Annotated in this window: 60 protein-coding genes (2 of these 60 only partly in view); 26 read left to right on the forward strand and 34 right to left on the reverse strand. The window is 62.3% G+C overall.

Annotation, left to right across the window (positions count from 1 at the left end):
* A protein-coding gene (locus AC1DUY_RS14510) for an acyl-CoA dehydrogenase family protein (protein WP_478115094.1) crosses the window boundary here: on the reverse strand, window positions 1–254 show its 5' end (the start). 1018 nt of this gene lie to the left of the window's left edge; 254 of the gene's 1272 nt are visible here — the first part of the coding sequence; the start codon lies at window positions 252–254; its stop codon lies beyond the left edge, outside the window.
* Between the two features lie 343 nt (window positions 255–597).
* Window positions 598–1494, reverse strand: a complete 897-nt coding sequence (locus AC1DUY_RS14515) for a LysR substrate-binding domain-containing protein (protein WP_478115096.1) — start codon at window positions 1492–1494, stop codon at window positions 598–600.
* 145 nt (window positions 1495–1639) lie between these two features.
* Between AC1DUY_RS14515 and AC1DUY_RS14520 the strand changes: the two genes are divergently transcribed.
* From AC1DUY_RS14520 to catC, 4 genes are all read left to right on the forward strand, one after another.
* A complete protein-coding gene (locus AC1DUY_RS14520; RefSeq protein WP_478115098.1) occupies window positions 1640–2638 on the forward strand; it encodes a Bug family tripartite tricarboxylate transporter substrate binding protein in 999 nt (332 codons plus the stop codon).
* Window positions 2639–2729: 91 nt separating this feature from the next.
* Window positions 2730–3935, forward strand: coding sequence for an ABC transporter substrate-binding protein (locus tag AC1DUY_RS14525; RefSeq protein ID WP_478115100.1), 1206 nt, complete (start codon window positions 2730–2732; stop codon window positions 3933–3935).
* A gap of 93 nt (window positions 3936–4028) precedes the next feature.
* Entirely contained in the window at window positions 4029–5204 is a 1176-nt protein-coding gene (locus AC1DUY_RS14530; protein ID WP_478115102.1) for a muconate/chloromuconate family cycloisomerase, read from the forward strand.
* A gap of 3 nt (window positions 5205–5207) precedes the next feature.
* Complete coding sequence (gene catC, locus AC1DUY_RS14535; RefSeq protein WP_478115104.1) at window positions 5208–5498, forward strand: muconolactone Delta-isomerase; 291 nt, start codon at window positions 5208–5210, stop codon at window positions 5496–5498.
* Window positions 5499–5565: 67 nt separating this feature from the next.
* Here catC and AC1DUY_RS14540 read toward each other — a convergent pair whose 3' ends face one another.
* The 4 genes from AC1DUY_RS14540 to AC1DUY_RS14555 form a co-directional block, all read right to left on the reverse strand.
* Window positions 5566–6762, reverse strand: coding sequence for a serine hydrolase domain-containing protein (locus AC1DUY_RS14540; RefSeq protein ID WP_478115106.1), 1197 nt, complete (start codon window positions 6760–6762; stop codon window positions 5566–5568).
* Window positions 6759–7667 (reverse strand): PhzF family phenazine biosynthesis protein, encoded by a 909-nt coding sequence (locus tag AC1DUY_RS14545; protein ID WP_478115108.1) that lies wholly within the window; start codon window positions 7665–7667, stop codon window positions 6759–6761. Before AC1DUY_RS14545 ends, AC1DUY_RS14540 begins: the two co-directional genes overlap by 4 nt.
* A 117-nt stretch (window positions 7668–7784) precedes the next feature.
* Entirely contained in the window at window positions 7785–8531 is a 747-nt protein-coding gene (locus tag AC1DUY_RS14550; protein WP_478115110.1) for a helix-turn-helix domain-containing protein, read from the reverse strand.
* A 197-nt stretch (window positions 8532–8728) separates the two neighbouring features.
* Entirely contained in the window at window positions 8729–9208 is a 480-nt protein-coding gene (locus AC1DUY_RS14555; RefSeq protein WP_371419948.1) for a PaaI family thioesterase, read from the reverse strand.
* Between the two features lie 222 nt (window positions 9209–9430).
* Here AC1DUY_RS14555 and purL point away from each other — a divergent pair, with 222 nt between their 5' ends.
* Complete coding sequence (purL, locus tag AC1DUY_RS14560; protein WP_478115112.1) at window positions 9431–11638, forward strand: phosphoribosylformylglycinamidine synthase subunit PurL; 2208 nt, start codon at window positions 9431–9433, stop codon at window positions 11636–11638.
* Between the two features lie 176 nt (window positions 11639–11814).
* Here purL and AC1DUY_RS14565 read toward each other — a convergent pair whose 3' ends face one another.
* The 3 genes from AC1DUY_RS14565 to AC1DUY_RS14575 form a co-directional block, all read right to left on the reverse strand.
* On the reverse strand, window positions 11815–12774 hold the full coding sequence (locus AC1DUY_RS14565) for a 2-hydroxyacid dehydrogenase (RefSeq protein WP_478115114.1): 960 nt from the start codon (window positions 12772–12774) through the stop codon (window positions 11815–11817).
* A gap of 62 nt (window positions 12775–12836) precedes the next feature.
* Entirely contained in the window at window positions 12837–14009 is a 1173-nt protein-coding gene (locus AC1DUY_RS14570; RefSeq protein ID WP_478115116.1) for an acyltransferase family protein, read from the reverse strand.
* Between the two features lie 109 nt (window positions 14010–14118).
* Complete coding sequence (locus AC1DUY_RS14575) at window positions 14119–14481, reverse strand: DUF427 domain-containing protein (protein WP_089265668.1); 363 nt, start codon at window positions 14479–14481, stop codon at window positions 14119–14121.
* A 181-nt stretch (window positions 14482–14662) separates the two neighbouring features.
* Here AC1DUY_RS14575 and AC1DUY_RS14580 point away from each other — a divergent pair, with 181 nt between their 5' ends.
* Both AC1DUY_RS14580 and AC1DUY_RS14585 read left to right on the forward strand, forming a co-directional pair.
* Complete coding sequence (locus tag AC1DUY_RS14580; RefSeq protein ID WP_068735968.1) at window positions 14663–14899, forward strand: BolA family protein; 237 nt, start codon at window positions 14663–14665, stop codon at window positions 14897–14899.
* Between the two features lie 64 nt (window positions 14900–14963).
* The gene (locus AC1DUY_RS14585) at window positions 14964–15323 is read left to right on the forward strand and encodes an endonuclease domain-containing protein (protein WP_093756474.1); all 360 of its coding nucleotides are present in this window, start codon (window positions 14964–14966) and stop codon (window positions 15321–15323) included.
* A gap of 113 nt (window positions 15324–15436) precedes the next feature.
* On the opposite strand, the gene egtD is transcribed toward AC1DUY_RS14585, so the two are convergent.
* Window positions 15437–16402: an L-histidine N(alpha)-methyltransferase gene (gene egtD / locus AC1DUY_RS14590; RefSeq protein WP_089265017.1), complete on the reverse strand. Its 966-nt coding sequence runs from the start codon at window positions 16400–16402 to the stop codon at window positions 15437–15439.
* Window positions 16403–16445: 43 nt separating this feature from the next.
* Complete coding sequence (egtB, locus tag AC1DUY_RS14595) at window positions 16446–17681, reverse strand: ergothioneine biosynthesis protein EgtB (RefSeq protein ID WP_478115293.1); 1236 nt, start codon at window positions 17679–17681, stop codon at window positions 16446–16448.
* 359 nt (window positions 17682–18040) lie between these two features.
* Here egtB and grxD point away from each other — a divergent pair, with 359 nt between their 5' ends.
* From grxD to AC1DUY_RS14615, 4 genes are read left to right on the forward strand one after another with little or no spacing between them, the layout of a single operon-like run.
* Entirely contained in the window at window positions 18041–18376 is a 336-nt protein-coding gene (gene grxD, locus AC1DUY_RS14600) for a Grx4 family monothiol glutaredoxin (protein WP_068736311.1), read from the forward strand.
* A gap of 41 nt (window positions 18377–18417) precedes the next feature.
* Complete coding sequence (locus tag AC1DUY_RS14605; RefSeq protein WP_478115120.1) at window positions 18418–18918, forward strand: O-acetyl-ADP-ribose deacetylase; 501 nt, start codon at window positions 18418–18420, stop codon at window positions 18916–18918.
* Window positions 18919–18964: 46 nt separating this feature from the next.
* Window positions 18965–20263: a serine hydrolase domain-containing protein gene (locus tag AC1DUY_RS14610; RefSeq protein WP_478115122.1), complete on the forward strand. Its 1299-nt coding sequence runs from the start codon at window positions 18965–18967 to the stop codon at window positions 20261–20263.
* Window positions 20244–21524 carry a serine hydrolase domain-containing protein gene (locus tag AC1DUY_RS14615; protein ID WP_478115124.1) on the forward strand — a complete coding sequence of 427 codons (1281 nt, stop codon included), beginning with the start codon at window positions 20244–20246 and terminating at the stop codon, window positions 21522–21524. The genes AC1DUY_RS14610 and AC1DUY_RS14615 overlap by 20 nt, the downstream gene beginning before the upstream one ends.
* Window positions 21525–21679: 155 nt before the next feature.
* Here AC1DUY_RS14615 and AC1DUY_RS14620 read toward each other — a convergent pair whose 3' ends face one another.
* From AC1DUY_RS14620 to purB, 7 genes are all read right to left on the reverse strand, one after another.
* On the reverse strand, window positions 21680–22747 hold the full coding sequence (locus AC1DUY_RS14620; RefSeq protein WP_478115126.1) for a threonine aldolase family protein: 1068 nt from the start codon (window positions 22745–22747) through the stop codon (window positions 21680–21682).
* A gap of 239 nt (window positions 22748–22986) precedes the next feature.
* Complete coding sequence (gene rpsD, locus AC1DUY_RS14625; protein WP_089265666.1) at window positions 22987–23604, reverse strand: 30S ribosomal protein S4; 618 nt, start codon at window positions 23602–23604, stop codon at window positions 22987–22989.
* Window positions 23605–23888: 284 nt separating this feature from the next.
* The gene (locus AC1DUY_RS14630) at window positions 23889–24659 is read right to left on the reverse strand and encodes an HpcH/HpaI aldolase family protein (protein WP_478115295.1); all 771 of its coding nucleotides are present in this window, start codon (window positions 24657–24659) and stop codon (window positions 23889–23891) included.
* Window positions 24660–24676: 17 nt separating this feature from the next.
* Window positions 24677–25084 (reverse strand): cupin domain-containing protein, encoded by a 408-nt coding sequence (locus AC1DUY_RS14635; protein ID WP_439077704.1) that lies wholly within the window; start codon window positions 25082–25084, stop codon window positions 24677–24679.
* A gap of 79 nt (window positions 25085–25163) precedes the next feature.
* Complete coding sequence (murI, locus tag AC1DUY_RS14640; protein ID WP_092147210.1) at window positions 25164–25955, reverse strand: glutamate racemase; 792 nt, start codon at window positions 25953–25955, stop codon at window positions 25164–25166.
* Window positions 25956–26275: 320 nt separating this feature from the next.
* Window positions 26276–26830: an MOSC domain-containing protein gene (locus tag AC1DUY_RS14645; RefSeq protein WP_478115129.1), complete on the reverse strand. Its 555-nt coding sequence runs from the start codon at window positions 26828–26830 to the stop codon at window positions 26276–26278.
* 82 nt (window positions 26831–26912) lie between these two features.
* Entirely contained in the window at window positions 26913–28223 is a 1311-nt protein-coding gene (gene purB, locus AC1DUY_RS14650; protein ID WP_120292744.1) for an adenylosuccinate lyase, read from the reverse strand.
* A gap of 355 nt (window positions 28224–28578) precedes the next feature.
* Between purB and AC1DUY_RS14655 the strand changes: the two genes are divergently transcribed.
* Window positions 28579–29433 (forward strand): hypothetical protein, encoded by an 855-nt coding sequence (locus tag AC1DUY_RS14655; RefSeq protein WP_478115132.1) that lies wholly within the window; start codon window positions 28579–28581, stop codon window positions 29431–29433.
* Window positions 29434–29458: 25 nt separating this feature from the next.
* Here the strand turns inward: AC1DUY_RS14655 and AC1DUY_RS14660 are convergent, their stop codons facing one another.
* Both AC1DUY_RS14660 and rpe read right to left on the reverse strand, forming a co-directional pair.
* Window positions 29459–30256, reverse strand: a complete 798-nt coding sequence (locus tag AC1DUY_RS14660) for a DUF2259 domain-containing protein (RefSeq protein ID WP_478115134.1) — start codon at window positions 30254–30256, stop codon at window positions 29459–29461.
* 541 nt (window positions 30257–30797) lie between these two features.
* Window positions 30798–31499 carry a ribulose-phosphate 3-epimerase gene (rpe, locus tag AC1DUY_RS14665; protein WP_478115136.1) on the reverse strand — a complete coding sequence of 234 codons (702 nt, stop codon included), beginning with the start codon at window positions 31497–31499 and terminating at the stop codon, window positions 30798–30800.
* Window positions 31500–31788: 289 nt separating this feature from the next.
* Here rpe and AC1DUY_RS14670 point away from each other — a divergent pair, with 289 nt between their 5' ends.
* A complete protein-coding gene (locus AC1DUY_RS14670; protein WP_478115138.1) occupies window positions 31789–32538 on the forward strand; it encodes an EF-hand domain-containing protein in 750 nt (249 codons plus the stop codon).
* Here the strand turns inward: AC1DUY_RS14670 and AC1DUY_RS14675 are convergent.
* Both AC1DUY_RS14675 and AC1DUY_RS14680 read right to left on the reverse strand, forming a co-directional pair.
* Complete coding sequence (locus AC1DUY_RS14675) at window positions 32503–32754, reverse strand: KTSC domain-containing protein (protein WP_478115140.1); 252 nt, start codon at window positions 32752–32754, stop codon at window positions 32503–32505. The genes AC1DUY_RS14670 and AC1DUY_RS14675 overlap by 36 nt on opposite strands.
* 66 nt (window positions 32755–32820) lie before the next feature.
* Window positions 32821–33813, reverse strand: a complete 993-nt coding sequence (locus AC1DUY_RS14680; RefSeq protein WP_478115142.1) for a P1 family peptidase — start codon at window positions 33811–33813, stop codon at window positions 32821–32823.
* Window positions 33814–33951: 138 nt separating this feature from the next.
* Between AC1DUY_RS14680 and AC1DUY_RS14685 the strand changes: the two genes are divergently transcribed.
* Window positions 33952–34686: a cytochrome c biogenesis CcdA family protein gene (locus AC1DUY_RS14685; RefSeq protein ID WP_175365826.1), complete on the forward strand. Its 735-nt coding sequence runs from the start codon at window positions 33952–33954 to the stop codon at window positions 34684–34686.
* 60 nt (window positions 34687–34746) lie between these two features.
* Here AC1DUY_RS14685 and AC1DUY_RS14690 read toward each other — a convergent pair whose 3' ends face one another.
* A complete protein-coding gene (locus AC1DUY_RS14690; RefSeq protein WP_478115144.1) occupies window positions 34747–34887 on the reverse strand; it encodes a hypothetical protein in 141 nt (46 codons plus the stop codon).
* A gap of 197 nt (window positions 34888–35084) precedes the next feature.
* On the opposite strand from AC1DUY_RS14690, the gene AC1DUY_RS14695 reads away from it, so the two are divergent.
* On the forward strand, window positions 35085–35750 hold the full coding sequence (locus AC1DUY_RS14695) for an outer membrane protein (RefSeq protein WP_478115146.1): 666 nt from the start codon (window positions 35085–35087) through the stop codon (window positions 35748–35750).
* Window positions 35751–35955: 205 nt separating this feature from the next.
* Here AC1DUY_RS14695 and AC1DUY_RS14700 read toward each other — a convergent pair whose 3' ends face one another.
* Together AC1DUY_RS14700 and AC1DUY_RS14705 are read right to left on the reverse strand one after the other, a co-directional pair.
* Complete coding sequence (locus AC1DUY_RS14700; RefSeq protein WP_478115148.1) at window positions 35956–36618, reverse strand: DUF3313 domain-containing protein; 663 nt, start codon at window positions 36616–36618, stop codon at window positions 35956–35958.
* An 84-nt stretch (window positions 36619–36702) separates the two neighbouring features.
* Window positions 36703–37221 (reverse strand): DUF2147 domain-containing protein, encoded by a 519-nt coding sequence (locus AC1DUY_RS14705; protein ID WP_478115150.1) that lies wholly within the window; start codon window positions 37219–37221, stop codon window positions 36703–36705.
* A 281-nt stretch (window positions 37222–37502) separates the two neighbouring features.
* Here AC1DUY_RS14705 and AC1DUY_RS14710 point away from each other — a divergent pair, with 281 nt between their 5' ends.
* Window positions 37503–38177 carry a TetR/AcrR family transcriptional regulator gene (locus AC1DUY_RS14710; protein ID WP_478115152.1) on the forward strand — a complete coding sequence of 225 codons (675 nt, stop codon included), beginning with the start codon at window positions 37503–37505 and terminating at the stop codon, window positions 38175–38177.
* Window positions 38178–38332: 155 nt separating this feature from the next.
* Here AC1DUY_RS14710 and AC1DUY_RS14715 read toward each other — a convergent pair whose 3' ends face one another.
* The 6 genes from AC1DUY_RS14715 to AC1DUY_RS14740 form a co-directional block, all read right to left on the reverse strand.
* Entirely contained in the window at window positions 38333–39448 is a 1116-nt protein-coding gene (locus AC1DUY_RS14715; protein WP_478115154.1) for a branched-chain amino acid ABC transporter substrate-binding protein, read from the reverse strand.
* Between the two features lie 210 nt (window positions 39449–39658).
* Window positions 39659–40768, reverse strand: coding sequence for a branched-chain amino acid ABC transporter substrate-binding protein (locus tag AC1DUY_RS14720; protein WP_478115156.1), 1110 nt, complete (start codon window positions 40766–40768; stop codon window positions 39659–39661).
* A 139-nt stretch (window positions 40769–40907) separates the two neighbouring features.
* Window positions 40908–41630, reverse strand: coding sequence for an ABC transporter ATP-binding protein (locus tag AC1DUY_RS14725; RefSeq protein ID WP_478115297.1), 723 nt, complete (start codon window positions 41628–41630; stop codon window positions 40908–40910).
* Between the two features lie 11 nt (window positions 41631–41641).
* Complete coding sequence (locus AC1DUY_RS14730) at window positions 41642–42472, reverse strand: ABC transporter ATP-binding protein (protein WP_478115158.1); 831 nt, start codon at window positions 42470–42472, stop codon at window positions 41642–41644.
* Window positions 42469–43791 (reverse strand): high-affinity branched-chain amino acid ABC transporter permease LivM, encoded by a 1323-nt coding sequence (livM, locus tag AC1DUY_RS14735; protein WP_439059066.1) that lies wholly within the window; start codon window positions 43789–43791, stop codon window positions 42469–42471. Before livM ends, AC1DUY_RS14730 begins: the two co-directional genes overlap by 4 nt.
* Before the next feature lie 10 nt (window positions 43792–43801).
* On the reverse strand, window positions 43802–44719 hold the full coding sequence (locus AC1DUY_RS14740; RefSeq protein WP_089264995.1) for an ABC transporter permease subunit: 918 nt from the start codon (window positions 44717–44719) through the stop codon (window positions 43802–43804).
* Window positions 44720–45037: 318 nt separating this feature from the next.
* On the opposite strand from AC1DUY_RS14740, the gene AC1DUY_RS14745 reads away from it, so the two are divergent.
* Both AC1DUY_RS14745 and AC1DUY_RS14750 read left to right on the forward strand, forming a co-directional pair.
* The gene (locus tag AC1DUY_RS14745) at window positions 45038–45190 is read left to right on the forward strand and encodes a hypothetical protein (protein WP_170849538.1); all 153 of its coding nucleotides are present in this window, start codon (window positions 45038–45040) and stop codon (window positions 45188–45190) included.
* A 237-nt stretch (window positions 45191–45427) separates the two neighbouring features.
* Entirely contained in the window at window positions 45428–46039 is a 612-nt protein-coding gene (locus tag AC1DUY_RS14750) for a hypothetical protein (RefSeq protein WP_478115161.1), read from the forward strand.
* A 12-nt stretch (window positions 46040–46051) separates the two neighbouring features.
* Here AC1DUY_RS14750 and AC1DUY_RS14755 read toward each other — a convergent pair whose 3' ends face one another.
* From AC1DUY_RS14755 to AC1DUY_RS14765, 3 genes are read right to left on the reverse strand one after another with little or no spacing between them, the layout of a single operon-like run.
* The gene (locus AC1DUY_RS14755) at window positions 46052–46441 is read right to left on the reverse strand and encodes a carboxymuconolactone decarboxylase family protein (protein ID WP_439064353.1); all 390 of its coding nucleotides are present in this window, start codon (window positions 46439–46441) and stop codon (window positions 46052–46054) included.
* A 13-nt stretch (window positions 46442–46454) separates the two neighbouring features.
* Entirely contained in the window at window positions 46455–47234 is a 780-nt protein-coding gene (pcaD, locus tag AC1DUY_RS14760; protein ID WP_231080065.1) for a 3-oxoadipate enol-lactonase, read from the reverse strand.
* 23 nt (window positions 47235–47257) lie between these two features.
* On the reverse strand, window positions 47258–48607 hold the full coding sequence (locus AC1DUY_RS14765) for a 3-carboxy-cis,cis-muconate cycloisomerase (RefSeq protein WP_478115164.1): 1350 nt from the start codon (window positions 48605–48607) through the stop codon (window positions 47258–47260).
* A 209-nt stretch (window positions 48608–48816) separates the two neighbouring features.
* Here AC1DUY_RS14765 and AC1DUY_RS14770 point away from each other — a divergent pair, with 209 nt between their 5' ends.
* The 8 genes from AC1DUY_RS14770 to AC1DUY_RS14805 form a co-directional block, all read left to right on the forward strand.
* Window positions 48817–49263, forward strand: coding sequence for an SRPBCC family protein (locus AC1DUY_RS14770; protein ID WP_089264991.1), 447 nt, complete (start codon window positions 48817–48819; stop codon window positions 49261–49263).
* A 171-nt stretch (window positions 49264–49434) separates the two neighbouring features.
* Window positions 49435–49920 carry a (2Fe-2S)-binding protein gene (locus AC1DUY_RS14775; protein WP_089264990.1) on the forward strand — a complete coding sequence of 162 codons (486 nt, stop codon included), beginning with the start codon at window positions 49435–49437 and terminating at the stop codon, window positions 49918–49920.
* 46 nt (window positions 49921–49966) lie between these two features.
* Window positions 49967–50773 carry an FAD binding domain-containing protein gene (locus AC1DUY_RS14780; RefSeq protein ID WP_478115167.1) on the forward strand — a complete coding sequence of 269 codons (807 nt, stop codon included), beginning with the start codon at window positions 49967–49969 and terminating at the stop codon, window positions 50771–50773.
* A 38-nt stretch (window positions 50774–50811) separates the two neighbouring features.
* Window positions 50812–51720 (forward strand): AAA family ATPase, encoded by a 909-nt coding sequence (locus tag AC1DUY_RS14785; protein WP_478115169.1) that lies wholly within the window; start codon window positions 50812–50814, stop codon window positions 51718–51720.
* A gap of 190 nt (window positions 51721–51910) precedes the next feature.
* The gene (locus tag AC1DUY_RS14790) at window positions 51911–53077 is read left to right on the forward strand and encodes a vWA domain-containing protein (protein WP_120292714.1); all 1167 of its coding nucleotides are present in this window, start codon (window positions 51911–51913) and stop codon (window positions 53075–53077) included.
* Between the two features lie 11 nt (window positions 53078–53088).
* A complete protein-coding gene (locus AC1DUY_RS14795; RefSeq protein ID WP_068736040.1) occupies window positions 53089–53418 on the forward strand; it encodes an XdhC family protein in 330 nt (109 codons plus the stop codon).
* Window positions 53415–54131 (forward strand): XdhC family protein, encoded by a 717-nt coding sequence (locus AC1DUY_RS14800; protein ID WP_478115172.1) that lies wholly within the window; start codon window positions 53415–53417, stop codon window positions 54129–54131. The genes AC1DUY_RS14795 and AC1DUY_RS14800 overlap by 4 nt, the downstream gene beginning before the upstream one ends.
* Window positions 54128–54133, forward strand: partial view of an NTP transferase domain-containing protein gene (locus AC1DUY_RS14805; protein WP_478115174.1) — the start only. 1599 nt of this gene lie beyond the right edge of the window; the window shows 6 of its 1605 coding nt (coding positions 1–6); it begins with the start codon at window positions 54128–54130; its stop codon lies off the right edge, out of view. The genes AC1DUY_RS14800 and AC1DUY_RS14805 overlap by 4 nt, the downstream gene beginning before the upstream one ends.

The raw sequence follows: 54133 nt of genomic DNA on the forward strand, positions 1-54133 counted from the left end.
CACAGGCCTTCTTCCTTGGCTTTGTTCTTCGCCTTGCCAAGGATCTCGAGTTGCTCGGGCGTGAAGGACCAGCGGTCGGTCTTCTTCTCGCCAGCGTGATAGAATTCATGGGACATCGGCTCGACGGTGGTCGCGATGAATCTGCGAACATGATCGTAAAGCGGCCGAACCTGTTCAGACATGCGCAGGTCGTTCAGCGCATCTTCCGGTGCGAGCGTGTAGGGGGTCTGGCGGGCTGCGTAAGCAGTCTTCATTGGGCTTCCTCCTGATGTGATCGTCGCGTTCGCTTGCAATCTGGAACGGATCGTCGTGGTCTATTTATAGGCGGGAATGCCGCTTGATGTCGAAGATATCCGTGATCGAGGTCGCTGCTTAGTTCGTCCCACGGGATTGAACGATCAAGCAGCACGTGCAAGCCGGCTGCGTCTTTGCGCGGATCATGTTGTGTGCCGCTGTCCTTTCCATATGGAATGAAGCCGAATCTGGTCAGCTTCAGACAATCTGGAGCGTATGCCCTCGCGAAAACGAACGGGGAGGCGTCGCGCGCAGCTCGCGCTGAGGAACGACAGATCCGGCGTCGACGTTCGCTATTGGTCGCTACGGCGCGCGCGTCGTCTGCGCGCTTTTGGTCGTCTTGCGGGCGATCGCCATGAAAGCGCGCGCGGCCGCCGTCTGGTAGCGATGGGCATCCCACAGCAAGGCTCCGGAACGGCGTATCCACGGAGGCCCGATCGGAATGATCGCGAGGTCCTTTCGGGCGTTCAGGCTTCGGTCGGCAAGAACCGTCGGCAGCCCTCCCGATTTCGCGAGTTCGATCAAGGCCTCGACTGAGTTCATTTCCACGCGCACGTCGAGCTGTATATCGGGCGGCAGTGACTGGTCGAGAATGCGGCGGGTCGCAAAGGCGGGGGTCAAAAGTGCCAACGGACGTTGGGCGAGCGCCTGCAGCGTGATCGACTGTTGTCGTGATTGATTTTGCGACTTCGCAAGCACCAGGACGAGCCGCTCCTCGAACAACAGGTCGACGCCCAACTCCGCGTGCTGGGGCGGCGCGAAAGCAATCGCGAGATCGAGATCTCCGGACAGGATGCGTTGCTCGACATCGTTTGCGGAGCCGACCTCCACGCTGAGCCGAACCTCAGGATATTTCTCGCCGAAGCTGCCGATGATCTTCGGCAGGAATGTCGTGCTGTAGGTGTAGATGACGCCGACACGCAGCGTGCCGGCCATGCCGCCCTCCAGCTCGGCGATTGCCGTGCGCGCCGCTTCGGTCTGAACCATCAAACGTTGTGCATGCTCGCGCAGTGCATGTCCTGTCTCGGTCAGTTGCATGCCCTGGGGCGTCCGGTTGAACAGAACGGTGCCGAGGTCCTGCTCGAGGGCCCGTATCTGCTGCGACAGCGTTGGCTGGGCGACGCCGAGGGCTTCCGCAGCCTTCGCCATGCGCTTGTGGGTCGCGATTGCCAGAAAATAGCCGAGACGTCTGGGATCCATAGCCGATTACAATCTTCTATCGCATCTATAGTTTTGACTGTGTTGGCCTATCACGCGTCCCGTGCCAGTGTTTGTCAATATCGGACCTGGCCGGCACGCTTGTGCGCGGCCGTCGAAACATAAGAACCGACTGGGAGGCTCTTTCATGCTGTCACGACGCACCTTACTTGCCCGCGCGACCCACGCCGCGGTGGCGGCTTGCTGTATCGCCCTGGGCGCAAACCGTGCGACGGCGCAGGACTATCCGACCAAGCCGGTCCAGTTGATCGTTCCCTTCGCCGCCGGCGGTGCCGCCGACATCATCGGCCGCACGATTGCGGAAAAGCTGAGCCAGACCTGGGGCCAGCAGGTCGTCGTCGAAAACAGGGGCGGGGCCGGATCGAATATCGGCATCAACGCTGCCGCCAAGAGTGCCCCCGATGGCTACACGCTGGTGCTCGCGTCGATCGCCGTGGCCGTCAATCCGTGGCTTTTCAAGTCGATGCCGTACGATCCCGTGAAGGATCTGACACCGCTGACGTTGGCGCTCGAGACGCCGAACGTGGTGCTTGTGCCGCCCTCGTCGCCGATCAAGAACATCAAGGATCTGATCGCCTTCGCGAAAGAAAAAGCGGCATCGGGTGGCGCCACCTATGGCTCAGCCGGCGTGGGTTCTTCCCTGCATCTGGCGGCGGAAGTGTTCCGGCAGCAGGCCAAGGTCGAGATGACCCACGTTCCCTATCGTGGCTCCTCGCCGGCCCTGACAGATCTGATGGCCGGCCGGATCGACCTGATGTTCGACAACGCCTCGACGGCGCTTCCGCAGGTGCAGGGCGGCAGCCTCCGTGCCATTGCCGTCACCAGCAAGGAGCGCATCGCCGCACTGCCTGACGTGCCGACGATCAGCGAATCCGGTCTGCCGGGCTTCGAACTTGCCAACTGGTGGGCCATTTTTGGTCCGGGCCAGATGCCGCCGGCGCTGGCGGAGCGCATCAGCGGCGATATCCGCAAGGTTCTGGCGGATCCGGATGTGCAGAAGCGTTTCGCCGATGTCAGCGGGCGCGTCATCGCGTCGTCGCCCCAGGAACTTGCTGCGCATCTGGCGCAGGAAAGCGCCAAATGGAAGCAGATCGTCGAGACGGCGGGCATTCGCGGCAGCCAGTGACGACAGACGCCTGACACATACGGCGATCAATCACTGACGAATATCAAGCAAGAGACGCGCACTCAGGATGAGAGCGCTGATGGAGAATGATGTGAAGAAGCTACTTTCAGGCCTGACGGCATCCGTCATGCTCGTCGCCACCTCGGCCGCCATGGCACAAAGCGCCGCACCGCTGAAACTGGGCGCAGTCCTCGACATGTCCGGCCTCTTTGCCGACATTACGGGACCGGGCAGCGAGACCGCAGCCAAGATGGCCATTGAGGATTTCGGCGGTGAGGTTCTCGGGCGCAAGGTCCAGATCGTGGTCGCCGACCATCTCAACAAGTCCGACCTGGCCGCGAATTTCACCCGTGAGATGTTCGACAACCAAGGTGTCGAGGCCATTGTCGACGTGGCTGGCTCTGCCACGGCGCTGGCTGCTGCGGAAATGGCCAGGACGCGCGGCAAGATCATCATGTTCAATGGTCCCGGCGCTGTCAGGCTGACCAACGAGGCGTGCGGTCCCTACATCGTCCACTACACCTATGACACCTACGCGCTGGCCAGCGTCACCGGCCTCGCCACCGTGAAGCGCGGCCTCAATAGCTGGTTCTTCCTCACGGCCGACTACGCGTTCGGTCAGGAGCTGGAGCGCGACACCTCGAACATCGTCACCAAGGCGGGCGGCAAGGTTGTCGGCAGTGTGAAGCACCCGATCAACACCTCGGATTTCTCGTCGTTTTTGCTCCAGGCGCAGAGCACCAAGGCCAGCGTGATCGGCCTCGCCAATGCGGGCGGCGATACCATCAATGCGATCAAGCAGGCCGCCGAGTTCGGCCTGACCCAGTCCGGGCAGAAGCTGTCGCCCTTGCTGGCCTTCATTTCCGACATCGACAGCGTCGGGCTTGAGACCGCGCAGGGCCTGTTGCTGGCCGAGGCGTTCTATTGGGATCTCAACGACGAAACGCGCGCATTCGCGAAGCGTTTCATGGAGCGGACCAAGCGCGCGCCGACCTCGGCGCAGGCCGGCGTCTATTCGTCCGTCACGACCTACCTGAACGCGGTGAAGAAGGCAGGCACCACCGATTCCGCGGCCGTGATGAAGGTCATGAAGGATACGCCGATCAACGACATGTTTGCGAAGAACGGCCGGATCCGCGAGGACGGCCGCATGGTGCACGACATGTACCTGTTCGAAGTGAAAAAGCCGTCGGAATCGAAGGCGCGCTGGGACGACTACAAGCTGCTTGCGACCGTCTCCGGCGACGACGCGTTCCAGCCGCTATCGGCGTCGCGCTGCCCGCTCATCAAGAAGTAGCGCGCGATAGCAGATGGCAAAGCGACGGGGCGCCGGGAAGGTAGCGGCGATCCGTTCAAGGCCCCATCCATGGACAACAGGAAGATGCCCCTCATGAGCACCAGCGTGGCAGTCCGCGTCGACCAGGTCGAGACCATCTTGGTCGATGTGCCGACAATCCGCCCCCATCGATTGTCGATGCATACGATGAACAGCCAGACCCTGGTTCTGGTCATCATCCGCTGCTCCGACGGAACGGTCGGAATCGGCGAGGGCACGACCATCGGCGGCCTCAGCTACGGCGAGGAGAGCCCCGAGGGCATCAAGCTCACCGTCGACACCTATATCGCTCCGGCCATCATCGGCATGGATGCGTCACGCGTCGCCGCGCTCATGGCTGACGTGAAGCGACGGGTCAAAGGCAATCGCTTTGCCAAATGCGCGGTAGAGACGGCGCTGCTGGACGCACTCGGCAAGCGCCTGGGCCTGCCGGTGTCCGAGCTGCTCGGCGGGCGCATGCACGACACCTTGCCGGTCGCCTGGACATTGGCCAGCGGCGATACCACGCGCGACATCGAGGAAGCCGAGCGGATGCTTGATGCGCGCCGCCATAATATCTTCAAGCTGAAGATCGGCCTGCGGTCCGTGGACGATGACGTGGCACATGTGGCGGCCATCAAGCGCGCCCTCGGAGATCGCGCCAGCGTGCGGGTGGACGTGAACCAGGCCTGGAGCGAGCCCGAGGCACGCCGCGGCATTCCCGCCTTGGAGGCGGCCGGCGTGGACCTCATTGAGCAGCCTCTGTCGCGCGACAATCGCGGTGCACAGGCCCGCCTCAGCGGTCGCTATGCCGTCCCCATCATGGCGGATGAGGCACTGCATGGCACGACGGATGCCTTCGACATCGCGGCGCGCGGTGCTGCGGATGTGTTCGCCCTGAAGATCAATCAGGCCGGCGGTCTGTACGATGCCGTGAAGATGGCTGCTATTGGCGATGCCGCGGGTCTCGGCCTCTATGGCGGCACCATGCTGGAAGGCGGTGTCGGCACCGCGGCGTCGGCCCAGGTTTTCTCCGTGCTGCCGAAACTGGCATGGGGCACTGAGCTGTTCGGCCCGCTGCTCCTGACCGAAGAGATCCTCGCGACGCCGCTCCGCTATGGCGACTTCGTGTTGCAGGTGCCGACGGCGCCCGGCATCGGCGTCGAGCTGGACATGGACCGTGTCGCATTCTTCCGCCGCGATGGCTACGCGCCGCGCGTTCAACCGGCCGGCACAACAACAGGAGTTTGATCGATGCTTTTTCAGGTGGAAATGGACGTTCAGATCCCGCCGGGTCTCGCCCCCGAGGTGGTCGAGCAACTGAAAAAGACCGAGCGTGAACGCGCGCAGGAACTGCAGAAGAGCGGCGAGTGGCGCCATCTCTGGCGGGTCGCCGGACGTTACGCCAATGTCAGTATTTTCGATGTGGCGAGCAATGAGGCGCTGCACGACATTCTGTCGACATTGCCGCTCTTCCCCTTCATGCGCATCAGCGTGACGCCGTTGTGCCGGCATCCTTCGTCGGTGCGCTCGGACGACAGCTAGGCGCGAAGCCGGTCTCCGCCAGCGACAAATCCCAACATTGCGGCGATGGACGGCTCACACGGCTTCATCAGCACAATCTCGCAAGCGTATCGAACAGCGCGAGGTTGAGCCGTTTCAGGTCGTTGTCCACTGGCTCCGGCTGGGATGAGAATTTTGCGACGACCATTTCGGCGCGCGGATTCACATAGAGATATTGTCCGTGAATGCCGAGCGCGAAGAACGCGCCGCTTGCGTTGCCGGTCTGGTACCATTTGTTGCGATAGCGACCTTCAGGCAGCCGTTCGACGAACTTGCCCGCGCGCCAGGCCTCGGCAGAGCCGTTCGCGATCGTATCCGACACCCAATCCTGCGAGACAATCCGGCGGCCGTTAGCGACGCCGCCCAGTCGCATCATCTCGCCGATACGGGCGAGGTCGCGCGTTGTCATGCAGAAGCCGCCACCGGTCCGGGCGCTGCCGATCGCATCGACGGTGATATAGGCATCCTGCCGCGCGCCGAGCGGTTGCCACAAACGCGCGGCGGCAAAGTCGGCGAAACGCTGGCCCGAGGCGCGCTCGATCACCAGACCCAGCACATCCGAATTCGGCGAGCAGTAGTGGAAGGAGCCCCCGTGATCGCCGGGGCCCTTTTGCAGCGTAGCGAGGAAAGCGATCAGTGAGTCCGGAGTATCTCCCGGCACCGACGGCTCGAGCAGGCCGGCGCGGCGGTACCGCGCGAAATCGCCGCGGGGATCCTGATAGGTCTCTTCGAAATCGAGGCTGACCCGCATGTCGAGGACATCGCGTATCCGCGCATCTGCAAAAGCCGAGGATTTGAGTTCGGGAACGTAGTGCGAGACCGTCTCGTCGAAATCGATCAGGCCGCCACTGTATAAAATTCCCGCGACGATCGATGTCACCGACTTGCTCGCGGAGAACAGAATGTGCCGCGATTGCGCCGTGAAATTCGGCGCATGGTAATCTGCAACGACACGGCCGGATTTCGTCACGACGAGGGCATCGGTCGAAGTCCTGCGCAGCACATCCACGACACCAGCCGTTTCTCCACCGACAGAGAATGTCTGCTTGAGCAAGTCTCCGGGATCGACGGGGGGATCCTCGATCAGTCCCGGCGTCGCTGCGATGCGTGCCGTCGGAATGAGTTCGGATACGTGACGAAATGCCCAGACATTCCAGGGGGCCTGACGCCAGTTATCGAGACGAACGTCGCTTCGCGCAAAGCCATAGTCGGCTTCGAAAGCCGAGGGCTGTCCCTTGCTCGTCATGACGCAATCTTCTGGCATTCGGTCGGCTGAACGGCGCCGCCGAGCCAGCAGCCGTTGAGATCGCCGTCATCGAAGCTGAACCGCACCGTGATCGCGGAGGGGCGATTCATGGCGCGTCCCTGACGAATGGTGATCTGGCGTTCCGACGCGTCCACCATCCGGTTCGCGAGGAGACCGAATGACAAAGCGGAGGCTGCAATGCCTGTTGCCGCATCTTCCGGGTAGCCTGATGAACTCGGAAACTGGCGTGCGTCGATGATCTGAGCGTCCCGGTCGGACACGGCGTAGGGATAGAGACCGGTGGAGTCGATGCCATTGCACAGGCGCTCCATCCTCGAGAAGTCAGGTTTCAGGCCGTCGAGGATGGACACACTCTTCAAAGGAATGAGGGTCTTGACCCGGCTGGTGCGTGCATTCTGGATCGGGAAGGGCGCGAGGCAATCGGCGCCGATGCCGAGGACGTCGAGAATGTCATCGACGCTTCGGGGCGTATCGGGAAGCGGCTCGACGATCCCTGCAGGCTGCGAGACCTCGACCGAGATATCCTGTTCGTCTGATTGGCTGATCCGCGCATGGACGCGGCCGCTCTTCGTCAGGATCGTGATCCGATCGCGCTGCAGCCGGCCGAGCCGCTGAAGCAGCCATGTCGCGCCGACCGTTGCGTGTCCGCACATGGACATCTCATGATTGGGCACCCAGAAACGAAACTCGAAATCGCAGTCGGAGCCCGGCGGAGGCGGCAATACAAATCCGCTTTCGTGGCCGTAAGCGCGCGCGACCTGCTGCATCTCTGCATCACTCATGCCGGCAGCGTCGACCACGATCGGGGCAGGATTGCCGCCTTCCGGACCTGCTGCAAAGACACTGACAAATCGAACCTGCGGTTCGGCGGACGTCGTGGCCATGTGATGCACTTTCCAACCGGTTCGCGCGTTCGCACTGCACGTCAGCCAGCGCTGCACGGAATTCACCGGTGCGAAGCTACGGGGGGGGGGGTGCTGCGACGCGCGTTCCAGCGGGCCCTAGATTTTGATCTGCCGGGCCATGCGCTTGCGGATTTCGCTTGGCGATTGGCCGTCTGCCCGGCGCATCGCATGGGCGAGCGCCGCACCGCTGTCGAAGCCGACACGGAGCGCGATCTCGCCGATCGGGAGATCGGTTGCCTTCAACAGCTCGCGTGCATTATCGAGGCGGATCCGTTGCTGGAATTCGCCGATCGACGCGCCGGTCCCCGCGCGGAACAGTCGGGTGATGTGACGCCGCGAAACGCCGAACCGTTCTTCCAGGGCGTCGAGCGGAACATCCCGGTCGGCATGAAGGGTGAGATAGTCCCTCAGCTCCGCGACCAATGTCATGCCGTGTTCGCGATGCGAGGCACTGGATACGGCATCACCGGTCAGAGCCTCGGCGATGCACTGAACGAGCAGGGCAGAGGACAGTCCGTGCCGGACATGGGCATTGCCATAGGCGTGCCTGCCATCCCCGACCAGCAGCGCCTGCAGGGCGCGCAGTCTGTCTGACCGGCGAAACAGCCGGGTCGTGGTGGTTCGTCTGCGGAATTCGCTCAGCGAGCCGTTCTCTCTTTCGAGGCGCTCCAGGACCGAGCCAGTTGCGTAGATGGCGACGTGGCTGTGTGCGCCGATCCCCGCGCGCGTCTCATGTGCCTGGTTCGGCGGAACGATCGCGAACCGGTCCTGCGACAGCCAGCTGCCTTCGCGTCCGGCTTCGTGCTTCAGCTCGATCGTCCCGCGGCTCGGCAGGATGAACATCAGGCAATCATGCCAGTGCCACGGCATGGCGTAATCGCCGCGGCCGGCGACAGCCGCATGCTCGTCGTCCGCCGCGATCAGGAGATCCGCTTTTGCCGTGTGACGCAATCGTTCGAATGAACTCAGCATGTTCGGGCCCACATGTGTCGTCGACGAACCTAGCAGGGTGCGCCAATGCCCGCCAATCGACGCCCGGCTTACTCCGCCGCGATGGCCGCCGGCTTCGGGCGCTTCTTCACGCGCTTGATGGTGCCCGAGAAGGTCAACAGCGAACGCTCGCCGGCTTTGAGGATTCCGCGCAGGAAGATCAATGAGCCGCCGATCCGGGTCATTTCGCCGTGGCATTCGACCAGCTCGCCTTCGCGGGCGGCATCAAGGAATTCGCAGCCGAACGAGACGGTGATGCCGGGGCCCTGCAGCTCGCGGGAGGCCAGCGCAAACAGGCAATAATCGGCGAAGGTCATGAAGCAGCCGCCATGAACGTTTTTCATGCCGTTGAGGTGCTTTTTCTCGACCCGGAAGGCGCAGCGGACGGAGCCGTCGGCCTCGACCTTGTGCCAGAACGGGCCGGAGACCGATTCGAAGGAATCCCGCTTCCAGGTGGTCCAGCCCGCAAATTCCCCCTCCGTCGCGGTATAAGCGTCGGCGTGGAACGGGATGGTGGCATCGGCGGGCACATTCACGGTCTGAACTCCTTGGATTGGCTGCGAAAAGTGTTAAATCCGATCCATCCGGCGGGCGCAATCCGGCGCCGGCGCAGGGCCTTATGCAGGCTGTTTTTCGAGCAGTTCGGGCATTGCCCGGGCAAAGCTTGGGACATGCGGGGAACGGGCCGGAATAGGCCTTTTCCGCATGCTCCGATCTCCCTATGAAGAAGCCTTACAGAGCCAAGAGACCCCATGACCGAGCCAAAGATCACTCCCGAACTCGTCGCCAGCCACGGCCTCAAGCCCGACGAGTATGAGCGCATTCTCAAGCTGATCGGGCGGGAGCCGACTTTCACCGAACTCGGCATCTTCTCGGCGATGTGGAACGAGCATTGCTCGTATAAATCCTCGCGCATCCATCTGAAGGGGCTGCCGACCAAGGCGCCGTGGGTGCTGCAGGGGCCGGGCGAGAATGCCGGCGTCATCGATATCGGTGACAATCAGGCCATCGTGTTCAAGATGGAGAGCCACAACCACCCGAGCTATATCGAGCCCTATCAGGGCGCGACCACGGGTGTCGGCGGCATTCTGCGCGATGTCTTCACCATGGGCGCGCGCCCGATCGCCTGTTTGAACGCGCTGTCGTTCGGCGCGCCGGAACATCCGAAAACGCGCCATCTGGTGTCGGGTGTCGTCGCCGGCGTCGGTGGCTACGGCAATTCCTTCGGCGTGCCCACCGTGGGCGGCCAGACACGTTTCCACACCCGCTATGACGGCAACAACCTCGTCAACGCGATGGCTGTCGGTCTTGCGGACGCCGACAAGATCTTCCTCGCTGCGGCGTCGGGCGTGAACATGCCGATCGTCTATCTCGGCTCCAAAACGGGCCGCGACGGCATTCACGGCGCGTCGATGGCCTCTGCCGAATTCGACGAGGATTCCGAGGAGAAGCGCCCGACCGTGCAGGTCGGCGATCCCTTCGCCGAAAAACTGCTGCTGGAAGCCTGCCTCGAAATCATGGCCGCCGATTGCGTCATCGCGATCCAGGACATGGGCGCGGCGGGTCTGACCTGTTCGGCGGTCGAGATGGGCGCCAAGGGCGACCTCGGCGTTGAGCTCAATCTCGATGCAGTGCCGACGCGCGAAGAGGGCATGACCGCTTACGAGATGATGCTCTCGGAAAGCCAGGAGCGCATGCTCATGGTGCTGAAGCCCGAGAAGGAAAAGCAGGCCGAGGATATCTTCCGAAAGTGGGGCCTCGACTTCGCGATCGTGGGCTACACCACGCCGACGCTGCGCTTCGTCGTGAAGCATGGCGGCAAGGTGATGGCCGATCTGCCGATCAAGGAACTCGGCGACGAAGCGCCACTCTACGATCGTCCGCATGTGCCGTCGCCGGCGCTGCCGGTGATCCATGCGCGCGATATTGCCGCGCCGTCGTCGATCCCGGATGCACTGGAGAAGCTGATCGGCACGCCCGAACTATGCTCGAAGCGCTGGGTGTGGGAGCAGTATGACCACGTCATTCTCGGCAACACCGTGCAGCGCCCCGGTGGCGACGCCGCGGTGGTGCGCATCGAGGACGGCCCCAAGGGTCTGGCGATGTCGGTCGATGTCACGCCGCGCTATTGCGAGGCCGATCCGATCGAGGGCGGCAAGCAGGCGGTCGCCGAAGCCTGGCGCAACATCACCGCCGTCGGCGGCAAGCCGCTGGCGGTCACCGACAATCTCAACTTCGGCAATCCGGAGCGGCCCGAGATCATGGGCCAGCTCGTCGGCTGCCTGAAGGGCATCGCGGAAGCCTGCATCACGCTGGATTTCCCGATCGTCTCCGGCAATGTCTCGCTCTACAACGAGACCAACGGCCGCGGCATCCTGCCGACCCCATCTATCGGCGGCGTCGGCGTGCTCGACGATTTCACCAAGTCGGCCACGCTCGCGTTCAAGGCGCCGGGCGAAGCGATCCTGCTGATCGGGGAAACCAAAGGCTGGCTCGGCCAGTCGGTCTATCTGCGCGACATCTGCGGCAAGGAAGAGGGCGCTCCGCCGCCGGTCGACCTCGCCACCGAGAAGCGCAATGGCGACGTGGTCCGCGGCATGATCCATGCCGGCACCGCGACCGCCGTGCATGACATTGCCGATGGTGGCTTGCTGGTGGCGCTCACCGAAATGGCGATGGCCTCCGGCATCGGCGCCAAGCTCGATGCCGCGCCGTCATCGACGGTGCCGCATGCCTGGTGGTTCGGCGAGGATCAGGCGCGCTATATCGTGACTGTCGCGGAAGATCAGTTGCTGACCGTGCTGTCGAAACTGAAGAATGTTGGCGTGCCCTGCGTGCAGATCGGCAAGACTGGCGGACATGCGGTGGCGATTGCCGGCGAGCGCGCGGTCGATATCAAGGCGCTTGTGCATGCGCATGAAAGCTGGCTGCCGAACTATATGAGCGGCAAGGCGTCGTAACAGGCGCTGATCTTTTCCCTCCCCCTTGCGAGGAGGGTGGCCGGCCGAAGGCCGGACGGGTGGGGGTAACCCCACGGAATGCTGAGCGTGGGGCACCCCCACCTCGGCCTATCGGCCGACCCTCCCCACTGCGCTTCGCTTGGGGAAGGGAGGCCATGAGCGTTCGTGCAACCGTCTCAATAGCTCAGCGTCCGATCGACCAAATTCATCAGTGGTGTGCCGCTTTCCGCGCGCGCGATATTGTCGGCGATGTTTTCGGCGGCCGACGCAACACGCGTTGCCGCTGCGATGTGGGGCGAGATCGTCACCCCCGGATGCGACCAGAACGGATGGCCTGATGGTACGGGCTCGGTGCGGAAGACATCCAGCGTGGCCTGGGCCACCTGTCCGCTGTCGAGCGCTGCGATGAGGGCGTCATCGTCGATCAGTGTGCCGCGTCCGGCATTCAGGATGAAACTTCCCTTGGGCAGAAGCGCGAGCCGTTCGGCATTCAGGAGGTCGATGGTCTCCGGCGTCTGGGGCAGAAGCCCCACGAGGATTTCCGCCGAAGCCAGCGCTTGCGGCAGGTTCTCCATCCCTGCGAGGCAGCGGACACCCGGCACCTCGCGCAGGCTCCGACTCCAGCCGGTGACGCGAAAGTCGAGTTGCACAAGTGCGCTCGCCGCAGCCGATCCCAATTCGCCGAGACCGAGGATCGTGACCGAGCGGTCTGTGGCGAGTGGCGGAACATGCTGCGACCACGTCAGAGGTCTTTCACAGACATAGCGGTCCATCCCGAGATGCGCACGCAGGGTATGACCGACGACCCATTCGACCATGCCCCGCCGGAGGCCGTCATCGACCATGCGGCACAGCGGCTGCGTCAGCGTCGCGTTGCCGACGATCTTTTCGACACCGGCCCAAAGGCTCAATACGGCGTGCGCATTGCTGAAAGGGGCGAAATCGGTGATGGGACCACCGGTCGCGTGGATGATGTAGTCCACGTCCTGATGCGCAATGTCACCCAGGAGACTGGCTCGCGCGTCGATGCTCCGGCGCCGAAGCGCATCCAGAATAGGTTCGCGATAGTCCTCGAACAGCGCCGGCGTGACGTTGAAAAGAAGATTGATCGCCTTGTCGCCGTTGCGCGCGCGCATGCTGGTCTCCTGCAGATCGCTGTCAGTGTCGAATATCGGAAAAGGGTGCGGCGTGAAATGGATTACAATATCCGTTTTACGCCCGGGATAGCGCGGAGTGCCCGCGTCGCCGCCCAGCTCGCCGCCAGCGTACCCGCGAAGGCGATCAGTGCTTTCGATCCGGCGCCGAGCGGCGCGTTCAGCAGCGCATATTGCAGCCACAGCATCGGGATGTAGTGCAGCACGAAGATGCCATAGGCATCGCCGCGCAAGGGATCGAAGATGCTCTTCTCGCGTTGGCCGAAGCGCAGGAACAGCGCCAGCACCGCGAGGCAGATCAGCGTGCAGGCGACCGCATAGATCACGCCATAGCTCGACTGCCACCAGAACGGCGGCGCGCCGGTGAGATTGGCGAGCTTCATGCGGCGGAAATTGACGAGAAAAGCGAGCGAGCCAAAGGAGGCAGCGGCGGCGATGGTCCACCACAGCCATTGCCGCGCCAGTGCGCCGGTGCGGGCCAGCAGGCCCTGATCGATATTGGCGGCGCCAATGCCCATGCCGGCGAAGAAGAACACGCCATAGATCGCCATGCGGCTGAACTGCACCTGGAGCGGCCCCCAGCTGAACCAGCGGACAGCGCCGACCGTAAACAGGAACGGCACATAGGAGATCACGGCGATGACGGCGAGCACGGCGGCGAACAACCATGGTCGTTCGAAGGCACGGATCGATAGCCGGTTGATGCCGTCCACCAGTCGCGGCGCGAGCAGGAAGACCGGGATCGCGACGAGATCAAGAAACAACAGATACCAGATGAACCAGCCGGGGCCGGCGAACCATTGGCCTTGTTTGAAATTGTTGACGTAGAATTCGAAAAAGCCGGTCTTGTGCGTCGACAGGCTGAACGACGCGTAATAGGCGATCGGCATCAGCACGAAGATCATCGCCAGGAAGGGCAGGCCGAGGCGCAGCGCGCGGTCGCGCAGGAAGTCGGCGATGCCCTTGCGCTTCAGGCTCGGCCACACGAACAGGCCCGACAGCATGAACATCAGACACATGAAGAAGGTGTCGTTGAACAGCGTCAGGATGTTGAAGCCGATCCAGCGCTGGCTGTCGACGATCGGCGCGGTCGACCACAGATAGTGGTTCGGGTAATAGCGCCCGAAGGCGGTGTAAGCGACCGCCGCGTGGTTCGCCAGCACGAGCAGCGTGACAAAGGTGCGGGCGCGATCGAGCGCAGCGTTACGGTCCGACATGTGAACGGCGAGCCCCCTCGCTTCCGCGCGCAACAGGCGTCGCCGGGCGCATCAGTGATGCGCGCCGTCATGATAAATGTCGAAAGCCGCTTCGGCAATCAGCCGAGGATCACGCAGGTACTTCCTCGATTTTCACCTTGTCTGGATAAAATGCGAGATAATCCTTGATCTCGGCCATCGCCGGAAACGGCGTCTCATAGGTCCAGATCGCGTTGTCGAGAACCTTCTCGCCGGTCTTGATGCTGTAATAATTCGCGTCGCCCTTGTACGGGCAATGCGTCACACGGTCGGTGCGCGCTACCGCGTCCATATTGGCGTCCGCGCGGGGGATATACAGTACTGCGGGGTAGCTGGCCTCCTTGAGGCTCAGGGCATTGGTCGTGTCGGCGATCACGACGTCCCCGGCAGAAACACGGATGTGTTTGCCGGCGGGCGCAATGGTGATCGGGTGGTCCGGGCCGGGAAGCTTCATGGTTAAACCCTTGTGACGGTCATATTTCACTTCTTCAGATGTGCGATCCCTCCGGCCTTTAAAAGGGGCATGCGAGGGATTATCGTTAGAAAGCCGTGACGTCATGCGGCAGCCGCGATAGGCTCGCAATCCGAGGCGGCACCGACTGGCCGCGATTCGAACCTTTCTGGAGACCCGATTAATGCCGATGGACGCCCGCGATATCGAGACCATGATCAAGGCCGCGATTCCCGACGCGCAGGTGACGATCCGTGATCTGGCCGGTGACGGCGACCATTACGCGGCAACCGTGATTTCGGAATCCTTCCGCGGCAAATCCCGCGTCGCCCAGCACCAGATTGTCTATCAGTCGCTGAAAGGCCAGATGGGCGGTGTCCTGCACGCGCTGGCGCTGCAGACGGGTGTGCCAGAGGCGTAGTTTTCCCTCGCCCCGCTCTTGCGGGGAGAGGGTGGCTTCGCGCAGCGAAGACGGGTGAGGGGCGATGCGAGGTCGTGTTCGTAGCACTCAGATCTCGCGAAAACTTCGCGCTAACCAGACCGATGCCGAGACCAAGCTCTGGCATCGTATACGCAACCGGCAAGTCGGCGGTTTTAAATTTGCCCGGCAGGAAGCGATAGGCCCCTATATCTGCGACTTCGTTTGTCGGGAACAGCGCCTCGTGATCGAGGTCGACGGCGGGCAACACCTAGAATCCAAACGAGATGAAATTCGTGACACGTATCTGCGGGCGGAAGGCTATGGCGTGGTGCGTTTCTGGAATAACGACGTCTTGTCCAATATCGACGGCGTGCTGATGCTGCTCGACCAGGCGTTACGTGCAGATGGCCAAACAGCGGATTAGAGCTGACCCGACCCGAGAACATGCCTTCGTTGGAATTGTGTGCCCGGCCCCTCACCCGGATCGCAAGGGCGATCCGACCTCTCCCCGTAAAGGACGGGGAGAGGTTAAGAAGGCTATTCCACCGCCATCAGCGCATGCACCGAGAAATGCTTGTCAGCATCCGTCCATGACGCCTTCGGCTCCCAGCCCGAACCGCGGGCCAGCGTTGCAAAACGCTCGATGCTGTATTTGTAGCTGCTCTCGGTGTGGATGCTCTCGCCGGCACGGAACGCGAAGCTGCGACCCAGCACATGCACGGTCTGCGGTTTCCTGGCGATCAGGTGCATCTCGATGCGGTGGCGTTCCTTGTTGTAGATCGCGCGGTGCGTGAAGGCCGAGAGATCGAAATCGCCGCCGAGTTCGCGGTTGATGCGCACCAGCACATTCATGTTGAACTTGCCGGTGACCCCTGCCGCGTCGTTATAGGCCGCGTGCAGCAGCTTCTCGTCTTTCTCCAGATCGATGCCGATCAGCATCAGGGCGTCCTTGCCGAGAATGGCGCGGGCCGAGCGCAGAAAGGCGCAGGCCTCGTGCGGCTCGAAATTACCGAGCGTCGAGCCCGGGAAGAAGCCGACCTTCGGCATCATCCGGATATCTGCGGGAAGGTCGAACGGTGCGGTGAAATCGGCATTCACCGGCAGCACCTTCAGGCCCGGGAAATCCTTGCGCAGCTCGGCTGCCTGCGCCTGCAGGAAGTCGCCTGAGATATCGACCGGCGCATAGGCGCCGACGTCGCATTCATCCAGCAGCAGCCGCACCTTGGTGGTGGCGCCGGCGCCGAATTCGATCAAGGCGGCATTCTTCGGAATGATCGCGTTGATGTCCTTGCCACGCGAGCGGAGGATGCCGAGCTCTGTGCGGGTCGGGTAATATTCCGGCAGTTTGGTGATCTGTTCGAACAGCTCCGAGCCGGCTTCGTCATAGAAGTATTTCGGCGACAGCTTTTTCGGGTGCTGCGACAGGGCTTCGGCGACATCCGCGGCAAATGCGGAGGCCGAGGCATTCAGCAGCGACAGTGCCAACGGGGCATGAACGTTCATGTCAGTCTCCTCAACGCTTTCGAAGCGCCGTGATGTCAGGAAGTCAGTTGCCGTAATCGGCCAGCCGCAGGCCCGTGAATTGCCAGCGATGGTGGGGATAGAAGAAATTGCGGTAGGTGACGCGGCTGTGATCGTCCGGGGTCGCCAGCGATGAGCCCCGCAGCACCAGCTGATTGATCATGAACTTGCCGTTGTATTCACCGAGCGCGCCTTCGATGGCGCGGTAGCCCGGATAGGCAGCGTAAGCGGAGCGCGTCCATTGCCAGACGATGCCGAAGGCGTCGTTGAGCTGACCGGCCCGCGCTGCGACTTCCCATTCCATTTCGGTGGGCAGATGCTTGCCGCTCCAGCGCGCAAAGGCGTCACATTCGTAATAGCTGACGTGGCACACCGGCGCGTCGAGATCTATCGGCTTGAGGCCGGCGAGGGTCATGATCTGCCATTCGCCATTGACCTTGCGCCAGTGGCCAGGTGCCTGCCATTCCTCGCGGGCCGCGGCGGCAAAGCCATCCATCAGCCACAGCGTCGCTTCGTCGTAACCGCCGGCCTCCATGAAGGCGAGCCATTCGCGGTTGGTGACGAGATTCCTTGCGAGCTTGACGGGACCGACAAGCGCGCGATGTGCGGGCTTCTCGTTGTCGAAATGGAAGCTCTCGCTCTGATGGCCGATGGTGTGGATGCCTTCGGTGAGCGTGGTCCACGCATCGCCCGATGTGGTCGAGGCCGGGAAGCGCCAATCAGAGTCATAGGCCGGCGGGATCGGGTTCTGCGCGAAGGCATGCAGGATGTCGGTGAGCATCAGTTCCTGATGCTGCTGCTCGTGATTGAAGCCGACTTCGAGCAACGGGATCAGCGAGGCCAGCTTGTCGTCTGAGGTCTCGTTGAAGAATTTGATGACGGCCGCATCGACATGCTTGCGATAGGCGGTGACTTCGTCGGCGCCGGGCCGGGTGAGGTGCCCGCGCTGCGCGCGGGCATGGCGCGGGCCGGCGGAGACATAATAGGAATTGAACAGATAGGCGTAATCGGGGTGGTAGACCTTGTAGCCGGGGGCGTGATCGCCGAGCAGGAATTGCTCCCAGAACCAGGTCACATGGGCGCGGTGCCACTTCGCCGGGCTGGCGTCGGGCATCGACTGCACCAACTGGTCTTCCGGGGAGAGCGGGGCAGCGCGGCGTTCGGTTTCGTTGCGGACCGTCAGGAAGGCGTCGCCCAGTCTTTGGGCCAGAGCGCCTGCGGGGGCGGATTCGGAGGCAGGGGACGCGGTGCCTGAACTCATGCCTGAACTCTTGGCGAAAGCTGGATTCGTCACGAAAGTCTCCGATTTTGGAGAGAACGTTGCTCTTGGTGATGGGTTCCCGAGCAGCCTGTCCTAAATAGGTCATCCGATTGGTTATAAAAGGCCTGTCGTCATATGATCTTTGGCCGGACCGGACTTGGCAAAAACTGCGGAAAAGTGACCGTGGCGGGCCGGCAATAAGCCCCAATGCCTGTGATTTCAGGCTCTTGATCACGTCCATAAGACTTGGGGTGCGGAACGGATTCGGCTACATATATGACAAGTCTGACCGGGCGAGCGCCCGATGGCTGGGCCGCCAACTCCGGACCTTGAATCTGGACCTTGAACAGGGACGTGACATGAGCATTGAGCAATTCATCGAGAACGAAGTGAAGACCAACGACGTGGTGCTGTTCATGAAGGGCACGCCGCAGTTTCCGCAGTGCGGTTTCTCGGGCCAGGTGGTCCAGATCCTCGATCACGTGGGCGTCGGCTACAAGGGCCTCAACGTTCTCGAATCCGCCGATCTGCGCGACGGCATCAAGACCTATTCGAACTGGCCGACCATTCCGCAGCTCTATGTGAAGGGCGAATTCGTCGGCGGCTGCGACATCATCCGTGAGATGTTCCAGGCTGGCGAGTTGCAGAGCCTGCTGGCCGAGAAGGGCGTGATTGCCGCCCCGGCCTCGGCCTGATTTCAAGTCGACAAATCGGCACGGCGACGCTCGACGTCGTCGTGGCCGACATTACGACCCTCCGCGTTGACGCCATCGTCAACGCGGCCAATGCGTCGCTTCTCGGAGGCGGCGGCGTGGACGGTGCCATCCATCGGGCTGCCGGCCCCGACTTGCTCGCGGAATGCCGCACCCTCAAGGGTTGCGAGACCGGCGACGCCAAAATCACCAAAGGTTATAAATTACCGGCCACGCATGTGATTCATGCGGTCGGTCCCGTCTGGCATGGTGGCCGGCGCGGCGAGGATGAGGCGCTGGCGTCCTGCTACCGGCGGGCGCTGATGTTGTGTCAGGCACATGGCCTGACCTCCGTTGCGTTTCCGGCCATCTCCACCGGTGTCTACGGCTTTCCGGCCGCGCGTGCGGCTCCCATCGCCGTGGGCTCGGTCATCCAGACGCTGAAAGACGCTCCGGTGGTCACGGCCGTCACCTTCTGCTGCTTTTCGGAGCCATCTGCGGACCTGCATCGCCTCGCGCTCGCACGCGCACTTCCCCTTGTCTGAGAGCGCCCCGCCGTTACACTCCTTTGATCAGGTAAAAGGAGCGGCGATGAATTTGCGGCACAGACTACGCGCGCTGCTCTGCGGAGCGCTCTTGCTCGCCGGATCGCCCGCTATTGCCCAGGATCGCTTTGCCGCCGAAGGCACCTTCGACATTCCCGCCGGCGCAAAATTCTCGCAGGAGAAGCTGGCGAAGATTGGCGAGTTCTTCCGCAAGCAGATCGCCGACGGCAAGATTCCGGGCGCCATTGTCCTGATCCAGCAGCATGGCAAGCCGGTCTACAAGGAATTCTTCGGCGTCCGCGATCCCGACACCAAGCAGCCGATGACGGATGATACGATCTTCCGGCTGCATTCCATGTCGAAGCCGATCACGTCCTTCGCAGCGATGATGCTGATCGATCAGGGCAAGCTGAAACTCGACGATCCCGTCTCGCAATACATTCCGTCTTTCGCCAAGGCCAAGGTCGGCGTCGAGAAGAAGCTGGAGAATGGCGAGAAGGCGCTGGACATCGTGGCGCCCAACCGCCCGGTGACGATCCGCGACCTGCTGCTGCACACGTCCGGCATCACTTACGGCTTCTATGGCGAGAGCCTGGTGCGCCGCGCCTATGGCAATGCAGATATCTACAGCGGCGATTTCGACAACAAGGAATTCGCCGACCGCATCGCGCAGCTGCCGCTCGAGCACCAGCCCGGCACCATGTGGGACTACGGCCACTCCACCGATATTCTGGGCCGCGTGATTGAAGTGGTTACCGGCAAGTCGCTGCTCGGTTACGAGGAGCAGGCGTTCCTCGGACCGCTCGGCATGAAGGACACCGGCTTCTTCGTGAAGGAGAAGTCGAAGGAAGTGATGCTCGCCAAGCCGATGGCCTGGGACCGCGATTTCCGCACCGGACGGCAGGGTCGCCCCGACACCTACCAGAAATGGGAGTCCGGCAGCGGCGGCATGGTCTCGACGCTGGCGGACTACACGAAGTTCGCACAAATGCTGCTGAATGGCGGCGAGTATGACGGCAAACGCTACATGAGCGCGGCGACGTTCAAGGACATGACCATCGATCATATCGGCAAGGATTCCGGCGTCGGTCGTGACTATCTGTATTTCCCCGGCGACGGTTTCGGCTTCGGCTATGGCTTTGCCGTGCGCACCGATGCCGGCAATGCCAAGCCGCCGCCGCCGGGATCGCTCGGCGAGTTGAAATGGGACGGCGCCAGCGGTTGCTACTTCATCATCGATCCCAAACAGGATTTCTTCTTCATCCTGCTCGAGCAGACGCCGTCGGAGCGACAGCGCATTCAAAGGTCACTGAAGCTGTTGGTCTATGAAGCGCTGGAGAAATAGGCGCGCCGTACTCCTGCTGCTGACGCTCTGCTGCGTCGGCACTGTTATAGTGCCTTCGTCGCCAGCCCGGGCCGAAAAGCCGCAATCCGTTGCGCGCGAATTCTCTGCCGAAAAGCTGCTGGCGCTCGATCGCTACTTTCTCGACATGGTCGCGGAGCGAAAGATTCCTGGCGCGGTGGTGCTGGTGCAACAGCACGGCAAGCCTGTCTATTTCGATACGTTCGGCAATCTCGACAGCGGGCACCCGATGACGAGGGATGCGATCTTCCGGCTATATTCGATGTCGAAGCCGATCACCTCGGTAGCCGCGATGATGCTGGTCGAGGATGGCAAGCTGCGACTCGACGATCCCGTTGCGAAATACATCCCGGCCTTCGCGAAGACGAAGGTGGGCGTCGACGTCAAAGGCGGCGACGAACACGCCACATTCGGCCTCGTGCCGTTGCAGCGGCCGATCACCATCGCCGATTTGCTCACGCACACATCGGGCATCACCTACGGTTTCTATGGCGACGATCCCGCGCGGAAACGTTATGCGCAGCTCGATATCTTCGGCCGCGACTGGAACAATGCCTCCTGGGCCGATCGCATCGCGCAGCTTCCGCTCGCCGAGCAGCCGGGCACGCTGTGGGACTACGGCCATTCCACGGATATTCTCGGGCGCGTCATCGAAGTCGTATCCGGCCAGTCGCTGTATCATTTCCTGGAGGAACGGCTGTTCGGTCCATTGGGGATGCGGGACACCTCGTTCTACATCACCGATGGCGAACGGCGCTCGCGTGTGGCCGAGCCGTTCCCGGGAGACCGCATGGTCGGGCCGGTGGTCGGTATGCACGATCCCGCCGAGGTCATGCAATGGGAGGCGGGGGGCTCCGGTCTGGTCGGTACGATCTCGGACTATGCGCGCTTCCTGCAGATGCTGCTCAATGGCGGCACGCTTGACGGCAAGCGCTATCTCAAACCGGAAACAGTGGCCGAGATGACGCGCGATCACGTCGGTCCGCAGAGCGGCGTGAAGCGCGATTACTATTATTTCCCGGGCGCCGGCAGCGGCTTCGGCCTCGGCTTCGCGGTGCGCACCAAGGAGCTGGCCAGCGAGCCCGGCCCGGTCGGCGAATATCGCTGGGACGGTGTTGGCGGCACGTTCTTCTGGGTCGATCCGAAGAACGACATGTTCGTGCTGGTCATGGCGCAGGCACCGTCGCAGCGGGTGCGGATGGAGATCGACGTGCGGAAGATCATCGCCGAGGCGCTGGAGTAAGCGGCAGGGCAGGTCATCGTGGTGCTGTTCCACATACTCAGTCCTCATCCTGAGGAGCGCGCTCTTGCGCGCGTCTCGAAGGATGGGCCAAACATCTCATGGTTCGAGACGGCGCCAAGCGGCGCCTCCTCACCATGAGGGCCGTCGGGATAAGGCTAAACCGCTCGCACCACGTCCCTGATCAACCCCAGCGTTTCCTCGATCATGTCCGCACTGACATCCAGATGCGTGCAGGCGCGGATGCGGCCGTCCATGGTGGCGAGCAGCACGCCTTTCGCGCGCAAGGCTTTCACCATAGCAGCACCGCTGATGCCTGCGCCCGCGGGATCGAAGAACACGAGATTGGTCTCCGGCTGCTGCACGGCGATCCCGTCGATCTGGGCCAGTCCGCGCGCCAGCGCGTGCGCGTTGGCGTGATCGTCGGCGAGGCGCTCGACGTGATGGTCCAGCGCGTGGATGCAGGCGGCGGCAACGATGCCGGCCTGGCGCATCGAGCCGCCCAATCCCTGCTTCCAGCGCCACACTGCATCAATGTAGTCGCGCGTGCCGGCGAGCACGGCTCCGATCGGCGCGCCGAGCCCCTTACTCAAATCGATCCACACCGAGTCCCAGCCATCGGACATCCTGCTCGCACCGATACCGGTGGCGACGCAGGCATTCATCAGTCGCGCGCCATCCATATGCGTGGCAAGGCCGCGGTCACGCGCGATGGTGACGATCGCTTCGAGATCGGATTTCGACCAGATGGTGCCGCCGCCGATATTGGCAGTCTGTTCGACGCTGACCACGGTCTGCGCTGCCTCGTAGCGCGTGCGCGGATGCAATGCGGCGCGCAGCGTATCTGGTGTGAACTTGCCGTCGGCGCCGTCGAGCCCGGTAATCTGGAAGCCGCCAAGCGCGGCGTGGGTGCCGCCTTCGCGCGAGAGGATATGCGCGGTGCGATGCGCGAGGATCTCGTCGCCGGGCCGGCAATGCGCCAGCAGGCCGGCGACATTGCACATGGTACCCGATGGCATGAACACTGCGGCTTCCTTACCGAGCAGTTCGGCGACGCGGTCGCAGAGCGCGTTGACGGTGGGATCGTCGCCGACCTGCTCATCGCCGACATCTGCCGCAGCCATCGCCGCGCGCATCGCGGGCGTGGGCTTCGTCTGTGTGTCCGACAGCAGATTGATGCGAACCGGCGGCTGTGATGGATCGGGGCGAGCAGGGGTGAAGGGCATTGGGAATTCCACCTTGTTACACACCACAAGCTACCCCGTCATTGCGAGCCCGCAAAATCGTCTTGCGATTTTGCTGAGCGAAGCAATCCAGAGTGAACGAGCGAAGGCTGGATTGCTTCGTCGCTACGCTAAGGGGAAAGTTGCATGCAACTTTCCTTGACCTCGCAATGACGGCTGATGGCCAAACAAAAAAGGCCCCGGAAAATCCGGGGCCTTGATCTCGTCTGCGCTGTCAGAAGTTAGCGCGAATAGAATTCGACGATCAGATGCGGTTCCATCTGCACGGCGAAGGGAACGTCCGACAGCTGCGGAATGCGGATGAACTTGGCGGTCATCTTGCTGTGGTCGGTTTCGACGTAATCCGGGGTGTCGCGTTCGCCGAGCTGGCTGGCTTCCAGAACGAAAGCGAGCTGCTTGGAGGATTCCTTGATCTCGATGACGTCGCCGACCTTCACGAGATAGCTCGCGATGTTGACGCGCTTGCCGTTCACCTTGATGTGGCCGTGGTTGATGAACTGACGGGCCGCAAACATGGTGGCGACGAACTTGGCGCGATACACGACGGTGTCGAGGCGGCGCTCGAGCAGGCCGATCAGGTTTTCACCGGTGTCGCCCTTGAGACGGCCGGCTTCCACATAAATGGAGTGGAACTGGCGCTCGGAGATGTTGGCGTAATAGCCCTTCAGCTTCTGCTTGGCGCGCAGCTGCGTGCCGAAGTCGGAGAGCTTGCCCTTGCGGCGCTGGCCGTGCTGGCCCGGGCCGTATTCACGCTTGTTGACCGGAGACTTGGGACGACCCCAAATGTTCTGGCCCATACGGCGGTCGATTTTATATTTAGCTTCACTACGCTTTGTCATCGCGTCCTCGATGTTCAATGGTCAATGTGAGGAGACGCGCCCTCCTGTGTACCGTGATCAGTCCAGAGTCTGGAAAATCTCGGCACCGACAGGTTCATTCCCAAAGCTGGGTGGAGAACCACGGGTGCGAAACGCTTCGCGGGCCGAAAACGGCCCGCGAGCAAGGCGGTTTCTAGGGTGAAGGCCCGGTTATGTCAATTGAAAGACAGGCTTTTTGCCGTTTGGCGGGCTTATAGCGCCAATCCGGCCGATTTTGGCGCAAAATCAGCCTCGAAAGGGCAGTTTTACCGCCTGATGCCCTCGAATCCGGCGGCGATTCCGCGTTGGAACAGTGACCAGTCGAATCCCAGCGCCAGCGCCACATAGCCCCGCTCGATCATGGCGTTGCCCATATCGGCGTTCAGCGCCGCGCCGCCCAGCGGCACGCCTGACTTGAGGATTCCCGCTTCGGCCCTGGCGACCAGCGCCTGCACCTCGGGATCGCCCGGCTGGCCGCGTTTGCCGATGGATGTCGCGAGGTCGCCGACGCCGATCACCGCGATGTCGATGCCCGGCGTGGCCATGATCTCGCCGATCCGGTTCACCGCATCGATATGCTCGATGGTGATCATGCAGATCATGCTGTCGTCGGCACGCGCCATATAGTCGGGCATGCCCACGTTCCAGCGGAACGGCGCGTGGAACGGTCCCCATAGCCGCTCGCCCTGGGTCGGATAGCGCAGGCTGCGCGCGGCCTTGTAGGCATCGTCGGCGCTGTTGATCATCGGGAAGTTGATGCCCATCGCGCCGAAATCCATCGGCGCTTTCGCCAGCCATGGCTCATTGGCGGCGATCCGCACCAGCGGCGTGCAAGGCGTGCCCGCGGTGGCCATGATCATGCCATGCGCCGTGTTGAGATCGATCGGGCCGTGTTCGAGGTCGACGATGATCCAGTCGAGCGACTGCGCCATGATGCGCACGGTCTGGATCGACGGGATGGTAGCAATGGCCCCGAAAGTGGGGCGGCCCTCGCGCCATTTCTGCTTGAGATCGTGAAATGGCGCGGGGGTCGTCATCGTCACATGGGATCCTGTTATTTCGGCGCGGGCGTCGCCACCGGCTTGCCGTCTTCCACGACATAGACTGCCATGATCTTCAGGCCCTTGTCGCCGGTCTTCACGTCATGCGGAATCCCGGCCGGGACGGCATAGGAATCGCCGGCCTTGAGCAGTTTGTCCGGCTGGCCCTCGACGATCAGCGTCGCGTCGCCATCGAGAACGTAACCGGTATCGACACCTGGATGGGTATGGCGGCCGGCGAGCTGGTTCGGGCCGAGTTCAGCCACGACCGTCACGATGCGATGGCCGGCAGGATATTTGACGTCCTGCAGCGGCGTGCGCTTGATGCCTTGTGCACTGGCCGCACCGGCGCAGGCCGTGATCGCCGCGCCAACGAGCAGTGTCTTGAGAAGGCCATTCTTCAGAAAATTCGTATCGAGCATGCTGGTCTCCCTTTGCCGTTCTCTTTTCGGAACGGCGCGCCGCAAGGCTAGCAGCGCGCAAGGGAAAGTCGAGCGCTCGCTATGCCGCGACCTGTCCGCCGAAGAATGGCGCCAGTGCTTCCGGCCAGGCGTGGCGCTTGCCGGAGGTGTAGAGCAGCACGGCATCGCCGGGTGGCACGCCGGGCTGATGATCGCCGATCAGGCCGACCACGCGCCGTGCGATTGCCGGGGCCGGATCGATCCATGCCACCGGCCAGGGCGCGATGCGATTGAGATGGTCGAGCAACAGCGGGTAATGCGTACAAGCGAGCACGATCGTATCGGTGCGGGCGCCGGCGGCGTCCTGCACGAAGCAGGGGGCGATCTCGCGAAACAGGTCGGCGTCGTCGATGCCCTGGCCGCCGAGTGCGCCTTCCGCCAGTGCGGCGAGTTCGGCGGAGCCGACCAGCGTGACGATGCAGCCGCCGCCGAATTCGCGGATCAGCGTCTGGGTATATTCGCGCTTCACGGTGCCCGACGTGCCGAGCACCGAGACGCGCTTGCTGACCGAGCGCGCGCAGGCCGGCTTGATCGCCGGCACGGTGCCGACAAAGGGCACGGCATAGGCGGCGCGCAGATGGCTGAGCACCAGCGTCGAGGCCGTGTTGCAGGCGATGACGACGAGGTCGGGCCGATGCGCAGCAATCAGCTCGCCCATCAGCGGCACCACGCGGCCGATCAGCGCCTCCTCGGTGTGCTGGCCGTAGGGAAAGAACGCGTCATCCGCCACATAGACATAGCGGGCATCCGGACGCGCCTTCGCGATCTCGCGCTGGACGGTGAGGCCGCCGAGACCGGAGTCGAACACAAGGATGGTGGGACGCGTCGGCATCATCAGAGCCTAGGGGAGGATGGTTACTGCGGAGTTGCTGCGGGTCTGGCAATCAAGACAGGGGCATTCGGGCTTTTTCGGGAAGGGCGGCGCGTTCTTAACCTCTCCCCGTCCTTTACGGGGAGAGGTCGCCCGGCGTAGCGCAGCGAAGCCGGGCGGGTGAGGGGCATGGCACGCGCTCACCGCTTGTTGCGCTCTCTCGGATCGGAATCTTCGATCCGAAAACGAGACGCGTAGGACAGGCCAATGCCATGCCCCTCACCCCACCCCTCTCCCCGCGCAAGATGCGGGGAGAGGGAGCTTACCGCGCTCGCGGCTGGCTACACCGGCTCTAATGGCCGTTGCCTACCTTCGGGCAATACAGTCTCAATCGCGTCGCCCGCTGCCACTTCGCCATCGGCAACGACAACCGCCATCACCCCGGCCTTGCAGAGGACATTGCCATTCGCATCGCGATCCTGCGTCGCTGTCTTCAATCCTTGCTGAAAGCGGTCCATCAACACACAGGGTTCGCGCAATCCGGTAAGTTCGATCACGGCGGACTCGCCGAGATGCAGCCGCGTGCCGGTCGGTAGTGCTGCAAGGTCGATCCCCGATGTGGTGACATTCTCGCCGAGATCGCCGGGCTGGATCGTGAAACCCTTGGCGCGCAATTCGTCGAACAGTTCGGACGGGATCAGATGCACCTGGCGCAGGTTCGGCCTGGCAGGATCGCGGCGGCGATCGTAGCGATGCTGCACCAATGAGCCCATATGGCCGTCGCCTTCGACGCCGAGGCCGCTGAGCAGGCGGATGCTCAGGCTTGGCGTCTTGCTGAAGTGATGACCGCGGCGGAGCGAGACGGCGACGATGTAGCCAGTGGACTCCGTCCTCATGGTGAGGAGGCGCCGCTTCGGCGCCGTCTCGAACCATGGCGTGTGGCGCTCATCCTTCGAGACGCGACGAAGACGTCGCTCCTCAGGATGAGGTACCAAACACGCGCGTGAAGATCGTGTCCACGTGCTTGAGGTGATAGCCGAGGTCGAACTTCTCGGAAATCTCGTCGTCGGTGAGATATTTCTTCACCTCGGGATCGTTCTTCAGCAGTGTCTGGAAGTCGCCTTCGCCGCGCCAGACCGGCATGGCGTTGCGCTGCACGAGCTTGTAGCTGTCTTCGCGCGACGCGCCCTTCTGCGTCAGCGCGATCAGCACGCGCTGCGAATGCACGAGGCCGCCGAGGCGGTCGAGATTCTTCTGCATGTTGGCGGGATAGACCAGCAGCTTCTCGATCACGCCGGCCATGCGGTTGAGCGCGAAGTCGAGCGTCACCGTGGCGTCGGGGCCGAACATGCGCTCGGCTGAGGAGTGCGAGATATCGCGCTCGTGCCACAGCACGACGTTTTCCAGCGCCGGCGTCACATAGGCGCGCACCATGCGGGCAAGGCCGGTGATGTTCTCGGTCAGCACCGGGTTGCGCTTGTGCGGCATCGCCGACGAGCCTTTCTGGCCCTCGGAGAAGAACTCCTCGGCTTCCAGCACTTCGGTGCGCTGCATGTGGCGGATTTCGACGGCGAGGCGCTCCATCGACGAGGCGATGACGCCCAGTGTCGCGAAGAACATCGCGTGGCGGTCGCGCGGGATCACCTGGGTCGAGATCGGCTCCGGCACGAGGCCCATGGCCTTGGCGACGTGTTCTTCGACGCGCGGATCGATCTGCGCGAAGGTGCCGACGGCGCCGGAGATCGCGCAGGTCGCGACTTCCTTGCGCGCGGCGACGAGGCGCTCGCGGTTGCGGGTGAATTCGGCATAGGCATAAGCGAGCTTGAGACCGAAGGTGACCGGCTCGGCATGGATGCCATGCGAGCGGCCGATGGTCGGCGTCATCTTGTGCTCGAAGGCGCGGGTCTTCAGCGCGGCGAGCAGGCGGTCGATATCGGCGATCAGGATATCGGCGCAGCGCGTGAGCTGCACGTTGAGGCAGGTGTCGAGCACATCCGACGACGTCATGCCCTGATGCACGAAGCGCGCTTCCGGCCCGACGATCTCGGCGAGGTGGGTCAGGAAGGCGATGACGTCATGCTTGGTCTCGCGCTCGATTTCGTCGATGCGCTCCACATTGAAGGTCGCGTCCTTGGCCTTGGCCCAGATCGTCTTCGCCGCATCCTTCGGAATGGTGCCCAGTTCCGCCAGCGCATCGGCGGCATGCGCCTCGATCTCGAACCAGATCTTGAAGCGGGTCTGCGGCTCCCAAATGGAGGCCATTTCCGGACGGGTATAGCGAGGGATCATTGCGCACTCTGACGTTTGGGGGATTACGCCGCGCTTTAGCAGATCGGGGCGGGGGAGGCCACCTCAGAAGCACCTGGAGGGCTGATTTTCCTGCTGAATTACGGCTTGGCGGCGATCGTAGCTCGGGCAACGAATAGTGCGCCCACCAACCTTTTGGGGGGCTGCGCGCTGGGCACGTCGCAAGGGTGCCGTTTTCACAAGCATCTTCGCCGGGCATCGAGCGGATTGGTGTGGCTCTTTGCCGGCGTGTTGCTCTGTACGTCAATTTTTAAGTGTGCATTCTAGCCGGTTGGCGGATTGAATTTCCGGCGCTCTGCCAATCATCCTTACCCTGCAATTTTTTGAGATGATGGCAATGCACAATCTTTCACTTGGAATGCTTCACAATTTTATTTTCCATTTGGTAGCTATCGAGCGAGACGGCGATTTTAGAATTCAAATTCTGCGGGCCTCGTCCCCTCAGGACCGCGCTCGCAGTTTGCTGAAAATCGAAGCGTCCTTGCGCGATGAAGACAAGCGCGTTCTTGCTGTAGTCCTATTCGGAGGCAGCGAAGTCTGTAAGCAACTAAAACTTCCCGCAACTGAGATTTCCTTGGCGGCGCTCAAGCGCTTGTCAGAATCTCAAAACATTCACTACGAAGACTTCGTAAGCAAAGTACGAGCGGTGCATGAAGCTTTAGTCAACGAACTGAACTATCAGTACACCTACTATTATCCGCCGAGAAAAGCCGAACTGCTTGTCAGGCTGACGCAAGATTGGTCACCAGTCTTCAATGCGCTCCCCGGTGTCGAAAGCGATATCCGATCTGGAATAGATTGTTGGGCGATGGGGCAAAACCTAGCCAGTGTGTTTCATATAATGCGTGCAATGGAAGTTGCAGTTAGGCAATTTGCGAAGCGACTTGGCGTAAACATCGTTAAGCGCAATCCAGGAAGGCGTGTGAGTGAGCTTACTTGGGACCAGATTTTGAACGAGATGAACACGCCACTTCGCGCGCTGGCACAGGGTACGGTAGCTCAGAAAAGGCGAGCCGAAAAATACAAGGCAGCTCAATCGTACCTTTTTGGCGTGAAGGATGCGTGGCGCAATCCTGTAATGCATCCCAGAGCGGAAGGTTACAGTGAGACCCAAGTAATGGATATCATAAATCAGGTCCGCGCCTTCATGGTTGAATTTGCTGGAATTATTCCACCGAAGCGATCAACCTGAATGTTGGAGTGGTGGAAGAGAATATCTATTCAATTTCGTGTTTTGCCAACCTCGTCGTCACCGCCATGAACCGTCGGTTAGGCCCTGCATGGAATTGATGGGCGTCCACGGTCTCCACCAGCACGGCCAGCGTCTGCGTGCCGTCCTTGGCCTGGTGATGATAGGCCTCGGCGATCCCGTAGGCGGTGACGCAGCGGCGTCGCTTCGGCAATTGCTTGTCCTGCGCCAAGGTGACCGGTGCGGCGCCGTCGATGCTCAGTTGTAGTGTCATGCCGGTGACGATGACGCTGCCATAGGTACCGCGGCCTCCGGCGCCGTAACATGAGGCCTTGCCGAGCGCCTGATCGGAGATCGTCAACGCCAGCTTGCGGCCGTCGGGCAAAGTGATGGCCTGCGTGGTGGCGAGCGGCTTCGGGTCCATCTGGTAGATGCCGATCTCGTCGAGATCCATCGATGGCTTGCCGGCGAAGCGCGTGCCGGGCTCGGTGATACCAAGCTTGCCCAGCAGCGGCTTGGCCCTGGCCATCAGCTCGGCGCGCACGGCATCCACTTCGCGCTCGTCATCGTCTTTGGTGCGAAGGGAGAAGGGCGTACCCTTCGCAAAGTCGTCGGTGCGCGTGTCGATCACCTGGATCTCGGCGACGAGCTCGGTCGCATCATAGAGCTGCGTATAGTGCTCGAAGGCGAAATGCGCGCCGTCCGGCGAGAAGCCGATCACTTTGCGCGCAGCAGCGTCACCCGCCTGCGCCGTGCCGAGCAAGGCGAGCGACAGCAGGGGAACGAGCAGGAGGCGGTGAAAGCCGGCGATTGAATGCTGTGTCATCCCGGTTGGTCGCGCGACGCGGAGCAAAGTTCATGCGCATATTGGTCTTCGCAGGTGTTGACAACATTCCTTTAAGGATTATTATCCGAATTGTCCGGTTCGCGAGGGGCGCTTCTAGAGGCGTCTTGAGGTGGAACAGGGATGCGGCGCCTGCGGGCGGGAGGAAGACGTTTCCTCACGCACTCGGGAGGCCTTGGGTCACCGTCCGGCCCCACTACGGGGGTCTGCCACTCATGCTGGCTGGACGTGGCATTGGTGAACGGCGGGAAACCGTCGGGATCAGCGGAGTGCGGAGCTCTGCGCCTTTGCCCGGAAGAACGGTCCCGGGGACAGAAATCGCCGCGGTGGCGCGCCGTGAGGCGTTGCGCGGTTGCAGCTTGCCGGCGTTCCGGCGGAGCGGATCGCGACAGAAACCACCCCTTGCGCCTCACGGCGCGCTGCCACCCCTCATCGTTTGAGGGGGACTGCTCACACCTCGGACGCGCAAGCGCCGCGAGAATGCGAGAGCGTGGCTGTTTGATATTTGAATCCGGAGAAGCGACTACACCATCTCGCCGCGGGCATTCGCTGCCGCCGCGCGGATGCCGTCGATATTCGCCTTGTAGCTTTCCACGGTGCCGCCCTTGAATACGGCCGAGCCGGCGACGAAGGCATTGGCACCTGCTGCGGCGAGTTGCCCGGCGACTGCAGCGGACACACCGCCGTCAACTTCGATGTCGATCGGACGGCCCGCGGTCATCGCGCGCAGGTCGGAGATCTTGCCGAGCGCGGACGGAATGAAGGCCTGACCGCCGAAGCCGGGATTGACCGACATCACCAGCACGAGGTCGAGGAGATCGATCACATATTCGATGGCCGAGAGCGGCGTGCCGGGATTGAGCGAGACGCCGGCCTTCTTGCCGAGCGCGCGGATCGCCTGCAGCGAGCGATGCAGATGCGGGCCCGCCTCGGCATGGACGGTGATGTGATCGCAGCCGGCCTTGGCGAAGGCTTCGAGATAGGGATCGCATGGTGCGATCATCAGATGCGCGTCGAAGATCTTCTTTGTGTGCGGGCGCATCGCCTTGATGACGTCGGGGCCGTAGGAAATGTTAGGCACGAAATGGCCGTCCATGACGTCGAGATGCATCCAGTCGGCGCCGGCAGTATCCACGGCGCGGACCTCTTCGCCAAGCCTCGCGAAATCAGCCGCCAGGATGGACGGGGCGATCACCAGCGGGCGGGGCGTGAAGCTCTGGGACATCGGGGTTTCCTGGGGTTTCCTGAACATTTTTGGGCGGCGGCGAATGGACCGCCTCGCGTAACATGGGGCCGGAGGACGGGCAACGCGCCAGCCACGGCCGAGCCATCGACGCGCTGCAGCAGGATAGTCCCGGCACATTCTGCCGCAAGGGCACGATTTGCCGGGAAACGCGCGCGGCCCGTGCGGCCAAGGCCGTTGTTTTATCGAACTTTTTTCGCTGGCATGGGGCTTGCTCCGTATTCCCCAGGGAATTCACGCCGCACGCTGCGGCATGATCAGGAATTTGACGATGCTGCCAGCCCTTGCTGCTGCCACCACCGCGATCGATGCGCTGCAGGCACTCACCAAGTCGAAGTCGAAGGCCGCCACCACCACGACCGGTGTCACCCAGAAGACCGCCAGCCCGTTCGATGTCGCCAGCACGTCGACGGCGGCGAGCGCCACGTCATCGACGGCAACCTCCGCCACCAGCAGCACGAACAGTTCCTACAAGCTGGCCCCGGGCACCATGAGCACGCTGCTCGATGCCCAGAGCCAGCCCGCGACGGCAGCCTCTTCGGCGAAACGAGCCGACTCGCTGAAAAGACTGATGGGGATGCTCGACAGCGACGGCAGCGGCGGCATCAGCAAGGCGGAGTTCGAGAAGAAGCTCGGCGCCGGCGGCACCAACACCGCCAATGCCGACAAGGTATTCGCCGAACTCGACAAGAACGGTGACGGCTCGGTCAATATCGATGAACTGAGCCCGGCGCTGAATGGCAGCAAGGCACATCACGCCGGCGGCGGCGGTATGGGCGGTGGATCTGGTGGTGGCTCTGACACTGCTGGTTCGACCACAACGACCACGGTAAATGCTGATGGCAGCACCACGACGTCTATCGCATATGCGGACGGATCGACGGTGAGTTCGACCACGGCCGTCCCCACGTCGTCCACGTCATCAACCGCAAGCTCGTCCTATAACGCGATCGAAAAGATGATCGCGCGTCAGGCGCAGCAGATCTCAAACGCGAAGTCGACGCTGGCAATCAGCGCCTGATCTGCGCTCTGATCCCGAACGCGCCAGTTCGCGATAGGCGAAGCGATCACGAATACGATGATTGAAGAACGCGCCGCGTGACGCCGCGCTGCTGAAGGCCGCGTGAACTTCCGGCGGCACCTGCGCATAAGCATATCGGCGGCCGCTCGTGAAGGTGATGCGTAGTTCGCGGCTCACCGGGTCATAAGTGACATGTCGAATCGCAGTCGACGGCATCGCAATCCTCCGAAATGTCTCCTGGGTAGAAACGATTACCGGCACGATTGGTTGCGGAGCGATGACCTAGTTCCGGTCGCGAAACGCTGGAAGCGCGCCCGGAAACGGCAGTGCTGTCGCTTCATACACGCCGCGCGCGATGGCGCGGGCGATCACATTGCCCGCGATCATGCCGAGCTCCGTCAAACCCACCAGCGGATCGATCGGTTTCTCGCCCGTCGCGGCCGCAAACACGATGTCGCCATCGAGCGGCGCATGCACCGGATAGATCGCGCGCGCAAATCCGGTCTGCGCCATCATGGCGAGACGCCGTGCCTGCGCCTTGGTCAGGATCGCATCGGTGACGACGACGGCAAGTGTCGTGTTCTCGATCGAGGTTGCCGCCGGTCCGCCCTTGATACGCATGGCCAGCATCTCGGGTTTCAACTTGTTCGGCATGCCGTGTCCGCCGAACTCATTGCCGACTTCGAATGGCGCCGCCCAGAAGTGTGGGCCATCACCGATTGTGACACTCCCGACTGCATTGACTGCCGCGAGTGCGGCGACGTGCACGCCCGATGGCGTGACGGCGGAGGCCGAGCCGAGGCCGCCTTTGTAGTTGACTGTCGTGGCGCCGAGCCCCGCGCCGACGCTGCCCAGCTTGAAGTCATCGCTGGCCGCCGCTGCGGCGGCATAGCCGAGATCGCGATAGGGCGGGAAGCGGCCCCAGTTCTTGTCGCCGCCATTGAGCAGGTCGAACAGGATCGCGCCTGGCACGATGGGGATGACGGCATTGCCGATCTGGTAGCCGCGGCCCTGTTCGGCGAGCCAGGCCTGTACGCCGCCGCCGGCTTCGAGGCCGAAGGCCGAGCCACCGGCCAGCGCGAGGCCGTGGATGGCATCCACAGTGTTCACAGGATCGAGCAGGGCGCTTTCGCGCGTGCCCGGTCCGCCGCCGCGGATGTCGACGGAGGCCACGGCCGGCCTGTCGAACAGGATGGCGGTGACGCCGGAGGCCAGTTGGGCGTCGTCTGCGTGGCCGACGCGAACGCCGGCGATATCGGTGAGCAGGTTCTTCATGGCGGTTCCCTCTTGGCCCGACCAGACCGCAGCAAGGCTGCCCGGTCAACCGATCACGCGTGATCACAACAGCCGGAAGTGGCGGGCATTTGATCCATCCCGCTTGCATCCCGTCATGTCAGCGGTGCATCTAGCCGCATGATCTCCGATGTCACGATCCCCGCCGCATTGATTGCCGGCATTGTCTCATTCCTGTCGCCCTGCGTGCTGCCGCTGGTGCCGCCCTATCTCATCTATCTCACGGGCGCGACCATCGAGCACGTCGCCAATGACGAGCAGGAAGCGGCCTCCAGGCGCGCGGTGATGATCTCGGCGGCCGTGTTCGTGCTGGGCTTCTCCACGGTGTTCGTGGCGCTCGGTGCCAGCGCCAGCCTGGTCGGCAGCGTAGTCCGCTCCTATGCGGCGGAGCTGTCAATCGTCGCCGGCATCCTGATCATCCTGATGGGCCTGCATTTCCTCGGCCTCACGCGCATCGGGCTGCTGATGCGCGAGGGACGCCTGAGCATGCCCAGGCCCGTGGGCCTGTGGGGCGCCTATGTGATGGGTCTGGCTTTCGCGTTTGGCTGGACACCGTGCATCGGCCCGATCCTCGCGGCGATCCTGTCGGTGGCGGCGGCAGAAGCAACGGTGACCAAGGGCGCGGGATTGCTCGCGGTCTATTCCCTCGGCCTCGGCATCCCGTTCCTGATCGCGGCCTTCATGGTGGAGCAATTCTCCAGCGTGTTTGCGCGCATGAAGAAGCATCTCGTCCATGTCGAGCGCGCGATGGGCGTGCTGATGGTGATCACCGGTATCGCGTTTCTCACCGGCGCCGTGTCGAATGCCAGCATCTGGCTGCTGGAGACATTTCCCGCGCTGCAGAATTTCGGCTAGGCGCATCAATCGCCGAACCTGTTATCGGTCCCTCGCCATCACGGCGTCCTGCGCACCGTTCTAGACCAGATCCCCGATATCGAGCCCCGACAGCGTGCCGAGCTTCGGCGTGGCCGTGCCGTCAACGTCAGCCCTATGCGTCGCGTATAGGTGCGCGGTGATCGGGAAGCGACGTCTCGTCCGCTCCGGAATGTCATCCATCACGATGCATCGGACGGCTTCGGCGCCAGGCAGGGCTGACGACTCGACCTCCGACCGAATTGAGCTTCGATCATCCGATGCCTTGCATTTCGGCTTGCAGTCTCAGACGGCCGAGATTAATAGTACGATATAGTTTGATTAATGGCCGGCGGTCATTTTCGGGCTTGGGTGATCAGCAATGTAGGGAGACCGGGTCCATGACCCTCGAAAATTCGATGAATACCTGGAAGACGACTTCTGCTTTGGTCCTGGCGGTCGTCCTTGCCGCAGGCGCCGCGCATGCGGCGGATTTGCCGTATCGCAAGGCCGATCCGGTTTATGCGCCGGCGCTGCCGGCGGCCTTTTCGTGGACCGGCTTCTATGCCGGCGCCAGTGTAGGCGGCGGTTTCAGCGGCACTGACGCTTTCAACAGCTATCTGGGAACGAGCGGCGGCAAGGCCGATGGCGTCGTTGGCGGCCTTCAGGTCGGCTACAATTATCAGGTCTCGTCGCGGTTCGTCGTCGGCATCGAAAATGACTTCATGGCTTCGGGTCTCAAGACGGGCCGCAATGGCATCAACGAAGTGAGTTTGCCATTCTACGGCACGGGCCGCGGTCGTGCGGGCGTGACTTTCATGGATTCACATCTGCTCGTCTACGGCACCGGCGGCATGGCTTTCGGAGAGGTGAAGGACTCCGGGATCGACAAGATGCGCATTGGCTGGACCGCTGGTGGCGGCGTTGAATGGGCTTTTCGGCAGAACTGGTCGGCCAAGGTCGAATATCTTTACACCGATCTCTACAGGGATCTCAAAAAGGATAACTTGCCGGATCGCACCCAGAAATTCCAAACGATCACTGTCGGTGTGAACTATCATTTCTGATCTGTTCAAGCATGATCCATGGCTGATCACTGTCAATCTGCATCGAGCCGTGATCTGACCAAGAGCCTGGCTGCGAGGCTGGCTCTTGGTCATCGGCATGTCGTCGTTATCGGGACCCGACGGTTTGTTGGTAACAGATAAGATCATACGCTCGTTCGACGTTGTTCTGATCACGCGACGGGGACGAAGCCGATACGACGTGGCATCATCTCATTTGTGCAAGCAGCGCATCTGCGCCCTGGTCGATCCCGGTTTCTGCTGCGGTCAATGGTCCGACGGTTGCCTTGATGTTGGTCGGCTTCGGATATTGCTTGGTGACGAACGCGCTAAGCAGGCGGGAGGTGGCGGCATCGAAGATCTCGACGGCATAGATGACAGAGCCCGTCATCGATCCCTCGCCATCGCGGGCCGCCTGTACGCCGTTGTAGACGAGGCCCCCAACGTCGATCCGCGACAGGGTGCCGAGCACCGGCGTGGTCTTGACGGCGCCGGTCAGCGTCAGCCTCACACGTAGTGTATTTGGCCCCCGCTGATTTGCGAGCGCGAAGCGGCTGCCCAGCTTCTCCGCGAACCGCGCCTGCATCGTGCGCGCGAGCGACGCCTTGTCCTCTTCGGTCATGTCACCGAATTGCTGGTCCGGACCCCGATAGATCACGATCGGTTCGATGATCACCTTGTTGTAGGAGCGCCAGTCCACTGTGGTGGAGTAACGATACGGAATACGACCAGACGTATCGGACGGATTCGGTGCCAGTTGGGATGACGAAGCGACATCCGAATAGGGCACCGGCGCTATGCTCGCGCACCCCGTCAAGGCAGCGCAGAACGCGAGGACCGCCAGACGGTCCACCCGCGAGAGTGTGTACATCTCAAGCTCCAGTTTAGATATTTTGGGTGAATGTGATGAAGGCGGCCGCGCCGATGCGACGTGGTATCGGAAGCTCCGCAGCCGCTATTTGCTGGGTCGTGTCGTGGTTGGCGGCTTCGCCTGGGCTGTCTGCATCCACTCTTTATCGGCCTTGGGGCCGTTCGGATCGCCTGTCATGCCCACCAACTGTCCGGGCACGGCATTCGTGGTTTGAGTCCAGGTCTGCGTGGCGCAGAAAATCGACATCATGCAGCCCTTGACCTTCAGGTCGATCGCCTCACGCCACAGTGAAATCTCGTAGGATTTGCCGTTCTCTGCATTGTAGATCTGGCCTTCAAAGCGCCCCGCCGGGTTGAGCTTCAGGCCCATGATCAATTGGTGACCGAGAACGGGTCGGGATTGCTTAGTCTTGTCCGGATTGTTCAGGTCTTTGAGTGGTTGCCCATTCGCGTCGTTGGGCTCTTTGGCCCAGACGATATAGCCGCAAATTTGCTCCTGCTTCGATCCGCAGCGTTCAATGCGTATGCGCGCGCGGCCATCTTCTGTGAGCCATGTGCCGCTCGGATCGGCTGGTGCTGCCGCGACGGGGCTGACGAGAGCCATCTGGCATATGGCGAGAGCGGTACGCACAACTATTCGGGAAACCAATGTCATCTGTCTCATATCTGGTCCTCGGATCACGAAAAGCGCTGGAGCCCGTATTTCCGCGAGGGCTGCCGCTCTTTCGTTACCTCTACAAGATTAATCAAACGATACCGTACTATTTATACTCTACCGTGCGCCGTCGCAAGCCTATATGCGGTGAAATCGAATGATCGATTGCGCGGGCCGGGTGGTAAAAGCAGTCGGGAAGCGTGCAGAGAATGCCCGGAGAGAAAGCCAAGATGACTGTTGCCAAGGCCAAGCCGAGCAAAGCCGCGCCACGAAGCAGCGGGCGGCCGACGAAGGAACAGGCCGGGCGCATTACCGACCACATCGTCGAGGTGGCGAGAGGGCTCTTCCTGGAGTCGAGTTTCGAGGCGATCAGCGTCGATCTGATCGCGGCGACAGCGCGGATCTCGAAGCAGACGTTCTATGCCCGCTTTGCCTCCAAGGAGGCGCTGTATGCGGCGGTGATCCGGAAGGGAACGAATGATCTTCTCAAGCCGGCCGTCACCGACTCCAATCGCGACGGTCCGATCGAAGCGACCTTGGTCAAACTCGGACTGGAGCTTTCAAAGCGCGCACTCGCGCCGGCGGCCATCGCGCTGGAGCGGCTGGTGATGGCCGAAGCACATCAATTTCCGGAGCTGGCGTCTGCCTATCACGGGACTGGCCTTCACGTGCGAGAGCAGATCGCCGGCATTTTCACCAACGCCATGCGCGACGGACAGATAAGATCAGGGGATGCCAGTTTCATCGCCGAGCAGTTCGTCTACGCGGTGGCCGATGGCCCTGTGCGAGCCATGGTCCTCAGCGGCAAGATCGTCAAATCGGAGAAGGATCTGCGCGAGCGTGTCACCGCCGCCGTCAGGCTGTTTCTGGATGGATGTCGCGATCGTCCTGCGCGGCACAGCTAGATCAGTCCGGACTCTTGCCAGCATGGTGTCCAATGCAGGCATCTGGCTGCTGAAAACGTTTCCAGTGTTGCAGAATTTTGAGTGAGGCTTTCTTTACCTCGCCCCGCCTGGCGAAGCTTCACTTCGCCGGGGCGGGGAGAGGTTAGAAAAGCGCCTCAGGTTCCCTTCGCGTCGATCTGGGTGTAGTTGCCCTTGGCGTCCCACTTGTAGACGACATAGTCGATCGCCTTGATGTCGCCCTTGGCGTCAAACGCCATCTTGCCGAGTACGGTGTCCCATTCGCCGGCCTTGATCACATCCATCACCTTCTTGGTGTCGGTGGAGCCGGCCTTGGCAACGGCCTGCGACCAGACCTGGAACGCTGCATAGGTGTAGAGCGTGTAGCCTTCGGGATCGATGTTCTTAGCCTTGAACTTCTCGACGATCGCCTTCGCGGTCGGCTTGTTGCGCGGATCGGGGCCGAAGGTGAACAGCGTGCCTTCTGCCGCGGGGCCGGTGATGGAGGCGAATTCCTTGTCGTTCATGGCGTCGCCGGCCATCAATATGGTCTTGAGGCCCTGGTCGCGCATCTGGCGAAGGATCAGGCCAGCTTCCTGGTGATAACCACCAACGTAAACGAGATCGATATTTTCGCGCTTCAGGCGCGAGACGATCGAGTTGAAATCCTTGTCGCCCTTGGTGTAGCTCTCGAACATCTTCTCGGTGAAGCCGGCCTTGTTCAGCGCCTTCTTGGTCTCGTCGGCGAGACCCTTGCCGTAAGTGGTCTTGTCGTTGAGGATCGCGACGTTCTTGCCCTTGAAGTTCTTGGCAATGTAGTCGGCGGCGACAAGGCCCTGCTGGTCGTCACGGCCGCAGACGCGCAGCACATTGGTGAGCTTGCGCTCGGTGAACAGCGGATTGGTCGATGCCGGCGTGATCTGCAGCACGTTACCGTCGGCATAGGCTTCGGAGGCCGGGATCGACGACGACGAGCAGAAATGGCCGGCGACGAACGGCACCTTGGAGCTTGCGAACTTCTCGGCGATCGAGCGGGCTTGTTTGGGATCGCAGGAATCGTCACCGACCTGCAGCGCCAGCTTCTTGCCGAGCACGCCGCCAGCGGCATTGAGATCGGCCACAGCCTGGTCGGCGCCGTTCTTCATCTGGCGACCGAAGGCCGATTCACCGCCCGTCATCGGGCCGGCGACAGCGACGTTGATGTCCTGTGCAAAAGCTGCGGTTGAGAGCAGCGACGCGGCAAAGGCCAGGCCGATTACATTCAATGGTTTCATGGGGATGATCCTCGCAAAGAGTTTTCGGCCACAAACGCAATCGGCCGCCCGAACGATAGGATCATTCTCAACTTATTTTGATGCCGAGTCATCGGCAATTTTCGGCCGCAAACAGCCAGCCTGTGAGTCCGGCTGCGGCAGGTCGTCGCAAGAGCTTTCGCGAGCCGAGCCGCACCTCTGGCTGTGCGCAGAGAGGTGCGGCCTGCAGGCTTATTGCTTCAGTTCGGCGTAATCGCCCTTGGCGTCCCACTTGTAGACGACGTAGTCGATCGCCTTGATGTCGCCCTTGGCGTCGAAGGCTAGCTTGCCGAGCACGGTGTCCCATTCGCCGGCCTTGATCACGTCCATCACCTTCTTGGTGTCGGTGGTGCCAGCCTTGGCGACGGCCTGCGACCAGACCTGGAACGCTGCATAGGTGTAGAGCGTGTAGCCCTCGGGATCGATGTTCTTGGCCTTGAAGCGGTCGACGATCGTCTTGGCGGTCGGCTTGTTGCGCGGGTCGGGGCCGAACGTGAACAGCGTGCCTTCCGCAGCCGGGCCGGTGATGGAGGCGAACTCCTTGTCGTTGATAGCGTCGCCCGCCATCAGCACCGTCTTAAGGCCCTGGTCGCGCATCTGGCGCACGATGAGGCCGGCTTCCTGGTGATAGCCGCCCACGTAAACCAAATCGATATTGTCGCGCTTCAGGCGCGAGACGATAGCATTAAAATCCTTGTCGCCCTTGTTGTAGCTCTCGAACATCTTCTCGGTAACGCCGGCCTTGTTCAGCGCCTTCCTGGTCTCGTCGGCGAGGCCTTTTCCATAGGTCGTCTTGTCGTTCAGGATCGCGATATTCTTGCCCTTGTAGTTCTTGGCAATGTACTCGCCGGCGACAAAACCCTGCTGGTCGTCGCGGCCGCAGACGCGCAGCACATTGGCGAGCTTGCGTTCAGTGAACAGCGGATTGGTCGAGCCCGGCGAGATCTGCAGCACATTGCCGTCGGCATAGGCCTCCGATGCCGGGATCGACGACGACGAACAATAGTGACCGGCGACGAACGGAATGCGCGCGCTGGCGAATTTCTCGGCAATCGAGCGTGCCTGCTTGGGATCGCAGGCGTCATCGCCGACCTGTAGCGCCAGCTTCTTGTTCAGCAGACCGCCAGCGGCGTTGATATCGGCGACGGCGAGTTCGGCGCCATTCTTGAACTGGCGGCCGAAGGCGGATTCGCTGCCAGTCATCGATGACGCGACGGCGACAGGGATGTCCTGCGCCAGTGCAACGGACGCAAACGCGATCGAAGCGCCCGCCGTCAGGCCGATGAGTTTGATGAATTTCATAGGAGGTCCCCGTGTTCCGTTCGAATGCAGGCAAACGCGATGCCGTGAGAGTATCGCGATTGGCGCATCATTCTACCTTCAGAATAGTGTCGATTGTTTGCATCGCGCTGCGCGTCATTTGATGAAGGATATCGATCCGTCAGCCGTGCCGGCCACCTTCGAGATAGGCGGAGCGGATTTCGGGAGCCTTCAGCAATTCGGCGCCGCTTCCCGACAGGGTGATCAACCCGTTGACCATGACGTAGCCGCGATGGGCCAGACGCAGCGCATGATTGGCGTTTTGCTCGACGATCAGGACCGTCAATCCGTCCTGCTTGTTGAGCACGCGGATCGCGTCGAAAATCTGCTTGGCGATCAGCGGTGCCAGACCCAGCGAGGGTTCGTCGAGCAGCAGCAGGCGCGGACGGCTCATCAGCGCGCGGCCGATGGCCAGCATCTGCTGTTCGCCGCCGGACAGCGTGCCGCCGCGCTGGGTCATGCGCTCCTTGAGGCGCGGAAACAGCGTCAACACCTTGTCGAGGCTGACGGCGCGTTCGGCCGGCGTGCTCTCATTGACGTCGGCGCCCATCTGCAGATTTTCCGCCACGCTCATACGCGGGAAAATCCGGCGGCCTTCGGGTGATTGCGCGATGCGCATGCGCGCGATCTCGTGGGTCGGTAGGTCGGTGATGTCCGTCCCGTCATAGGTGATCACGCCCGAGCGCGCCCGCGGCTTGCCGAAGATCGTCATCATCAGTGTCGACTTGCCGGCGCCATTGGCACCGATCAGTGCGACGATCTCGCCGCGCTTGATGTCGAGATCGACGCCTTTCAGCGCTTCGATCTTGCCATAGGATGCGTGCAGGCCAGTGATGGCGAGCATGGGGGCGGCGCTCACGTCTCGCCCTCCATCACTGCAATGGCTTCCTCTTCATCCGCGCCGAGATAGGCGGCGATGACTTTGGGATTATCGCGAATTTGCTGAGGCGCGCCGTCGGCGATCTTCACGCCGTAATCGAGCACGTTGATATGGTCGGAGATCTGCATCACGACGGACATGTCATGCTCGATGAGCAGGATCGATGTGCCATGTTCGGTGCGAATCTTCAGCAGCAACTCATTGAGTGCCGCGCTCTCGCGGGCATTGAGGCCGGCGGCGGGTTCATCAAGGCAGAGCAGTGCGGGTTCGGTACACATCGCACGCGCGATTTCGAGGCGGCGCTGGTCGCCATAAGGCAGGTTGCCGGCGGCATCGTCGGCGCGCTCCAGCAGGCCGATCTGATCGAGCCAGTAGCGCGCGAGGTCGATCGCGGCCTTCTCGGCGGCGCGATAGCTGGGCACGCCGAACAGGCCGAGAAGAGTGAAGCCCGAAGCGCGCATCAGCGTGTTGTGCTGCGCCACCATCAGGTTTTCCAGTGCGGTCATCCCGGGAAACAGCCGGATATTCTGGAAGGTGCGCGCGACCTTGGCGATCTTCGAGATGCGGAAGTCGTTCAGCCGCTCCAGCCGCCATTCACCATCGCTGTGGCGCAGCTTGATGGTGCCGGATGTCGGCTTGTAGAAGCCGGTGATGCAATTGAAGACGGTGGTCTTGCCGGCGCCGTTGGGTCCGATCAGCGCAGTGATTTTGCCGCGCTCGGCGGTGAAGGAGAGATCGTTGACGGCCACGATGCCACCGAAGCGCATCGTCAGATTTTCAACGCTGAGAATGTCGTTGATGTTCATCCGTGCCCCTCTTTGACAAGGTCGGACGAGATCACCGTGTTGCGTTCGAGAAAGACGGTTGGCGCGCGGTGGCCGATCAGGCCGCGCGGGCGCCAGATCATCAGCAGCACCATGGCGCCGCCGAACACCAGCATGCGGAATTGCTCAAGGCCTCTGAACAGTTCGAAGCCGCCGATCATCGCGAGCGCTGCGAGGGCCACGCCGAGTTGTGAGCCCATGCCGCCGAGCACGACGATGGCCAGCACCAGTGCGGATTCGTGGAAGGTGAAGGATTCCGGGCTGATGAAACCCTGACGGGTCGCAAAGAACGCGCCGGCGAAGCCGCCGAACATGGCGCCGGTGGCGAAGGCGGTGAGCTTCGTCGTCGTCGTATTGATGCCGAGCGCGCGGCAGGCGACTTCGTCTTCGCGCAGCGCCTCCCAGGCCCGGCCAATGGGTAGGCGGCGCAGGCGGATGGTGACCCAGTTGGTGAGCAGTGCGAGCGCGAGGATCAGATAGAACAGGAAGACGATGCGGTGGGTCGGCGAGAACTCGATGCCAAGGCGGTCAGCGAGGCCGCCATCGCCCGGCGTCAGCGGAATGCCGAACATGGTTGGACGCGGAATGCCGGAGATGCCGTTGGGACCACCGGTGAGAGTCTGCCAGTTGATGATGACGAGGCGGATGATCTCGCCGAACGCCAGGGTGACGATGGCAAGGTAGTCGCCGCGCAGCCGCAGGACCGGAAAGCCGAGCAGCACGCCGAAGAACGCGGCGAGAATGCCGGCGAGTGGCAGGCAGATCCAGAACGACAGGCCGAAATTGGTGGCCAGCAGCGCGTAGGAATAGGCGCCGACGGCATAGAACGCGACATAGCCGAGATCGAGAAGACCGGCGAGGCCGACAACCACATTGAGGCCCCAGCCGAGCATCACGTAAGTCAGCACGAGAATGCCGAGATCGAGGATGTAGCGCTCGTCATAGAAGATCACCGGGACGAGGAAGGTGAAGATCAACAGCGCCGGCACCAGCGCTCGGCCGGCGAAGGAAAATACCTTCTGCGCCGACGGCGGCACGACGCGCACGGTGTCCACTGGGCCCCACCAGCGGCGCAGCAGCTCCATGACGATACTGCCGCCGAACACCACGGCGACCATCGCGGCGAGATCGCCGAAGCGGGTCCACCAGGTCAGTTGCCCGTCGGAACCGGCCTCGGTGCGGATGCCGATCATCAGCGAGAACAGCACCAGCGCGACCAGTGCGGAGATCACGGCCTTCTTCAGGATGAATGCGGCGTCCGGCCCGCGGGCAGTCTTAGCTTGAGATGCGTTTGCTGCCACTTGGATCCCGTCAGACTTTTTCGACTTCGGGACGGCCGAGCAGGCCGGTCGGCAGGAAGATCAGCACCACGATCAGAATCGAAAAGGCGGCGACGTCTTTGTATTCGGTGGAGAAGTAGGCGGCCCACAATGTCTCGATCAGGCCGATCAGCAAGCCACCGAGCATGGCGCCAGGAAGCGAGCCGATACCGCCGAGCACGGCGGCCGTGAAGGCCTTGATGCCGGCGACGAAGCCCATGAAGAAATCCACGAGGCCGTAATAGAGCAGATACATCATCCCCGCGACGGCGGCGAGCGCGGCACCGATCACGAAGGTCATGGAGATGGTGCGGTCCACATCGACACCGAGCAGCGAGGCCATGGTCTGGTCCTGCTCGCAGGCGCGCATATCGCGGCCGAGGCGCGTGCGGGCGACCAGCCAGGTGAACAACGCCAACAGTACGATGGTGGTGATGACGACGATGATCTGGATGTTGGACAAGCGTACGGCGAAACCGTCGGCACCTTCGTGCAGCGTGTAGCCGCCGGTGATGATCGGCGGCACCGGTTTGACGCGGGCGCCCTGTGCGACCTGCGAGAAATTGGTCAGCACAAAAGACATGCCGATTGCCGACAGCATCGGCGCGAGGCGGAAGGAGTGGCGCAGGGGACGGTAGGCGATGCGCTCGATGGTCCAGCCATAGAGCGAGGTGATGGCCATCGAGACCAGGAGCACCAGCAGCAGGATCACCGGCACCGCGGTGAGGCCGATCGAGACGAGAATGAGAAAGGTGATCAGCGCGATGAAGCCGCCGATCATGAAGATGTCGCCATGGGCGAAATTGATCATGCCGACGATGCCGTAGACCATCGTGTAGCCGATCGCGATCAGGCCATAGATGGAGCCGAGCACGAGTCCGTTGATCAGTTGCTGGGCGAAATAATCCATGCGCTGCCGAATTCGAGTGAGGCGCCACCATGATCCGGCAGCCGGATCATTGCGTCGTTGTATCGTTTTCTAACAGCGGCCATTGGAGGCGGCAACAGGGGCCGGTGCGGCTAAAGTAGCCTGTACATGCTGTTTTTCGCGGCGATTGGCGTCCGTTCACTTGCGCCGCAGCGCACACAAATCCCCGCCTTATTTGCGGCTGTTCCGATGTCACAGTTGTGCCGTGCAACGGCCTTGCAATCATCACGCGGGAACCGAAACGAAGATGGGGGCTGCACGTTGTCGGGCGTTGAATGGTTCAACACAGGAGATTGAAGAATGTCCAATCAGAACCAGCAAAAGCCCGGTCAGCAGAAGCCAGGCCAGCAGAGCCAGAACCCCGGGCAGCAGGGCCAGAAGCCCGGTCAGCAACAGGGCGGTGGAATGAAGCCCGACCACGAGCAGGACCCGGGCCGGCAGGGCCAGAGATAGGCCGTCAGGCAGACATCAATCGAGATTTGGGTCGTTCTCAGCGACCCATGTGGAAGGCCCCGCCGAAAGGCGGGGCTTTTCGGTTGGCAAGTCCTGATCGTATTCCCCCGCCGTTATCCCGGCAATTTTCGAATTAAGGTTACCAATTGGTTTACATTGTCCGTCTGATTGAGCGGGCGTTACGTCGGCGCAGGCGTGCGACTCCTGCGAGTCGCCGGCAGAGCGGTGGACGACGTGATGGATCAGAGCAGCGCAGACCAGACCGGAGCCCATCAGGGTGGAACTCTCCAGGCTGGCACGTTTCAGACCGGTACGTTTCAGACTTGGCGGATCAGCACGTTCACGGGCGCGCTGATCGCCTGCTATTTCATCCCGACCTGGACGATCTTCGCGTTCCGCATCATGGTCTCGCCGATCCAGGGCTTCTATGAGCGCCCCAATATTTCACTGGCGCTGTTTCTCAGCGACTACATGCAATTTTCCAGCATGGGCACGGTGCGCTATGCGTGGCTGCTCGCCGTCGGCAAGCTGACGGTGGTCGCTTTCTTCACGGTATTCCTGGTCTTCATCACACGGCCGAAAATCCGCAAGACGGGCGGCTGCGACGAGGCGTTGATGATGGCGCTTGGTATCGGCGGCGTGATCTCGTTCGCCAGTATGATGATGGCATCGAAGGTCGGCGAGATCGCCGCGATGCGGCTGCACATCACAGAATTGCTGTTGCTGCTGGGCACAGCTGTGCTGATGGCGATCGAGCCGCCGCTGCGTCGCGCGGCGGCGCAGGAGCTTGATCCCGGGCAGCCGGGCAAGGCAGCTAACGACGCGCAGCTTTTGCAGAAGGTCGCCTAAATAAAAGGTCGCCTAAATGGTCAGCCCGAGCTCTTTGATGATCGCGCCGGCTTCCTTGGTGGCGTGATTGGCCGCCGGGACGCCGCAATAGATCGCCTGCTGCAGCAGGATCTCCTTGATGTCGTCCGGTGTGAAGCCGCCTTCGGTGAGGGCGGCGCGCACATGCATGCGAAATTCGTCCCACTGGCCGAGCGCGAGCATGGTGCCGATCACCAATACGCGGCGCGTGCGGTCGTCGAAATGCGGCCGCGTCCAGATCTCGCCCCAGGCGTAGCGGCTGATCAGGTCGAGAAAATCCGCATTGAATGCGTTCTTCCCGGCGGCCGATTTGTCGACCCAGGCATTGCCGAGAACCTTGCGGCGTTTTGCGGTGCCTTCGGCGGCGCGCTGTTGCTCGTCCATCTTAGGTCTCCGTTCAGCGCTGTGTCAGGAAGCCAACTACGGCGTCAGTGAAGGCGTAAGGCTGTTCGACGTTCGAGATGTGTGCGGCGTCCAACAGCGTCATGCTCGCGCCGGGGATGTTGCTGCGGATCAGTTCACCAGCCGCAACCGGTGTTGCGTTGTCCTGACGGCCGGCGATCACCAGCGTCGGGCTTTTGATCTTGGGCAGCAGCGCGCGCTGATCGAGCGTGCTCAGCGCTTCGCAGGCGGCGAGATAACCTTCGACCGGTGAGGCGATCAGCATCGCCTTCATCTTCGCGGTGGTCTCGGGCTCGCGCTCGCGGAAGTCGGCGGTGAGCCAGCCGCCGATGACGGCATCGGCCACCGCTTTGAGGCCACCCTCACGCACCGCCTTGATGCGGTTGTGCCAGTTGGTCGGATCCGGATAGTAGCAGCTGGTGTTGGCCAGGATGATCTTGTTGAAACGCTCAGGCGCGTTGGCGCCGAGCCATTGGCCGACCATGCCGCCCATCGACAACCCGCACCAATGGACCTTATCGATGTTGAGGTCGTCGAGGATCGCCAGCACGTCCTTGCCGTAGCGCTCCATCGAGGTCGGGCCGTTCATGCCGGACTTGCCGTGGCCGCGGCGATCGTAGCGGATCACGCGAAACAGCTTTGTCAGCGCCGGCATCTGCGGCTCCCACATCGCCATGGTGCAGCCGAGTGAATTCGACATCATCAGCGTCGGCCCGCTGTCGCGGCCCTCCACGGAGACATTCAGCAGGCAGCCGTCGGCATCGATCATGGGCATGGTGTGTCTCCCGCGTTTCTTTATTACTTGAGTGAGGCGAGCATGCGGTCGATCAGGGCCTGCGAGACACCCTGATAGTCCATCGGCTCGAACAATTTGGCGATGGCGGCGGCGTTGAGCTGCGCGCTGACCTTGGGATCAGCCGTGAGAATATCGCGCAGATGTTTCTTCTCGGCGACGGCGCGCTTGGTGGCGGCCTCGACCAGATGATGGGCGTCGCTCTTGCCGAGCTTTTCGGCTAGCGCAAAGGTCACGGCCTCCGCCATGATGAGGCCGTGCGTCGTATCGAGATTGAGACGCATCCGCTCGGTGTCGACCTCTAGCCCCTCGGCGATATCGACAATGGCGGCAAGGGCGCCTGACGTGACCAGCAACAGTGTCGGCAGGGTCGGCCATTCCGCGTGCCACGGTCCGGCACTGCGTTCGTGATCCTGGATCTGAGCGGCAAAGATCGTTGCGGCGAGATTCGGCGCCATGGTCGCGGCGCCAAGCGCAGAGGCTGATGCCACAGGGTTACGCTTGTGCGGCATTGTCGAGGAGCCGCCTCGGCCTTCGCCGGAGGGCTCGAACGCCTCGCCGACATCGGTCTGCATCATCAGCGAGACGTCACGGGCGATCTTGCCGCAACTGCCGGACAGGATCGCCAACACGGAAGCCACTTCGGCGATCCGGTCGCGGTGGGTGTGCCATGGCGCATCGGGGAGCGGCAGCTGCAATTCATTGGCGAGCTGCTCTGCAACGACAAGGCCCTTGTCGCCGAGTGCAGCCAGCGTGCCGGCGGCGCCGCCGAATTGCAGTGCGAGGCCTTCGGTGCGCAATCGTTTCAGCCGCAAGCGCGAACGGTGCAGCGCCGAAGCATATTCGGCGAGCTTCAGCCCGAATGGCATCGGCAGCGCGTGCTGCAACCAGGTGCGGGCGACCACGGCGGTGTTGCGGTGCTTGATCGCCAAGGCTGCAAAGCCGGCGATGGCGCGGTCGAGATCCGCGAGCAGGGCGTCGATGGCGGCGCGCAGGCCGAGCATGGTTGCGCTGTCGATGACGTCCTGACTGGTGGCGCCCCAATGCACGTAGCGCGCGGCCTCGGCATCGGCTTTCGCCACTTTGGCGGTGAGCGTCTTGACCAGCGGGATGGCGAGATTGCCGGAACGCGTGGCCGCATCGGCAAGTGCAGCGAGATCGAACTGGTCGGCTTTGCAGGCGGCCTCGATGGCCGCCACCGCGCTGGCGGGAATCACCCCGACTGCGGCCTCGGCCCGCGCCAGTGCGGCTTCGAAGTCCAGCATATGCTGCAAATGGGCGGTATCATCGCAAACCGCACGCATCGCGCGGCTCGACAACAAGGGTGCCAGCAGGGGGGACAGGGATGTGCTCATTTGTGCGGGACCCTAACCATTCCGGCGAGAGTCTGCCAATCCCCCGCAATCTTCTTGTCGCCGTCGCCTGTTGCACTGCGAATAGGCATCGCCCCATCTCGCCAGGCGGTCTTTCCTTTGCGCCGTCCGTGCATTACTTGGGATTGGGGGCAATCCCTTGGGGATGACAGCCTCAATTCCGGACGGCGACAAATTCAGGAGACAGACCCATGGCCATGACGATGAGCGGTGAAGTTCAGCTTGCCGCGCCCCGCGAAGTGGTATGGGGAAAGCTCAACGACCCCGCGGTGCTGAAGGCCTGTATCCCGGGCTGCGAAGAGCTCGAGACCACAGAGGAGGGCGGCTTCCGCGCCACCGCAAAGATCAAGGTCGGCCCGGTTTCCGCCCGCTTCAAGGGCAAGGTCACGCTGAGCGATCTCGATCCGCCCAACGGCTACAAGATCACTGGTGAAGGCGAGGGCGGCGTGGCCGGCTTTGCCAAGGGCGGCGCTGTCGTCGGCCTGACCGACAAGGATGGCGGCACGCTCCTGACCTACAATGTGGAAGCCCAGATCGGCGGCAAGTTGGCCCAGCTCGGTCAGCGCCTGATCAACGGTTCAGCCAAGAAGATCGCCGACGAGTTCTTCGCAAACTTCGCCAAAGCCGTTCAAGGCTAAAGTGCGGAGCGTCTGATAGCGGCGATCAAGTGTGCTTGATACCGCAGAAAAACACACCAGAGACCGTCCCGACTTGAGGTTGCTCATTGCCGGGATGGGCCATATTATGCATTTGGAATGATTTTAATGACCGTGTCGCCACGCAATGGGACGCGGACCAAGAGAGTGCATATGGCCAAAATCTCGATGATCGTGAACGGCAATCCCGTCACCGGCAATATCGATCCGCGCACATTGCTGGTGCAGTTTCTGCGTGAGAATCTGCGGCTCACCGGCACCCATGTGGGGTGCGACACGTCGCAATGCGGCGCCTGCGTTGTGCATCTCGACGGCAAGGCCGTGAAGTCCTGCACCACGCTCGCTGTCATGGCCGACGGTCACGAGGTGAAGACCATCGAAGGCCTCGCAGCCGATGGAGCGCCGCTGCATCCGATGCAGGAAGCGTTTCGCGAGCATCACGGTCTGCAGTGCGGCTTTTGCACCCCCGGCATGATCATGACCGCAGTGGACCTCGTGCATCGCAAGGGACATGATCTCAGCGATCACCTGATCCGCGAAGAACTCGAAGGCAATCTCTGTCGCTGCACCGGTTATCAGAACATCGTAGCGTCGATCGCAGCCGGCGCCAAAGCGATGGCGAAGTCCGATCTCGCATAACGACGCACAACGATAATCGCGCACCGCGAATCAGGGATCCCCACCCATGTACGAATTCAAATATCATCGTCCGTCGACCGTGCGGCAGGCCGCCAATCTCCTCATCAAGAACGAGGACGCGAAGTTGATCGCCGGAGGCCACACGCTGGTGCCGGTCATGAAGCAGCGTCTGGCGGCACCTCCGCATATCATCGATCTCTCGCATATCGAGGGTGTCGACGGCATCGAGGTGAAGGGCCGCTCGCTGGTGATCGGCGCACTCGCCAAGCATGCCGCTGTCGCGTCATCGCCGATCGTTGGCGAAGCCATTCCGGCACTGGCCGAGCTCGCCGGCCTGATCGGCGATCCCGCTGTGCGCCACAAGGGTACCATCGGTGGTTCGCTGGCCAATAACGATCCGACCGCGGACTATCCGGCAGCTGTAATGGCCCTCGGCGCCACCATCACCACCAACAAGCGCAAGCTGAAGCCGGAAGAATTTTTCCAGGGCTTGTTCACGACCGCGCTGGAGGGCGACGAGATCATTACCAAGGTCTCCTTCCCCGTGCCGAAGAAGGCCGCCTATATCAAGTTCCGCAACCAGGCCTCGCGCTACGCGCTGGTCGGGGTGTTCGTGGCGCGTCTGCCCTCGGGCGTGCGCGTCACCGTCACCGGTGCGGGCTCGGATGGTGTGTTCCGCGTCGAGGAGTTCGAGGCTGCATTGCAGAAGCGGTTCTCGCCAAAGGCGCTGGACGGGCTTACGGTGCCGGCCGAAGGCCTCAACAGCGATCTCCATGGCAGCGCCGAATATCGGGCGCATCTGATCGGCGTGCTGGCCAAGCGTGCGGTCGAAGCTGCCAACAACCGGGCCTGATATTTGTCAGGTCCGCACTTTTCCGGATTGGTTCTCTCATGACTAAGCCATCGGCGCTTCCCACCTCCGTCGATGGCATGCTGGAATTGCTGACATCGCGTGGCTATCTCGCCGAGCGTTCGCTGGCGACGGTCACCTATCTCTCGCTGAAAATGGGCCGGCCGCTGTTTCTCGAAGGCGAGGCCGGCGTCGGCAAGACCGAGATCGCCAAGGTGCTATCGGCAGCACTCGGCCGCAAGCTGATCCGGCTGCAATGCTACGAAGGCCTCGACGTGTCCTCCGCGGTCTATGAGTGGAACAGCGCGTCGCAAATGATCGCGATCCGTCTGGCGGAAGCGGCCGGCGATACCGACCGCGATCAGCTCTCCAGCGACATCTTCGCCGAGCGCTATCTGATCAAGCGTCCACTGCTGCAGGCGCTGGAGCCGGACGTCAATGGCGCGCCGGTCTTGCTGATCGACGAACTCGATCGCGCGGACGAGGCGTTCGAAGCCTATCTCCTCGAAATCCTCAGCGACTTCCAGGTGACGATCCCCGAGCTCGGTACGGTCAAGGCGCCGGCGCCGCCCATCGTCATCGTCACATCGAACCGCACCCGCGAGATTCACGACGCGCTGAAGCGGCGCTGTCTGTATCACTGGGTCGACTATCCCAACGCCGAGCGCGAACTCGCCATCGTCAAGTCGCGGGTGCCGGGCATCTCCGCAAAGCTCTCGCAGCAGGTGGTGAGATTCGTGCAGGCACTGCGCGATCAGGATTTCTACAAGTCGCCGGGCGTTGCCGAGACTCTGGACTGGGCGACCGCGCTGACCGAACTCGACGCCCGCTCGCTGACGCCGCAGGTGGTGGGCGATACGCTGGGCGCGCTGTTGAAGTATCAGGACGATATCCAGCGCATGCAGGGCGATGCGCTGGCGAAGGTGATCAAGGAAGCGACGAGCGATTAACACTCGTCATTCCGGGGCGCGGGCGGCGATAGCCGAACGCGAACCCGGAATCCCGAAGTAGTTGAACACATCGAGGTTCCCCACCACTCCAATTGGAGTGGCTGAGGTTCGGTCGCGCAAGTGGCGCGCTCGCCCCGGAACGACGGAGTTAGGTTTGCCCATCGACCATCTCAACCCACCGACTGGCCAGATGGCAGATAATGTCATCGGCTTTGCGCGTGCGCTCCGCGCCGCCGGGCTGCCGGTCGGGCCGGGTGCGGTGATCGATGCGCTCAATGCGTTGCAGATGATCGAGATCGGCAAGCGCGCCGACGTATTCACGACGCTGGAAGCGATCTTCGTCAAACGCCACGAGCATGCGTTGGTGTTTGCCCAGGCCTTCGATCTGTTCTTTCGTGCGGCCGACGAATGGAAGCAGATGCTGGATTCGGTGCCGCTGCCCGACGATGCCAAGCGCAAGCCGCCGCCGGCCTCGCGCCGCGTGCAGGAGGCGATGGCGCAGCCGGCGCAGGGCCAAGAGCGCGAGGCACCGCAGGAGCAGGAGATCAGGCTGTCGGTCTCCGACCGCGAGGTTTTGCAGAAGAAGGACTTTGCGCAGATGAGCGCAGCGGAGATCGCCGAGGTCACGCGCGCCATCGCCAATATGCGGCTGCCGCAAGCTGAACTGCGCACACGCCGCACTCAGCCGGACAAGCACGGCGCGCGGCTCGATCTGCGGCGCACGCTGCGTGGCAGCCTGCGCACCGGCGGCGACATCATCGATATCCGCAGGCTAGGCCTGATCGACAAGCCGGCGCCGATTGTCGCGTTGCTCGATATCTCCGGCTCGATGAGTGAATATACCCGGCTGTTTCTGCACTTCCTTCATGCCATTACGGACGCCCGCAAGCGCGTCTCGGTTTTTCTGTTTGGCACCCGGCTGACCAATGTGACGCGGGCGCTGCGCTCGCGCGATCCCGACGAGGCGCTGGCCTCGTGCTCGGCCTCGGTGGAAGACTGGGCCGGCGGCACGCGCATCTCCGCGTCGCTGCACAACTTCAACAAGCTCTGGGGACGCCGCGTACTCGGCCAGGGCGCCATCGTGCTGCTAATTTCCGACGGTTTGGAGCGGGAGGCGGATTCCCAACTGGCCTTCGAGATGGACCGGCTGCATCGCTCCTGCCGGCGGCTGATCTGGCTCAACCCGTTGTTGCGCTTCGATGGGTTCGAGCCGAAAGCTCAGGGCATCAAAATGATGCTCCCGCACGTTGACGAATTCCGCCCGGTGCATAATTTGAGTTCGATCGACGGACTGATCAAGGCGCTGTCATCGGCGCCCCCGGTCCATCACCGCAGCCTGATCCGGCCCGCAGCTTAAGAGAGGCTTCCATGCTCAATCGCGATGAAGACATCCTGCAGGCCGCCGAGGCGTGGCAGAAGGCCGGGCACGGCGTGGCGCTGGCCACCGTGGTTGAGACCTGGGGTTCGGCGCCGCGCCCCGCAGGCTCGAATCTCGTCATCAACGACGACGGCACCTTCCTGGGCTCAGTCTCCGGCGGCTGCGTTGAAGGCGCCGTGGTCACCGAGGCGTTGGATGTGATTGCGAGTGGCGAGCCCAAATTGCTCGAATTCGGCGTGGCTGACGAGACCGCGTGGAATGTCGGCCTGTCTTGCGGCGGCACGATCCGTGTGTTCGTCGAGAAGGTCGGTCAGTCGTGAAAGCCGAGACACTTGCCACCCTGAACACGGAACGCGCCGCTCGGCGCCCCGTTATTTTGATCACCGATATATCCGACGGAACACAACGCCTGGTGAAGGCCGCCGATTTCGGTGCCGATCCGCTGCATGCCGAGCTTGAGAAGCAGCTCCGCATGGGCAAGAGCGCGATGGTTGAGTTCGACGGCAAGAAGCTGTTTCTCAACGTCTATGCGCCCACTGCACGGCTCGTGATCGTCGGCGCCGTCCATATCAGCCAGGCTTTGGCGCCGCTGGCGCGGTCGCTGGATTACGATGTGACGGTGGTCGATCCGCGCACAGCCTTTGCCAGCGCAGAGCGTTTTCCGGACGTGAAGCTGATCGCTGAATGGCCCGAAGAGGCGCTGCCGGGCCTCAACATCGATCACTACACGGCCTTCGTTGCGGTGACCCATGATCCGAAGATCGACGATCCAGCGCTGCTGCACGCGTTCGAGAAGAACTGCTTCTATATCGGCGCGCTGGGCTCGCGAAAGACTCACGCCAAGCGCGGCGACCGGATGAAGGCGCAGGGCGTCAGCGAGGCTGACTTCGCGCGGATCAAGGCGCCGATCGGTCTCAATATCGGTGCTGTTTCGCCATCGGAGATCGCGGTCTCGATCATGGCCGAGATCACCGCCGAACTGCGCACGCCCAAGACGATACCCGCGGAATTGTCCAAAGTGAGCAACCCATGAAG

This window comes from Tardiphaga sp. P4_G1 (genome assembly GCF_056401215.1).

What these genes read in the sequence shown, in the direction of transcription:
- AC1DUY_RS14515 (WP_478115096.1), bottom strand. Translation starts at nt 1,494, where the DNA reads ATGGATCCCAGACGTCTCGGCTATTTTCTGGCAATCGCGACCCACAAG.
- AC1DUY_RS14520 (WP_478115098.1), top strand. Translation starts at nt 1,640, where the DNA reads ATGCTGTCACGACGCACCTTACTTGCCCGCGCGACCCACGCCGCGGTG.
- AC1DUY_RS14530 (WP_478115102.1), top strand. Translation starts at nt 4,029, where the DNA reads ATGAGCACCAGCGTGGCAGTCCGCGTCGACCAGGTCGAGACCATCTTG.
- catC (WP_478115104.1), top strand. Translation starts at nt 5,208, where the DNA reads ATGCTTTTTCAGGTGGAAATGGACGTTCAGATCCCGCCGGGTCTCGCC.
- AC1DUY_RS14540 (WP_478115106.1), bottom strand. Translation starts at nt 6,762, where the DNA reads ATGACGAGCAAGGGACAGCCCTCGGCTTTCGAAGCCGACTATGGCTTT.
- AC1DUY_RS14545 (WP_478115108.1), bottom strand. Translation starts at nt 7,667, where the DNA reads ATGGCCACGACGTCCGCCGAACCGCAGGTTCGATTTGTCAGTGTCTTT.
- AC1DUY_RS14550 (WP_478115110.1), bottom strand. Translation starts at nt 8,531, where the DNA reads ATGTTCATCCTGCCGAGCCGCGGGACGATCGAGCTGAAGCACGAAGCC.
- purL (WP_478115112.1), top strand. Translation starts at nt 9,431, where the DNA reads ATGACCGAGCCAAAGATCACTCCCGAACTCGTCGCCAGCCACGGCCTC.
- AC1DUY_RS14565 (WP_478115114.1), bottom strand. Translation starts at nt 12,774, where the DNA reads ATGCGCGCGCGCAACGGCGACAAGGCGATCAATCTTCTTTTCAACGTC.
- AC1DUY_RS14570 (WP_478115116.1), bottom strand. Translation starts at nt 14,009, where the DNA reads ATGTCGGACCGTAACGCTGCGCTCGATCGCGCCCGCACCTTTGTCACG.
- AC1DUY_RS14575 (WP_089265668.1), bottom strand. Translation starts at nt 14,481, where the DNA reads ATGAAGCTTCCCGGCCCGGACCACCCGATCACCATTGCGCCCGCCGGC.
- AC1DUY_RS14580 (WP_068735968.1), top strand. Translation starts at nt 14,663, where the DNA reads ATGCCGATGGACGCCCGCGATATCGAGACCATGATCAAGGCCGCGATT.
- AC1DUY_RS14585 (WP_093756474.1), top strand. Translation starts at nt 14,964, where the DNA reads ATGCGAGGTCGTGTTCGTAGCACTCAGATCTCGCGAAAACTTCGCGCT.
- egtD (WP_089265017.1), bottom strand. Translation starts at nt 16,402, where the DNA reads ATGAACGTTCATGCCCCGTTGGCACTGTCGCTGCTGAATGCCTCGGCC.
- egtB (WP_478115293.1), bottom strand. Translation starts at nt 17,681, where the DNA reads ATGAGTTCAGGCACCGCGTCCCCTGCCTCCGAATCCGCCCCCGCAGGC.
- grxD (WP_068736311.1), top strand. Translation starts at nt 18,041, where the DNA reads ATGAGCATTGAGCAATTCATCGAGAACGAAGTGAAGACCAACGACGTG.
- AC1DUY_RS14610 (WP_478115122.1), top strand. Translation starts at nt 18,965, where the DNA reads ATGAATTTGCGGCACAGACTACGCGCGCTGCTCTGCGGAGCGCTCTTG.
- AC1DUY_RS14615 (WP_478115124.1), top strand. Translation starts at nt 20,244, where the DNA reads ATGAAGCGCTGGAGAAATAGGCGCGCCGTACTCCTGCTGCTGACGCTC.
- AC1DUY_RS14620 (WP_478115126.1), bottom strand. Translation starts at nt 22,747, where the DNA reads ATGCCCTTCACCCCTGCTCGCCCCGATCCATCACAGCCGCCGGTTCGC.
- rpsD (WP_089265666.1), bottom strand. Translation starts at nt 23,604, where the DNA reads ATGACAAAGCGTAGTGAAGCTAAATATAAAATCGACCGCCGTATGGGC.
- AC1DUY_RS14630 (WP_478115295.1), bottom strand. Translation starts at nt 24,659, where the DNA reads ATGACGACCCCCGCGCCATTTCACGATCTCAAGCAGAAATGGCGCGAG.
- AC1DUY_RS14635 (WP_439077704.1), bottom strand. Translation starts at nt 25,084, where the DNA reads ATGCTCGATACGAATTTTCTGAAGAATGGCCTTCTCAAGACACTGCTC.
- murI (WP_092147210.1), bottom strand. Translation starts at nt 25,955, where the DNA reads ATGCCGACGCGTCCCACCATCCTTGTGTTCGACTCCGGTCTCGGCGGC.
- AC1DUY_RS14645 (WP_478115129.1), bottom strand. Translation starts at nt 26,830, where the DNA reads ATGAGGACGGAGTCCACTGGCTACATCGTCGCCGTCTCGCTCCGCCGC.
- purB (WP_120292744.1), bottom strand. Translation starts at nt 28,223, where the DNA reads ATGATCCCTCGCTATACCCGTCCGGAAATGGCCTCCATTTGGGAGCCG.
- AC1DUY_RS14655 (WP_478115132.1), top strand. Translation starts at nt 28,579, where the DNA reads ATGCACAATCTTTCACTTGGAATGCTTCACAATTTTATTTTCCATTTG.
- AC1DUY_RS14660 (WP_478115134.1), bottom strand. Translation starts at nt 30,256, where the DNA reads ATGACACAGCATTCAATCGCCGGCTTTCACCGCCTCCTGCTCGTTCCC.
- rpe (WP_478115136.1), bottom strand. Translation starts at nt 31,499, where the DNA reads ATGTCCCAGAGCTTCACGCCCCGCCCGCTGGTGATCGCCCCGTCCATC.
- AC1DUY_RS14670 (WP_478115138.1), top strand. Translation starts at nt 31,789, where the DNA reads ATGCTGCCAGCCCTTGCTGCTGCCACCACCGCGATCGATGCGCTGCAG.
- AC1DUY_RS14675 (WP_478115140.1), bottom strand. Translation starts at nt 32,754, where the DNA reads ATGCCGTCGACTGCGATTCGACATGTCACTTATGACCCGGTGAGCCGC.
- AC1DUY_RS14680 (WP_478115142.1), bottom strand. Translation starts at nt 33,813, where the DNA reads ATGAAGAACCTGCTCACCGATATCGCCGGCGTTCGCGTCGGCCACGCA.
- AC1DUY_RS14685 (WP_175365826.1), top strand. Translation starts at nt 33,952, where the DNA reads ATGATCTCCGATGTCACGATCCCCGCCGCATTGATTGCCGGCATTGTC.
- AC1DUY_RS14690 (WP_478115144.1), bottom strand. Translation starts at nt 34,887, where the DNA reads ATGGATGACATTCCGGAGCGGACGAGACGTCGCTTCCCGATCACCGCG.
- AC1DUY_RS14695 (WP_478115146.1), top strand. Translation starts at nt 35,085, where the DNA reads ATGACCCTCGAAAATTCGATGAATACCTGGAAGACGACTTCTGCTTTG.
- AC1DUY_RS14700 (WP_478115148.1), bottom strand. Translation starts at nt 36,618, where the DNA reads ATGTACACACTCTCGCGGGTGGACCGTCTGGCGGTCCTCGCGTTCTGC.
- AC1DUY_RS14705 (WP_478115150.1), bottom strand. Translation starts at nt 37,221, where the DNA reads ATGGCTCTCGTCAGCCCCGTCGCGGCAGCACCAGCCGATCCGAGCGGC.
- AC1DUY_RS14710 (WP_478115152.1), top strand. Translation starts at nt 37,503, where the DNA reads ATGACTGTTGCCAAGGCCAAGCCGAGCAAAGCCGCGCCACGAAGCAGC.
- AC1DUY_RS14715 (WP_478115154.1), bottom strand. Translation starts at nt 39,448, where the DNA reads ATGAAACCATTGAATGTAATCGGCCTGGCCTTTGCCGCGTCGCTGCTC.
- AC1DUY_RS14720 (WP_478115156.1), bottom strand. Translation starts at nt 40,768, where the DNA reads ATGAAATTCATCAAACTCATCGGCCTGACGGCGGGCGCTTCGATCGCG.
- AC1DUY_RS14725 (WP_478115297.1), bottom strand. Translation starts at nt 41,630, where the DNA reads ATGCTCGCCATCACTGGCCTGCACGCATCCTATGGCAAGATCGAAGCG.
- AC1DUY_RS14730 (WP_478115158.1), bottom strand. Translation starts at nt 42,472, where the DNA reads ATGAACATCAACGACATTCTCAGCGTTGAAAATCTGACGATGCGCTTC.
- AC1DUY_RS14740 (WP_089264995.1), bottom strand. Translation starts at nt 44,719, where the DNA reads ATGGATTATTTCGCCCAGCAACTGATCAACGGACTCGTGCTCGGCTCC.
- AC1DUY_RS14745 (WP_170849538.1), top strand. Translation starts at nt 45,038, where the DNA reads ATGTCCAATCAGAACCAGCAAAAGCCCGGTCAGCAGAAGCCAGGCCAG.
- AC1DUY_RS14750 (WP_478115161.1), top strand. Translation starts at nt 45,428, where the DNA reads ATGGATCAGAGCAGCGCAGACCAGACCGGAGCCCATCAGGGTGGAACT.
- AC1DUY_RS14755 (WP_439064353.1), bottom strand. Translation starts at nt 46,441, where the DNA reads ATGGACGAGCAACAGCGCGCCGCCGAAGGCACCGCAAAACGCCGCAAG.
- pcaD (WP_231080065.1), bottom strand. Translation starts at nt 47,234, where the DNA reads ATGCCCATGATCGATGCCGACGGCTGCCTGCTGAATGTCTCCGTGGAG.
- AC1DUY_RS14765 (WP_478115164.1), bottom strand. Translation starts at nt 48,607, where the DNA reads ATGAGCACATCCCTGTCCCCCCTGCTGGCACCCTTGTTGTCGAGCCGC.
- AC1DUY_RS14770 (WP_089264991.1), top strand. Translation starts at nt 48,817, where the DNA reads ATGGCCATGACGATGAGCGGTGAAGTTCAGCTTGCCGCGCCCCGCGAA.
- AC1DUY_RS14775 (WP_089264990.1), top strand. Translation starts at nt 49,435, where the DNA reads ATGGCCAAAATCTCGATGATCGTGAACGGCAATCCCGTCACCGGCAAT.
- AC1DUY_RS14780 (WP_478115167.1), top strand. Translation starts at nt 49,967, where the DNA reads ATGTACGAATTCAAATATCATCGTCCGTCGACCGTGCGGCAGGCCGCC.
- AC1DUY_RS14785 (WP_478115169.1), top strand. Translation starts at nt 50,812, where the DNA reads ATGACTAAGCCATCGGCGCTTCCCACCTCCGTCGATGGCATGCTGGAA.
- AC1DUY_RS14790 (WP_120292714.1), top strand. Translation starts at nt 51,911, where the DNA reads ATGGCAGATAATGTCATCGGCTTTGCGCGTGCGCTCCGCGCCGCCGGG.
- AC1DUY_RS14795 (WP_068736040.1), top strand. Translation starts at nt 53,089, where the DNA reads ATGCTCAATCGCGATGAAGACATCCTGCAGGCCGCCGAGGCGTGGCAG.